This is a genomic window from Micromonospora fulviviridis (assembly GCF_014648395.1).
In the GTDB taxonomy this organism is placed as follows: domain Bacteria; phylum Actinomycetota; class Actinomycetes; order Mycobacteriales; family Micromonosporaceae; genus Micromonospora; species Micromonospora fulviviridis.
Window position 1 is genome coordinate 557,214 of record NZ_BMRA01000003.1, and the last position, 50,818, is coordinate 608,031.

Sequence of the window (50,818 nt, forward strand, 5' to 3'; positions counted from 1 at the left end):
TGCCGTGGTTCACCGGCGTCGTGTTGGTGGCGCTCACCCTGGTCGCGGTCGCCTCGATCACCCTCGCCGCCGTTCAGCCCCGGGCGGTGGTGGAGGCGCGCCTGCTGCTGTTCCTCGGGGTCGCCGCGACGCTGTTGGTCGCGGGGGAGATGCAGCGCCGCAGGCTCGGCGACACCGGCGACGACGACCGGGCGGGCCGGCGCTGGCCGTACCGGATCGCGGTCGGTCTTGCCTTGTTCGTCGCCCTGGGTTGTATTCCCGTCGCGGCCTGGGACTTCAACGACGAAGGGTTCGTACCGGCGGTGCAGGAACTCGGCCGGCTGCCCGACGGGCTCGCTGTTCGAAGCGCAGGCGGCTACTCGGAATGCGGCACCGGTCGTTGCGCCGTTGCCTACCCACTCGTCGGCCGGGCGGACGAGTCGGCCGAACAGGTGTCCCGACGGATGTGGAAGCACCTGGTGAGCAACGGGTGGCCGGCGCCCGACGCTGGGCGCAGCTGCCGCCCGGCCGGCTGGCTTCTCGACACCCGAGAGACCTGCGTGGAGATCAGTACGGCCGAGGACGGGGCCCGGCTCACGCTGGAGGGCGGCCGCCCGTTCCCTCGATATGCGCATGCCCGCAGCCAGGAGGTCAGCCGGCTGCGTTGAGCCACCGTCGCCAGCTCGTGCGGGTGGTCCGTTGCTCGGGGTGCGCGGCCACGTGAAGAACGAACTGCGCTCGGAGCCGGACCGAGGGATCGTCGGCGGCAGCCAGCGTTTCCACCGCGTGGAAGATCAACGGGTCGTCGAGGTGGCGGACCAGGCAGGCGTACGCCCAGTCCCTGCACCGGTACGGTCGCGCCAACGCCGCGAGGATCAGCTCAGCGATCTGAGGCTGGATGTCCTCCGGGAGACCGCCCCGATCGAGCCGGTGAAGAATGGCCTCCTTGCTTCCCCAGCGGGACCACATCCACGACTCCGGAGCTCCCCACTCGTCGGGATATTCCGCCTCCCACCGTAGGTACAGCACGGCGAACGGCGCCCACAGCGCGCGGGCGGCATCGTCACCGTCCGCGGCGTCTCGGAAGGCGTGGAGAGGCCCGTAGATCGTCTGCTCCTGATGCCACCGGACATCGGCGCGCGCCTGGTCCAATGCCGCGCCCAGGCGAGTCTGGCTGGACCTCGACCGGTAGTGCGCGGCCCACAGGGCATTCGAGCGGTGCAGTGCGTCGCTCGCCGCCGCGAGGATCGCCTGATGGCGGGCCAGCGCACGATGGCGGATGACCGGATCAGCCGCCACCAGGTCTAACAGCCAGGAGTAGTCGCCGCGCGGCTCCGCAAACACCACAGCAGCCTGCCAGTTCGGGCCGAGCGGACTGCGGTCAGGTCTGTGTCACGTACGGAGCCGACAGCCTCGCCGAGTCCGACCGCGTCTACGGCACCCGACCAGGGCAACCTCGTCACCGTGACCTCGCCAGCTGTCGCCGACGGCTTCGAAACGTTCTCCCGGCCGCGCGCCAGGTCAGGACCGTGGTGGTCACCGTCTGGCGCAGGAACGGGTAGCTGATCTACCTGCCCGAATACTGTCGTCGGCGTCGGCGTCGGCCTGGTGCCGACCGAGCGGCCCGTCGCTCCCTCGGAGAGTCGGCTCGGACGATCCCACGCGCAATGTCGCTCACAATGCCGTCCTCTGGAGCGATCCCGTGCGCTTGGTGCACGGCGAGGTCGTCGCCTGGGCAGAGGCGCTCGCCCCATTGCGCGAGGGACAACAGTGAACACGTCGAGGGGACGACCATCCCGCTCGCAATGTCGACCGTCAGCCTCAGGTCTGGGTCGAGCACCCGCAGCAGCCCCTCGAAATCGTCACCCATCACGGCCGCGCGGAAGGCTTTGAGGACCTGTCGTTGTTCTCGTCCGACGAGGAGGGCGCCGCCGGCCGAACGAGAAGGCCATGTGCGCTCGGACGCCTCTGTCATTCATGCTCGCCGGTGGGTCGGATGCTTTCAGCGGCGACGCCGAGCGGATCCGGGCCGGGTGGACCTCTCACGCGCCTCGAACCGTTCCTGAGCGTCAAGAACCGCGTCGGCGTACCGGGTGGCCCAGGCACCCATCGCCTCCATCGGCTCCAGCAGCGCGCCGCCCGCTTCCGTGAGTGCGTAGTCCACGCGGGGTGGCACTTGCCGGTACGGCCGGCGCTCCACCAGGCCGTTGTACTCCAGCCGGCGCAACGCGTCGTTGAGCACCTTGGGGCTGATCCCGCCGATGCGGGTGAGGAGCACCGCCGGACGCATCGGACCGTACGCGGCGATCGTGAAGACCACGACGCTGTCCCAGCGGTTGGCGAGCACCTCGAATGCCACGCGGGCCCGGCAGTCGGAGGTGTAGTCGTCGAGCTGGTCAACGGAATCACCCATGCGCCCATCCTGCACGACCTCTTGCATACCGTTCGGTGTGCATGGACCTGCCTATCGTCCTGAGCGGCGGTTGCGTACCGAGCCGCCGCAAAGCGAGAGACGGAGCAGACGTGAAGATTGGCATACTCGGCACGGGCGGTATGGCGGCGGCGCTCGGCGGCGCGTGGACTGCGGCCGGGCACGCGGTGGTGATCGGCGGTCGGAATCAGGTGCGGGCGGAGCAGACCGCCGGGCGAATCGGCGCCGCCGGGTATGGCAGCCTCGCGGACGCGGCGGGCCACGGCGACGTCATCCTCGTCGCGGTCCCGGCGGCGGAGGCACCGCAACTGGTGGACGGACTCGCCGGGTGCCTCGCCGGTCGGACGGTCATCGACTGCACCAACCCCGTCGTACCGACCAGCGACGGGCTGATGCTCAACACCGGTGGCACCACGTCCGTGGCGCGGCAACTGGCCGCCGCCGCGCCCGGCGCGCACGTGGTGAAGGCGTTCAACCTCTGCCACGTGAGCATCTGGACACTGCGTCCGCCAACCTTCGAGGACGTACCACTGGCCGTACCCTACTGCGCCGACCACGCCGAGGCAGCCGCCGCGACGGAGACCCTCATCAGCTCGATCGGTTGCACGCCGGCGCCGTGCGGCGGCCTGGCGCGGGCAGCGTACCTGGAGGCGACAGCGGCGCTGGCGATCGGACTGTGGTGGGCGGGCCATCAGCCGCGCCGCGCGTTCCCCTCCATGGCAGAGACGCATCGCTGAGTTGTTGAGTACGGCGGATTCGGGACGTAGGCCCCCGCTCAGCTGGGTTCGGGTAGCACCGCCGACGCGAGGGCGGTGATCACGACGAGGATCACCATGACCCGGTACGGTCGGCCCCGAGCCCGCTTGAACGGCGACGACGACCGGGCGGGCTGGAGCTGGCCGTACCGGATCGCGGTCGGTCTTGCCTTGTTCGGCGTCTTGGGCTGCATTCCCGCGGCGGCCTGGGACTTCAACGCCGACGGGTTCGTACCGTCGGTGCGGGAACTCGGTTCGCTGCCGGGCGGGCTCGCCATTCGGGGCGCGGGCGGCGACTCGGAGTGCGGCACCGGTCGTTGCGCCGTTGCCTACCCACTCGTCGGCCGGGCGGACGAGTCGGCCGACCAGGTGGCCCGACGGATGTTGGACAACCTGGCGAGCAGGGGGCTGGCCGGCGCCCGACGGTGGGCGGAGCTGCCGCCCGGTCGGCTGGCTTCTGGACACCCGGGAGACCTGCGTGGCGATCAGCGCGGCCGAGGGAGCGGCGCGGCTCACGCTCGAGGGCGGCCGCCCGTACCCTCGGTTTGGGCGTGCCCGCAGCCAGGAGGTCAGCCGGCTGCGTTGAGCCACCGTCGCCAGCTCGTGCGGGTGGTTCGTTGCTCGGGGTGCGCGGCCACGTGAAGAACGAACTGCGCTCGGAGCCGGACCGAGGGATCGTCGGCGCAAGCCAGCATCGTCACCGTCCGCAGCGTCCCGGAGGGCGTGGAGAGGCCCGTAGATCGTCTGCTCCTGATGCCACCGGAAATCGGCGCGCGCCTGATCCAATGCCGCGCCCAGACGAGTCTGGCTGGACCTCGACCGGTAATGCGCGGCCCACAGGGCATTCGAGCGGTGCAGTGCGTCGCTCGCCGCCGCGAGGATCGCCTGATGGCGGGCCAGCGCACGATGGCGGATGACCGGATCGGCCGCCACCAGGTCGAACAGCCAGGAGTAGTCGCCGCGCGGCTCCGCAAACACCACAGCAGCCTGCCACCTTGGCGTAAGCGGCCGGTCTACGACTACGCGCTGATGACCGAGCCGCTGATGCCCCCCGCCCGGGGTGTTACGAGGCGTGCGGCAGCGCGAGCCAGTCCTGCCAGCTGATGTCACGGCCCAGATAACGGGGCTGCTGGAAGGGCCAGTCGGCCGCGATCCAGCGCGGTACCAGCGCGTCGAACGCGCGCTCCAGTTCGCCGCCGACGAGGTCGTCCACCACCCACCAGGAGACCACGCCGTCGGAGCCGATGCGCTCGGGCGGGTCGATGTAGTCGTAGTCCTTCTGCATCGCCTGACTGGCCAGGTCGTGGATCTTCATTACCTGCTCCTCCCCGGGGTGCGTGCTCCGCCGCGCGATTGCCCAAGGCGCACCCGGGCAAACGCTCCGCTCCGCCCGTCGGCTGATCCACACCCGACCCGCATGCCGGTAGGCCAGACTGCAAAAGTGAAGATCGCGGCGCCGACAATCAGATGGACGCCATGGCGGTTCGTGACCGCGTTCGGTGTTGTCAGCCTGCTGTCGGACGTGGTGTACGAGGGCGCCCGGTCAGTCATCGGCCCCTACCTGGCCACCCTCGGCGCATCCGCGACCCTGGTCGGCCTGGTCACCGGCGTCGGGGAGGCGTTCGCCCTGGCCGGACGGCTGGGCACCGGACCAATCGCCGACCGAACCCGGGCCTACTGGCCGCTGGTCCTGGTGGGCTACGCCGTCACCGTGGTCGCTGTGCCCGCTCTCGGGCTGACCAGCACACTGTGGCTGGCTGCGGTGCTGTTTGTCGCGGACCGTGCCGGTAAGGCGATCCGCGGACCGGCGCGGGACGTCATGCTCTCCCACGCCGCCTCGGCAGTAGGCCGTGGCAAAGGCTTCGCCGTCCACGAGGCGCTCGACCAGGCCGGCGCGGTTGCCGGGCCGTTGCTGGTCGCCGCCGTTCTGGCCGTCAGCGCCTACCACTACCGGCCCGCGTTCCTCGCCCTGGCTGTACCGGGTGTGGCGGTGCTGTTCCTGCTGCTGTGGCTGCGTGCCGGCGTGCCCGATCCGCGACGCTTCGAACCGGGCCCTCAACCCGGTGCGACGCCCGCCGCGCCGGGCGTCCGGCTGCCCCGCGTGTTCTGGACCTATCTGGCCTTCACGGTGCTCACCACGGCCAGCTACGCCACCTTCGGCGTGCTCAGCTTCCACCTCGCCACCCGGCACGTCGTACCGGTGGCGGTGGTCCCGGTCGTATACGCCGCCGCCATGGGCATCGACGCGCTCGCCGCGCTGGCCTCCGGGTGGCTGTACGACCGGGTCGGGTTCCGGGTACTGGCGGCCGTACCCGTGCTGACCGCCCTGATCCCGCTGGCTGCCTTCACCACCACCTCGGCGACCGCGGTCGCCGGGGTCCTGGCCTGGGGGGCCGTGCTCGGTATCCAGGAATCCACCATGCGTGCGGCCATCGCTGACATCGTCCCTGCTACCAGGCGGGGCACCGCCTACGGCATCTTCGCCGCCGGGTTGGGCGGGGCGACCCTGGTCGGTGGGCTGCTTACCGGCGCCCTCTACGACTACTCGATCACCGCCTTGATCATCACCGTGGCCGGCATTCAGGCCGTCGCCCTGGCCTTGTTCGTCGCCACCGTTCGCCCCACGGCTCGGCCCGTCCGCCCTGCTTGAGGGGATCGTCGTGGATCACGTGCCCGAGGGGGATGGGCCTGGGTACCGTGCCGGGGTGGAGGTTGGATTCGCCCCGCCTGTGTCCGGCTCGTGGGCCACCCCGGAGCACATGATCCATGTCGCCCGCCACTGTGAGCAGCTCGGATACCACTCGCTGTGGACGTTCCAGCGCCTGCTGGTACCCGCCGACCTCGGGTGGAGCGAGACGTACCACAGCGTCCATGACCCGCTGACCACGCTGGCGTTCCTGGCGGCGCACACCACGCGGATCCGGCTCGGCGTCGCGGTGCTCAACGTGCCGTTCATCTCGCCGGTGGTGCTGGCCAAGCAGGCCGCGACCCTCGACATCTTCGCCGGCGGCCGGCTCGACCTCGGGCTCGGTCTCGGCTGGGCGGACGAGGAATACCAGGCGACGGGCGTGAGCAAGCATCGGCGGGGCCAGCGGGCCGATGAGTTCCTCGCGGTCCTGCGCGCGCTGTGGCAACAGGACGTCGCCGAGCGTCACGGCGAGTTCTACCAGGTCCCGCCGACGCGTCTCGCGCCGAAGCCGGTGCAGCGCCCGCACCCGCCGATCCTGCTCGGCGGCCACGCGCCCGCGGCGCTGCGCCGGGCGGGCCGGCTCGCCGACGGCTGGGTCAGCGGCAGCCAGGCGGACCTGACGGGCATCGGCGAGGCGGTCGCGACGGTCAAGGCCGCCGCGGCGGACGCCGGGCGTGATGCCCGTGCCCTGCGGTTCGTGTGCCGCGGCGCGGTCCGCGTACGTACGACGACCCCGGCCGGACGCGGGCCGCTCACCGGCACGCTTGAGCAGATCCGGTCGGATCTGGGCCGGCTCGCCGCCGCCGGGATCACCGAACTGTTCATCGACCTCAACTTCGATCCGGAGATCGGCTCGCCCCGCGCCGACGCGCGGGCCTCGCTGCGCACGGCCGATGAGGTGCTCGAAGCCCTCGCCCCGGCCCGCTGACACCCGCGCCCGGCCCTCATCCGGCCGGGTTTGCCCCGGACCACGCCGACCAGCGGGTCACCCGCATCGCGACCACCGGCCCGGCTGGTGGACGCCGGGTGTACTGCGGATACTTGGCGGCCAGCGCCACGCGGGCCGCGGCCTCCTCCGCGGGGTCCTCGACCAGCCAGCCGTGCCCGTCCAGCCGGATCCACCACAGCCGCGACCAGTCCTCGTCGTACTCGTCGATCAGCAGGCAGGCCTGGCCCGTCGCCCGGATGTTCTCCAGCCGCCGCAGCTGCCGGTGGCGCTTGGGTTTCTCGTCGACCGCGTGGTGGACGACATCGCCGAGTAGGACGAAGCAGACCGGTACGAGGTGCGGCCGGCCGTCGGACCCGACGGTGGCCAGCCGGGCCACCCGGGCCGATCGGACACGCTGCCGGAGTTCCTCGGCGGGCACAGCGCCGACCGTAACAGTGCGCTTTCGTCTTCGCCTGGGCCTTCGCCTTCGCCGACCAGGCGGGGTGGGTTGTCGATTGTGAGCGCTGGGCAGAGCGGAGACAGCAAACAGGTCATCCGGCCCTGATCGGGCTCCGGGCACTCCGCGCGTGGCGAACGAGCCCGAACCCGACCGGACCGAATAACTACTCCACCGCGCGGGCCTTCACCCCCGCCCTGAGGCCGGAGCACTGGCCCGCACCTCAGTAGCGATTACTTGGCGCGTTGCCAGAGCGGGGAGATCTGCGCCTGCGCGAGGCGCCAGCCGGTCGGCGTGCGTACGGCGGTGTATCGGGTCCGGAGGCCGGCCAACCGGTGCGGCACCTCGCCCTGGTGGAAGAAGTACACGAGCTGATGAGCGCTGACCTCGGCGTGATCGCCGTCGAGATCGACCACGACGTCGGTGTTGAAATGTTGGGTCAACACCTCCTCCGGGCTGGTTCGCCGCACGACGTCGACGATCTCGTCGATACCGCGCAGGGTGCCGCGCGGGCTGTGGGTCTCGGCGTCCGGGGCGTAGACGGTCCGCAGGTCGTCGAAGCGCCGCTCGTCCAGTAGCCACGCAAGCCTGGCGACCAGTTCGGCGATCTCAATGCGGTCGGTCACGTGTGACATCTCGAATCTCCATTCGTTGGTTCGGCCAACGATATGGCAGATCGTTGGCGTCGCCAACGGTTCTGTTAACATGGTCACCCGTGGAACCGACACCGAGTCGTCTCGCGACAAAGGCAAGCTGGTTGATCTCCCAGACCGCCGTGCATTCGCGGCGGTTCGTCGCCGAGGGGTTCACCGCCGCCGGAGCGCGGGGCTACCACTATCGGGTGCTCGCCGCGTTGGAGGAGTTCGGACCCGCGAGCCAGGCCGAGCTGGGGCGGCGCTGCCGCATGGACCGCAGCGACATCGTCGCGGCCGTGACCGAGCTGGAACAGAAGGGCTTCGTCGAGCGCAGCGCCGACCCGGCGGACCGCAGGCGCAACACCGTCACGATCACCAGGGCGGGTACACAACAGCTCCAACGGCTGGACCGCGCCCTCGACAGCGTGCAGGACGAACTGCTCGCCCCGCTGTCGGCCACCGAACGGCAGACCCTGGTCGCGTTGCTCGGAAAGTTGATCGAGCACCACGGTGGCGCGCCGACCTCATGATCCGACTTGGGTGCCCACCGGGCCAGGACCGAACGGGACACACGCCCGCGTTCGCCTGGTCGCGGGACCCGACCGGGCGGAGGCGGGTCTCACGCTCGCCCGGACGGCGGCTCCTTCCGCGCCGGTGATCCTGCCGGCCGACGCTGAGCGGATTGGCATCTCCAAGCCGGCATCGTCGCAAAGCAATGGCGCACACAGAGAGAACCGGAAACCCGTCCGGTATCCCGACGGCGCCGCGCGGCACCGAGGGCGGCAGCCATCGCGTACCGGGCCGTCACGACCGAAAAATCGCGCGGTAGCGGGGTATGGCGCCGATGGCGAGCCTGCGGCCGGGCCGGTGCCCGTAGGGTGTCATCAGTCGAGGGCAGTGCGGGGGTCCGGAGGACGTCGATGGTGACCGAAGGCGGCGCCGACGCGGCGGCTCCGACCCCACGGGACCCCGGCCGCCCGGCGTTCCTGGAACTCTTCTTCGACCTCGCGTACGTCTTTGCGATGATCTCCCTGGTCAAGAAGCTCGCCGACGACGTGAGCTGGACCGGCGTCGGCGAGACGCTGGTCCTGCTGCTCGCGTTCACCCTGGTCTGGGCGGTGACCACCTGGGCCGCCGACACCCTGGACCTGATGCGGCCCGCGGTTCAGGTGCAGTTCATCGCGGTGGCGGCCGCCAGCCTGCTGCTGGCGGCCGCGGCACCCGAGGCGTACGACGGGCGCGGCATGCTCTTCGCGATCACCTACCTGGTTATCCACCTCGGTTCGAGCATCTACTACCTCCTGCTCCGGCCGAGCGCGACCGAGCCGCTCCGCAGCGGCCGGATCATGTTCTGGTACACCATCGCCGCCGTCGGCTGGATCGGCGGCGCGCTGGCCACCGGCCCCACCCGCCTCTTGCTCTGGGCGGCGACAGTCGCCATGGAGTACGTCGCCGCCTCGCTCGGCTGGCCGCTGCCGAAGCGCGGGCGATCGCAGCCACAGGAGTGGCAGCTGGTCGGCGAGCGGGTGGCCGAGCGGTACCGGCAGTTCGTCATCATCGCGCTCGGCGCGTCCATCTTCGTCATCGGTACGACCTTCAGCCAGAGCGACTACACCATGGACCGGGCGTGGGCGCTGCTGGTGGTGTTCACGATCGTGGTGCTGACCTGGCGGATCTACATCTACCGGGCCGGCGAGCTGCTGACCGAGGCCATCGCGCGATCGGCGAACCCGTCACTGCTCACGCAGTCCGCCGCGGTCACTCATCTGATCATGGTGGCGGGCATCGGCGGCATGGCGGTCACGAGTCACCTCGTCGTGATGCGGCCCTTCGGGGAGACGCCGCCCTCGTGGGCTGCGGTCATCCTCGGCGGACCGGCGCTGTTCCTGGTCGGCCGCGGGGTGCTGGACTACACGGTCTTCGGTCGGATCTCGCGGTCCCGCCTGGCCGGGCTGGTCCTGCTGGCCGGCGCGGCGGCGGCCGCGGGCCTGCTGCCGCCGGTCGTGGTCGCGCTGCTCGCCATGAGCATCCTGGCCCTGGTCGCTGCGGCGAACCTGGTGAGCACCCACCGGCACGCCCGCACGCCGATGCCACCGGCGCTCCGGTGACCCTCACCCGGTCGGCACGGTGACCCGGACCGGCCGCGCGTGTGCGGGCAGGGTCTCCCAGGCCAGGATGAGCAGCAGCACCAGATTCGCCACGACCAGGATGGCCAGCGGCGGAAGCAGCGCCATCACGGGGCCGATGACGCACAGCACCACGATCCCCAACGCCCGGGACCAGAGGACCCGTCCGGTGAGCACGGCGTCGAACAGGCAACTCCCGAGCAGGAACAGCGCCGGCCCGCCCAGGATGGTGGCGATCCAGGCGGCCGGTGCCGCACCGAACGGCCGTTCGAGGACCAGCGAGACGCTGGTCGAGACCACCAGCACCCCGGCAACCATCACCAGGTGGCTGTACGAGGTGGAGGTGCCGGGCCGGACCCGCTCCACCACCGTGACGGCGGGCGGTGCCAGCAGCTGCCGCACCCGGTGGAAGTAGAGCTGAAAGAGCACGACAGCGCTGGCGAACCCGACGAAACTCGTGGCCACCCGGCCGGCCTGGAAGCCGCTGCCGGCCAGCCCGATGCCGGCGCTCAGGATCAGCTCGCCGAGGGAGATGATGAAGATTTCTCGATGCCGCTCGGACAGGTGGGTGCCGGTGAAGATCTGACTGGCCAGTTCGGTGCGACCAAGTTTCGGCGTCGGCCAGCCCAACCGGGCCGACCCGAGGTCGACCGCCACCGCGATCGACCAGAGCAGCAGCCGGGCCGTTCCGTGCACGAACGCCCCGGCCACCCACGGCAGCGCCGTGACGCCGAACCAGAAGAACACCCGGATGCTCCGGGCCTGGATCGGGCGATTCACTCGGGTACCGGGGATGAGGACGGCGTCCCGGACGAGATGGATGCCGAAGTACGCCGCGACGAGCAGCCAGCCGTAATCGGCGAAGGCGTACGGCACCGCGATCGCCATCAACAGGGTGCCGAACATGACCGCCAGGACGGTGGCCTGGATGACCGGCAGCCGCGGGTTGAACAGATCGGTGAGCCACGCGGTCAGTACCCAGACCCACCAGGCGGCCATCAACAGGACGGCGGTCTGGGCGGCGCCCCGGACGGTGAGGTCCTCGGCCAGCCCCGCCGAGAGCCTGGAGAGCATGAAGATGTAGACCAGGTCGAAGAAGAGCTCCAGGAACGTCGGATAGTCAGGCTCGCCGCGCCGGCGAAGGATCCGGGGGAGCGGGCTGGACCTCACGCGTCTGCCTCCTTCGGCACGCCCCTCGGGGAGCGGAGGCACGTTCTTCGCCAACCTACAAAAGCGGGGGTCGCCGGAGAGCGGAAACGGAGGAGCAGGGCGGAGCCATATACCGGTCATCCGCCCGACACCCACACCATCGGCGATGAGTCCCACGGATGGCGGACACGAGATGGCGGGGGGCGATCAGGCCAGTCGGGTCCGCCGGTAGGTCCCGCGCACGCACTTCCGGGGAGGCCCGGTCTGCAGCGCGGGTGACCTCGTAGCCGCGCTGGTGCAGCCCCGCCGACATCTTCCGTTCGTCCCGTTCCACCGGAATGTCGAGGATGTCGCCCCAGGGCGCCGTGGTGATTCGCCCGATGGGGATGAGGTCGGATCACCTCCCGTCCTTGCAGGCTGTCGAGGTACCGGTTCGCTTGGCGAAGCGAATTGATGCGTTCCAGCCGTTCGATGGGGGATCTGGCCGGAGAGGAGAATCAGGTGGAATACGAGGATTTCATCAATGCAGTGGCTACTCGGGCAAAGGTGTCGACCGATCAGGCGGCGACACTGACCGGCGTGACGTTGGAGACGTTGGCGGATCGGATCAGCGCCGGCCAGGCTGAGGACCTCGCCTATCAGCTACCGGATCGACTTGCCGATCACCTGAGCAGACCGCTCGGAGGGGAAATGGCCACCTCGTTCGGACTCGACGAGTTTGTGCGGCGGGTGGGGGATCGTCCGGGGGTCGACCGTGCGCTCGCCGGTGCCGGCGTCCGCGCGGTGCTCACCACCCTCCGGGAGGCCGTTACCCGAGACGAGTTCGAGAACGCCGTGGCCCAACTTCCCAATGAGTTCTCGCAGGTGATCGAACCGATGGGGGCCGGTGGCGGGCGGCGGCCCGGCTCGTAGCACGCAGAGTGGAAGCAGGAGCAGTGTGCCGGCGCTTTCCTCAGTCGCGTCCCTGGACGATGGTGAGCACCGCCAGCCGAACCTCGCGCGGCACATTCACGATGCTCATCACCGGCACCAGCGGCTCGCTGGTCCACCAGTCCACCGCGACGCTGATGGGCCACTAGCCTCGGCACTGCCAGCCGCGGTAGTCCCGTCCTGCCCACGAGGCAGTGACGCCGTCGCCCCAGGCTTAGGCCAGGGGACTGAGCTTCAGCCGTGCAGGCGCGAGTGTCTGTCGCCAGGTCAGGGCCGGGTGCCGGGGGACGTCCATCCCTGCCGGTGGAGGTTGTCGAATCCGTCGAGCAGGAGGTCGAGCGCGAATTCGAACTCGAACTCGTCGTCGCAGCCTTGGCCGACGACCGACTCGTCGTCGTGAGCGGCGGCCATTGCTATCTCGGCGATGTGGGGATACCTGCCGGCCAGTTCGCGGAACGCGGCCGCCTGAATCTCTGGGTCCTCGGGCAGCGGTGAGGCGGGAAACAGTTCCTGGGTGAACCCCCATACCCTGCTGCCGAGAGCGTGCATCACGTGGTGGGTGAGGTCGACGGAGAAGCCGCCGGCCCGGAACATGCCGACGATCGAGTTGAGGTAGTCCAGCACCACCGGCGTGGGCTTCGGGCGGGACTCGATGACGCGCGACGACCAGGGGTGGCGCAGTAGGGCGCTTCGCGCCGAAAGGATGCGCTGCCGGATCGCCGACTTCCAGTCGGCGCCGTCGGCCGGCGGGTCGATCTCGCCGACGATGACGTCGACCATCCCGTCGAGGAGTTCCTCCTTGTTGGCCACGTGCTTGTAGAGCGCCATCGGAACGACGCCCAGCTCCTGGGCGAGGTTGCGCATGCTGACGGAGTCGACGCCGCTGTGGTCGGCGAGCGCGACGGCGGCGTGCAGCACCCGGTCCCGGTTGAGGGGGCCCCGGCGTGCGCCGTCCAGCTGCTGAACCACCCGTCGCCTTCCCTCTTGATGCGGTCGCCACGCCCTAGCGCCCCTTGACGGTGTACGCCGTACACCCTACTCTCGCCACAAGGTGTACGCCGTACACCTCCGCCGCAAGTGGCGAAGTGGTCGGCTCGACGGATGACCAGAAGATGAAGGGACGTGCCATGACCCCCTCGGCCAAGCGAGAGTGGCTGGTACCCGCCGGCCTGATCATGCTCAGCGCAGTACCCGTGATCGCCGGCGCCGCCCGCACCGCCGAACTCACCGCCGGAGCGACGGTCACCCCGGACAACGCCCGATTCTTCGCCTCGCCCGTGCCCGTGCTCGTGCACATCGTGGGCGCCAGCCTCTACTGCCTCCTGGGGGCGTTCCAATTCGCCCCGGGCTTCCGCCGCCGCCGGCCCGGCTGGCACCGCCTCGCCGGACGGTTGCTGATTCCCTGCGGGCTCGCCGCCGCCCTGTCGGGCCTGTGGATGACGCTGTTCTATCCCCGCCCGCCGATCGACCACGTGCTGGTGACTCCCATGCGGCTCGTCTTCGGCACGGCCATGCTCTGCTGCATCGTCCTCGGCCTCGCCGCCATCCGGCGTCGCGACATCGCCCGCCACCGCGCTTGGATGGCCCGCGGCTACGCCATTGGGCTTGGCGCGGGCACCCAGGTCCTGACCCACCTGCCCTGGATGCTGCTGGCCGGCCAGCCGGACGGGATCGGCCGGGCGCTGCTGATGCTCGCCGGCTGGGTGATCAACCTGGCCGTCGTCGAATGGGCGCTGCGCAGGCAGCCGACCAAGCCAACCCAAAGCATCCAGCGCCGTGCCGACGTGCCCGCCGGCGTTCTTGCCAGCCAGTGACGGGGATGCGGACGCAGCTATCTCTCGACGGCGGTCACGTCAGCCGCCTCGTCTCCGAAGAACACCCGGACCGCCGTGAGCACCTCCTGCGCGTCGTTGGCCATGGCCGTCCGCGCCTGGACGAGCAGTACCTCGGGTTCGGCCTGCCGCTGCCGGTCGAGGTGGGCCAGCAACTGGTCGATGTCCGGCACTCGCCGTTCGCCGGTCAGCGCGCGGGCGGGTGGCCGGAGGTCCATGAGGTGGCAGAGCAGTCGCAGCGGCCGGTGCCCGTACACCCGGGTGCCGCTGGGCAGCGCGGGCAGGCCGTAGGTGAGCAGCCGCGTCACGGCGCCGTCGAGCAGCGGAGTCGCCCAGTGGGCGTTGTCGAACAGGCTGTTTGAGGTGGCCTGCGGCAGGCCGAGGCCGGCCACCACCTGGTCGACCTGGTCTGCCGCCGCCCCGGCGACGACGAACACGTGGGGCGAGATGCGGCTGCGGCGGAAGACCTCCGACCACACGCGGCCCGGCTTTGAAGCTGTCACCGGGGCACTATGCGAGGCGCTCACGCGAGGGTCCCTCCTGGTCGTTGCGCTGACGACCCACGTCGAGCAGTCGGCCGAGGACTGCGCGGGTCCGGCCGGTTGCGGTGGCGAGGGCACCGAGCGGGTCGGCATGCCGGCGGCCGGCGAGGTCCTCGTAGACCGCGAGCAGGTCGGCCTCGAACCCGTCCGCGGTCGCACCGCGGGCCTGGGCCAGCTCGGCGAGCCGGCTCTCGATGTAGCGGCCCACCATCACCTGGTACGCGCCGACGCTGGGCATGTCGTGGAACTCCGCCACCATGTCGTCGACCTGTCGGCCCATCCGGTGCAGGACCGCCGACGTGATGCCGTGCCGGCGTGCCTCGGGGGTTGCCTCGTCGGCGATGCGGATGACGACCTCGTCTGGTCCGTTGATCTCGTCCGATCCGGTTTCACTGTGCCAGCGGGCCGTGACGACGAAGCCGTCGTCTCGCCGGGACAGTTCGAGGGACCGGTCGGGCACGGCGTGGAGGCGCTTCTTCTGGGACATGCATTCCTGTCTTTCCGGCAGCCTTGTGGGCGCCTGTTTCCGAAGCCGCGGTGGCGGCCGCGTGTCACACCTGTTGTTCCGCCCGGTTCAGGGCGTCGGGGTGGCGGCGCTCAGGACGCTGCCGAAGAACACCATGACGGTGAAGAGGATCATCGGGCCGACGAAGACGTAGCCCAGGACGAGGCCGGCGACCGCCATGCCGTGTCCCGACCGCATGCCGTCGCGGGTCTCCCGCAGGGCCAGGTGGCCGAGGATGACAGCGAGGACGCAGGGCAGGCCGAACAGGCACCAGCCGCCGAGCACGCCGAGGATCCCGAGCACCAGCGACGCCGTCGCCATGCCCGACGTCAGGATGGGCTGGACGGTGAGCCGCTGCATGCCCGTCGGATAGCCGCCACCCTGGTAGGGCATGGCCGCCAGCGGCGCGTACGCGCCGATGGGCGTGGACACCGGGGGATAGGGCCCCAGGACGGCGGGCAGCGGCGGCTGCGGGCGGGTGGGGTCGAGGCCGGGCTGCGGGTAGCTCATCGGTGCGAATCCGTTCTTCCGTCGAGGTGGGTGAGCAGAGCGCTCACCTCGGTGTGCAGGCGACGCAGCTCGGCGGCCGTGGGCGCGAGTTCGTAGCAGTGGTGGTGGGCGGCGGCGGACAGGGCCGCCCACGCGAAGGCGACCCGCCGGGCCACGGCGGGGCCGGGCCCGAACCGGCCGCGCAGCATCAGCTGCTTCGCCCGGCCCTGCCGGCACGCGGCGACCACCGGGCGGGTGCGCCGCCAGTAGGCGTCGATGCCGCCTTCGAGGGCGAGCCGGATCAGGCAGGCGCACGCCCGCGGCCACCAGCCGGCGGTGACCGCGGCCGTGCCGAGCGGTCCGGCGCCGCGCAGCATCTGGTCGGCCGCCGCCAGGCAGCGCCGGGGCGTCGGCGCGGTCACGACCGCACCTCGGCGCCGTCGCGGGGCGCGGGCACGGCAGCCGGGGGCGGTTGCAACACCGCCGCCAGGTGCCGGACGTCGGAGACCAGCTCGGGCAGGTCGAACAGGTACGCCCCGTGCACGCCCTCCTTGCACGCCTTGTACGCGCCCACCGCCCGCGACCCGTGCCGGCGACTGAGATACCCGAGTACGTCACCGCCCCGGCCTGCGTCGTCGAACATCGCCAGGGCGACGGTGGTGGTGAGCCTGCGGGACGCGGCCACGACGGCCGCCTCGATGTCGTCGTGCGGCACACCGCGGGCCACCCGCCGCCGCCACACGATCCGGTGGCAGGCCGCCTCGATCGCCGAGCGGCACAGCTCCGCCACCACCGGCCCGCGCACCTCGGACGCGATCTCCTCGGTGCGGGCCAGCGCGTACGCGTCGTCGAGGTAGCGGGTCACCGGGTCGGAGCCGGGCCGCAGGGTCACCACCGACCGCTCCGCGCGGGTCACCTCCACGATCCGGGACCGTCCGAGGTCGAGGCGGGCGAGGGCGTCGGGCAGCCGGGTGTCGTGGGTGAAGACCACCACCTGCCGCTGCTCGGCCAGTTCGGCGAGCACCCGGGCCAGCCCGTCCACCTTGGCCGGGTCCATGCTCTGCACCGGGTCGTCGACCACGATGAACCGGAACGGGCTCTCCGGCGCGCAGCCGCGCGGCAGGAACGTCGCCAACCCGAGGGCGTGCATCTCGCCCTGGCTCATCACCCCGAGGGCGGTGCCGTTGTCCGCGCCGTCCACGCTGACCGGGATCACCACCCGCCGCCGGGTGTTCATGCCCGCCAGGGTCATGGCGCCCAGCTCGACGTTGCTCTCCTGCCGCAGCTGCGCCCAGATCCGCTGCGAGTGCTCCGCGAAGGGCGCCACCCGCTGGTTGCGCAGCTCCGCCCCGGTCGCCTTCAGCCACGCCCGCGCCGCCTTCAACCGCGCGAGCGTGCGTTCCCGCTGCGGCAGCGTCGCGGCCGACGCGATCCAGGCCCGCAGTTCGCCGGCCACCGCCTGCCAGCCGGTGTCGCGCAGGCGGAGCAGACCCTTCGCGTACGCCTGCGCGGTCTCCGCCGCCGCGAGCACCGCCGGGTACCGGGCGGTCAGGTGGCCGGCCAGCTCCTCCGGCCCGCCCGGTGTCAGCCGCAGCGCCGTCACCGCCGCGTGCAGGTCGTCGACCGGCACCCCGTCGGCGGCGCCGGTCGGCACGTCCAGGTCGTCGATCAGGTAGTGCGCCCGCTGCAGCAGCGCGGTCAGCCGGGAAGCGGCGGCCTGGGCTGCCAGGGTGCGGTCGCGCAGTTCCGCCAGGGACGCGGCCGCGCTGGTCCGCCAGTCGCCGTCGAGGCGACCCGTCGCGCAGACCGGGCACGGCCCGTCGCCCTGGTCGTCGTGGTGCTCGACGGCCAGCCGGAGCAGCTCGGCGCTGCGCAGCGACGCCCGCGACCGGCCACCGTCGTGCCGGCGCGCCTGCGCGGCGGCCTCCCGCAGCTGCTCGGCGAGGCGGGTCACCTCGTCGGCGTCGGGCAGCTGCATCGCCGCCAGCCGCCGGCACAGCAGCACCGCCTCGTCGTCGGTCGGCTCGTCCGGCTCGTCGAGGATCGCGGTCAGCGCCGCCAGGTCGGCCGCGCCCCGGGTGCGCAGCAGCGCGGCGGCCCGCCGGGCCCGGTCGTCGTCGATGCCGGCGAGGGTGTCGGTCAGGGAGGCGCGCTGTGCGCGTACCTCCCTGATGGTGGCGTCGACGGGGCGCGCGGCGGCCATGAGGCGGCGGTCGGCGTCGGCGATCGCCTCCAAGCCGAGGATCGCGGAGATCGCGTCGAAGAGCTGGCTCTGCGTGCCCGCGGTGAGCCGGCCCAGCTCGGCGGCGGTGAGGAACGGCCGGTACAGCTCCAGCGGCCGGGCCAACCCCAGCTCGGTGAGGTCCGGGTGGGTGCCGCGTGCGCTGGTCACCGCCACCTCGGCGTCGCCCAGCTCCGCCTCCGACGGCCAGGAGCGGACCACCCGGGTGGGCGTGGCGACCCCGTCGACCCGCAGCTCGACGGCGATCCGGCAGGGGTCGCCGGCGTGCAGGTTGCGCCACCCGGTGCGCCACACGCTGTTGCGGTCCGCCCAGCGCGCGCTGTCCCCGGTGAGCGCGAGTTCCACGGCCTCGGCGAAGCTGGACTTGCCGGAGCCGTTGCGACCGACCACCACGGTCAGCCCGGGACCGGGCTCGATGGCGAGGGTGCGCTCCGGGCCGACGCCGCGGAACCCGGCGACGGTGACCGACGAGAGCCAGATCCGCTCCCGCGGCTCGTCCGCCGCGGTGCGCTGCGGCTCCAGCGCGGTCGGCGCGCCGGCGAGCGCCGCGGCCAGGTCGTCCTCGGAACTCAGCGCGGCGAGGACCACCTCGGCGGTGTCATCGGGTACGCGGTCGGCGGCGAGCCGGTCGAAGATCAGCTCGACCAGGGGTTCGGTGTGGTTCATCAGGCGACCTCCACTGAGGCGGGTGGGGGAGTGCGTGCCGCGCCGACGCAACGGCTCGACCCCGGTGGTGGTACGGCGACGCTCGGTGACTCTCTACTTGTGGATCGCTGGTCAGGCGGCGAGCGCAACGTGCCATTCGCGCAGAAACGCCTCAACCAGGGCGTGCGCCCGGGCCTGCACGTCGAACGACTCGTCGACCCGGCGGCGCGCCATGTGCGCCAGACTGTCGGCGGCCTCGTTCAGGGCGTGATGGGCGTGTGCCTTGACGTGCGCGAACGTCAGATCCGGGCGAGCGCCGACCAGGTCGGCGAGCCGGACCAGGGTGGGCTTCATCCCGTTGTGCCGGGGCCGCAGGTCGTAGCCGGCGGGCATCGCACCGGACTCGCCGGCCTGCCAGCGGTGCAGGTAGTTCAGCGCCGGCAGGCTGTCCACGAGCACCGTCACCCTGGCCGGCGGCGTGTCGTAGGCGGTGAGCAGGAACTCGACCGCCCGCAGTTCGCTGACCAGCACCCGCGAGCTGCCGGTCGGGTCGACGCGACCAGGACGCCGGCTGCGCAGGCCATAGCGGCCGTCGCTCGCGACGTACCCGATGCCGCCGGCGCGGCCCTTCCAGCTGGCGTCGGTCGCGGCGATGAGCGGCGCGGGTGTGCCCGCCCAGCGGCGGACCTGGCCCCGGCTCGGGTCATGTGCGGCTCCGATGGCGCCGGCCGGCTCGGGCACCAGCCCGGCGAACAGGTCGGCGCGGCAGGCGAGCTGGTGCCGGGCGGCGAGCTGCTCGGCGGTGTCGAGCAGCTGCACCGCCGAGCCGAACTCGTCGTAGTGGGCGGCGGTCAGCGCCAGCCGGACCGCGTCGCCGACGGCCTGGCAGGCTTCGCAGCGCCTCGGCTTGACGTAGGTGCGCAGAGCGTGGGCGCGGTCGTGCAGGGGAGCGGGGAGCAGGTCCAGGGCGCGGTGGAACTCATCGGGACGCACGACGCCTCCTGACGTCTGTAGCCAGCGAAGGGTGGGTGGGCCTGGCGTTCCGGCGGCGGCCGGTAAGCCTCGGCGGTGCTGTGAGGCTGATGTCGCCGACGAATCAGGCGGGGGTGATGGTCCAGTAGCCGTCAGCGGTGATCTGGACGAGGGCGGGCGCCGACAGCGGGCGGACGCCGGAGTAGGCGCCGATCTCGTTCACCAGCAGGCCGCCTTCGCCGGTCTCCAGCGAGTAGGCGTGGACGACGAAGTTGGAGTCGCCACGCCTATGGGTGATCTTGGCGGCGGCAGCGTCGCCACCCAGCACGACCACGTCGTCGCCCTTGCCCGCGGCCTTCCCCGTCGGCGCCTTCGTGGCCAGCTGATCGACGGTGCCGATCGTCAGCGTCCAGGATCCGGACGCCTCGATCTCGAACTGGGTGGTGAGCGAGTCGTCTTCGAGGTTGATCCAGTGCTTGCCGCTGTACGAGCCGATCTCGTTGACCAGCAGGCCGTCTCCGTCGCTCTTCAGCACCGTGTTGCTGGTGCACTTGCAGGTGAACTTCACGACGGACAGCTCGGACAGCTCGCGGATTCGCACCACATCGTCACCGCGACCCTTGATCACCTTCGGCTTCGGGGTGGGCGGCGCGGTGGTGGGTGCCGGTTCCGTCGTGGCAGGGGCGGCCGAGGTGGGCGCGGCGGTCGTCGGGGCGGCCGTCGTAGGCGCAGCGGTGGTGGGCGCGGCGCTGCTCGGGCTGGCCGACGCGGCCGCGGACTTCGGGTCCGGGTTGTCGGCTCCGTTGAACACACCGATCAGCGTGCCCCCGCAGCAGAGGACAACGACCAGGGCGATGCCGCCGACAATCCAGGCGCGAGCGTTGGAGCGCCGGCCCGGCGCGGTAGGCACGGGCGGCCCGGCGAGCGTGCCGTCCTGGAACTGGGCAGCGGGCGGGGGCACGGCGGCACCGGGCGGGAACGGCGCCGCCTGCGGCGGTACGCCGGCCTGCTGGGTGGACTGGTCAGGCGGCATCGGGCTGGTCGGGTCCGTCATGGCGGTTTCCTCTGCAGGTGGGCTTCAGTGGCGGGGGAAGGGTGGGCGGGCGGTGGCGCCCGCCCACGATCGAGTCGTAAGTCAGGCGAGGGAGACCGTCACGCCGCCGGAGAACGGCGAGTCGTGCAGCTCGAGCTTGGCGAGCTTGACGTTCTTCGGGATGTCGAAGACGACCACGCCGGTGACCTGGTTGCCGGGGTTGATGTCGTTGAGGAACGTCTCGGCGTTCTTGTTGGCGTAGATGGCGGCCCCGCCGTCGGCGGAGTACTCGGTGCCGTTGGCGGCGTACGCCTTCTGGCTGCTGCCGTCGAACATCTGCGACTCCTTGCCGATGTTCTTGACGTTGACCGTGACCAGGCAGAACTGGCCCTGCGCCTTGGCGCCGAGCATGTCAGTGCCGATCTTGGCAACGCCGCACTTGGACGACTTGACCGTGAACTCGAACTTGCCGTCCCGGGCCGGCTGGCCGATCTTCGCGGTCTTCGGCTTGTCGTCACCCTTGGCGCCCCCGGCGTCGGCCTTGCTGGTGGCGTCATCGGTGGTGCCGGCGCCGCAGCCGAGCGCGATGAGGCCGGTGGCGAGCAGGGCGAGGGTAGCGATCTTGCGCATGCTGAAGCTCCTGTGAAAGAAGGGGAATTGCTGGTCGACTTGCCGGATCGGTGCTTCGTCGACGCCCATAAATCACAACAGGAGCACTACTTGGAGTCCAGCACTTAGGCTTTGAAGCGCTGATAACCCGGGTTACCAACAAATGGACGGCACGGCGACACCCGGGCGGTTCCATAGTCGACACGACCAGCGGCGATCCCGAGGCAGGGAGATGCAGAGCTGCTTGATGCCCGCGCCGGCGTCGTCACGCCGCCCGAGATCGCCACGTCGTCCCGCGGGTGGAGGCGCCCCTCGTAACCACGTGCTACCGCCGGTCTCCGGCTTCGCGCGGCCCTGTCAGGTCGACCGCAGTCCTCCGCTGTTCACGGCATGGGAGGGCGCCGACCTGCCGCAAGCAGGAGGCCATGGGTCCGCGAGAGGATCCCGAGCCGCCGGCCCACAGCCTCCTTACGTCTGAGCCGGTGTCGCTACTTCGTCGCCGCTCCGGGTGACCACTCGTTGGCGAAGGTCTCCATCTGACGGATGACCAGGTCGACCGCGGCGCGCTCGTGGTCCGGCGGGTAGTCGTAGCGGGCCAGCAGTCGGCGGATGTGACTGCGCAGCTTGGCGCGTACCGGCTCGCGGGAGAACCAGTCCACCGTGATCGACGACTGGATCGACCTCACCAGCTCTCGTGCGATCTCCGCGAGGGTGCCGACGCCCATGAGTTCCGTAGCCGCCCCGTTCTGGGCGACGGCGTCGTAGAAGGCCAGTTCGGCGTGGTTCAGCGGAGGGTCGAAGTGCTGGCCGCGCCGGGCGTCGGCGGACACCTGCTTGGCCAGCTCGACCAGCTCGACGATCAGCTGCGCGCTGGTCAGCTGCTGACGCATGTAGCGGTTCATCAGGTCTTCGAGCTGGGCGGAGAAGCGCTCCTGACGAACCACGTTGTGCTTGGTGACCTCACGCATCTTCCGCTCGATCAGCCGCCGCAGCGCCGCGGCGGCCAGGTGCGGGGTCTCCGAATTCTGCAGGCGCTGCAACGCCACCCCGTTGAGCTCGGTGATGTCGAGCTTGCCGAGGCCCGCCTCCTCGTAGATGTCGGTGATGTCGGCGGCGTCGACCACCTCGGCGGCGAGCTGGGACAGGTAGCGTTCCACCTCGGCCGTGTTGGGCAGGCCTTTGGCCTCCCGGTCGGCGGCCTCCTCCTTGACGATCCAGACCCGGACGTCGCGGAAGTAGTGAATGTCGCGGCGCATCCGCTGGATGTCGCCGGCGCGTTCGGCGAAGTCGCGGCTCGTGGCGCAGAGCGTGTAGAACCGTTCCAGCCGGCCCGCCGCGTCTCGGAAACGCCGATGCAGCGGCTTCGTGCCGGGTTCGACGTCGTTGCCGGGGGTCTGCGGGTTGCGCAGGAAGTTGGCGGCCTTCTTCACCGCCCGGCGCCAGCGGGTCGGGTCCCTCTCGTCGTCCAGGATCTCCCGCCACTTCACCGGGGTCAGCATGGCCTCGAGGACGGAGATCTCGTTGTGCACCTCACTGATGGCACGCTCGATCTCGCGGCCGAGGGTCTGGTCCTCCTGGTCGCTGGGCGTGTACTCGGTGAGCGCCTTGCGCAGGTTCTCGGTCAGCGGGGCGTAGCCGACCAGCAGGCCGTCCTGCTTCTCGCGGAACCGGCGGTTGACCCGGGCGAGCGCCTGCATCAGGTTGGCGCCCTTCATCGGCCGGTCCATGTAGATGGTGTGGATCGGCGGCGCATCGTAGCCGGTGAGCAGCATCGAGTGCACGATCAGCAGCTCCAGCTCGTCGTTCGGGTCCTTGGCGCGGGCCTGGATGGCCTTCTGCTGCGACGGGCGCAGGTGGTGCGGGCGCAGCACCTCCTTGTCGCTGGGTACGCCATGGAAGACGATCTTCATCTTGCCCTTGTCGACGGCAGGGTCCGCCCAGTCGGGCCGCAGCTCCTTGAGGGCGTCGAAGACGCGGACGCAGATTTCCCGGGTCGCGCAGACGAGCATGGCCTTGCCCGGTCCGCCGAGCTGCGGCCGCATCAGCTCGCGCCGCTTCTCCCAGTGCTCGACGAGGTCCTTCGCGAGGGTCTCGACCCGGTCGGGGGCGCCGTAGACGGTGTTCATGGTGGCCGCGTATGCCTCGGCCTTACGCCGCTCCGCGTCGTCCAGGCTGGCGGTGAGCTTCTCCACCTGCTCGTCGATGCTCTCCGGGTCGATGTCCGGCGGCAGCGACACCGGGATGATTCGCGGCTCGTGGTAGACCCGCACGGTCGCCTCGTCGTCGACGGCACGCTTGAGGTCGTACACGTCGATGTAGTCGCCGAAGACGGCGCGGGTGTTCACCTCGGCGGTGGCGATCGGGGTGCCGGTGAAGGCGATGAACGTGGCGTGCGGCAGAGCGTCGCGGAGATGCCGGGCGTAGCCATCCAGGCTGTCGTAGTGGCTGCGGTGCGCCTCGTCGACGATCACCAGGATGTTGCGCCGGTCGGAAAGGAGCGGATGCGGCCTCCCGGCGTCGCGCTCTTCTTTCGTACGCCCGAACTTCTGCAACGTCGTGAAGATGACGCCGCCGGCGTTCCGGTTCGAGAGCTTGTCCCGTAGTTCAGCGCGGGTGTCGGCCTGCTCCGGCTCCTGGCCCAGCAGCGTCTGGCTATCGAGAAACGTGTCGAAGAGCTGGTCGTCGAGGTCGTTGCGGTCGGTGAGCACCACGATGGTCGGGTTCTTCAAGGCGGGGTGGCGGGCGGTCAGCGCCGCCGTGCACACCATCTCCTCGGACTTGCCGGAGCCCTGGGTGTGCCAGACGACGCCCGCCTTCCCGTCGCTCTGCGATGCCCGCACGATGCACTCGACGGCCCGGACAACCGCGAAGTGTTGGTGCGCCTTCGCGATCCGCTTCGCCTTCGACGTGAAGTTGACGAATCCGCCGGTGAGTTCCAGGAAGCGCCGCTGGTTGAACACTCCGTAGAGGGCGACAATGAGGGCTTCCGGGCCGTCGTAGTCGGGCGAGGTGGTGTCGACGCGTTCCCCCTCGTCGTCGATGTTCCACGGCGCGAAGTGCTCGTAGGGGGTGAACGGGGTGCCGTACTTCGCGGTGACCCCGTCGGAGATCAAGCACAGGACGGCGTGCCGGAAGGCGAGCGGGAACTCCGCGAGGTACGCCTGGAGTTGGGCGTGCGCACCCGTCAGGGTGGTGTTCTCGTCGGCGGCGTTCTTCAGCTCGACGATCGCGACCGGCAGACCGTTGAGGTACAGCACGATGTCGAACCGGCGTCGGAAGTCGCCGTCGACGATCGTGACCTGGTTGATCGCGCGGTAGACGTTGCGGTCGGGGTCGTCCAGGTCGGCCAGGCGCACGGTGGGGTTGTGCTCGGCGCCGAACGCGTCGGTGTACGTGATCGAGCGGATGCCATGGACCAGCCGCTCGTGCGCCGCCCGGTTCTCGGCGAACGCCTCCCGGGAGGCCACGTCGGTGGCCGCCCGCACCGCGTCGGCGACCGCCGTGGGCGGCAGGTCGGAGTTGAGCCGCTCGACCGCGGCCCGCAGGTCCTCGCCGAGCACGAGATCGGCCCAGGTCTGTCGCTGCCCCGACCCCGGCGCGAAATCCTTCCCGGCACCCGGCTCCCACCCGAGCTCACCGAGCTGATCCAGCGCGAGCGCCTCCCAGTCCGCCTCGCTCATCCACCCGCCCGCACCCATCCCGACCCCTCCCCGTGAACCGTTTACTTACCTAAATCGCTTCTTCGACGACCTTCTCGGCGTGCCTGACTCGCAACCGCCCCGACATCAACTCCGGCAGCAACGTGTCCCGCAGGCGCCTGAGCGTCATTGACTCCAGCAAACGCTGTTCAATGCCCCGATGGAGTGGTGCTAGCCTTCCTTCAAGTGCTGGCAGTTGGGCATCTGTAATGGATGGAACACCGACATGGCTAAACGTTTTCATATTTACCGTGGAGAAGACGGTGCCATGGGCAATGCTCAGCATTCGGTCGGATGCCATTCGAACGATATGGAAGAGTACGGCCGGCGGTATTTGGCCGGGGATGAAGGCGTAGCATGACTGATTGAATGAGGACGCTTTGACTACTCTAGCCACCGCGCCTACAGTTCCGCGAGCCGTTAGTACGACCGACCTGGAGGGTACGGGTTTGGCGCGTGTCATTTGCGCCGCCTCTTCAGTTATATGTTCCTCCGTCGTTGCTACTACGCCGAAGGAGCTGTTGGCTATATCTTTTGCGGAGGCCCATGGCACTGTGCCGCCCCAATAGCTGCTGACTGCACGATCCGGGGTTGCGCCTAGAACTGGATTTGCGATATCGGATAAGGGGATCTGAGGGCGTTGACGGGTCGCTTGTTCGAAGAGAGCTGCAGAGAACCCATCCAGCGTTCCGGCGATGCGGTCGTTGACGGCGATCTTGTCATCAAGTGCCCCGAGAACGTCGACTACAGCATCCTGTCGGTCAAGAGGCGGGATGCTGATCCGCAGTCGCTGGAGATCCCCGAGGCTGAGGAAGTCAGCCATGTCTGTCTGGCCCTTGAGCGCGTTAGCCTGGATCCAAAACTCGGCACTCTTGAACCAGTAGTAAAGGAATCGCGACCTTAATGGGCCGTTAGCAGTAGGGCGGAAAAAGCAAAGTTGGGGGCTGTAGGCGAACGCCGGCCCGTCGGGCGGCATCAGAGCCACTCGCCCTACGGTGCCCTTAGTCGTGAGAACAATATCGCCAGGCCTTGATACCTTTGATTCTTGACCCTGCACATCTCGATTAGGCATGCGAGCCTGGAACCCGTATTCGACCCTTCCATCCAAGACATCCGCGACACGCAGGATGGGAAGGTCTTGCCCATTCATGTTTACGGTCCGTGGCCGTCCTGCGCCGATTTCGATTAGGCGCTCGCTGACCAGTTCAGAGAAGGTCGTAGTGCGGTCAGGCATCGAGGCGCTCCAGTTGCTCACGGATGGCGTGCTCGAGGCGGTTGGACTCCTCGAAGTGGTTGTTCAGCTCCTTTGTAAGGCGAATGATGCGGTCGGTAAATGGCTCAGCGTTGATGTCTTCGTCGGTTTCGGTGGCGCCGACGTACCGGCCGGGAGTGAGGACGTGGTCGTGGGCGGCTACCTCGTCGAGCTTCGCGGAGTAGCAGAAACCGGGAAGGTTCTCGTACGTCTGGCCCTTGGTCTTGGCGGACCTGGTTCCGCGCCAGGCGTGGTAGGTGTCCGCGATCTTGGCGATGTCGTCGTCGGTGAGGACGCGCTCGGTGCGGTCGACCATGGTGCCGAGGGCGCGGGCGTCGATGAAGAGGATCTCGCCGCGCCGGTCGGTCAGCGCCTTCGCGCCTTGCGGGGTCTTGTCCTTGGTCAGGAACCACAGGCAGGCGGGGATCGCGGTAGTGCGGAACAGGTTCGGCGGGAGGGCGACCATGCAGGCGACCAAGTCCGCCTCGACCATCGCGCGGCGGATGTCGCCTTCGCCGGACTGCTTTGAGGACATCGAGCCGTTGGCGAGGACGACGCCCGCGCTGCCGCGGTCGCCTAGCTTGTAGAGGATGTGCTGGAGCCAGGCGTAGTTGGCGTTGCTCTGCGGCGGCACACCGTAGCGCCAGCGCGGGTCGTTCTCGCGGCGGGCCCAGTCGCTCATGTTGAACGGCGGGTTGGCCATGATGAAGTGGGCCCGCTGGTCCTGGTGCTTGTCGTCGGAGAACGTGTCGGCCCAGCGGTCGCCGATGCCGACCGGGTCCATGCCGTGGATGGCGAGGTTCATCTTCGCCAGCCGCCAGGTGCGCTCGTTGGCTTCCTGCCCGTAGACGGCGATGTCATGGGTGTGGTCGCGGCCGGCGCGGGCCTCGACGAACTTCTTGGACTGCACGAACATGCCGCCGGATCCGCAGCACGGGTCGTAGACCCGGCCCTCGTAGGGCTCCAGCACCTCGACCAGGACCCGCACCACGCTGGACGGGGTGTAGAACTCGCCGGCGCGCTTGCCCTCGGCGCGGGCGAACTTCTCCAGAAAGTACTCGTACACCTCGCCGAGGACATCCTGCGCCTTGCGGTCGCCGTGGCCGGTGAAGCGGGCGTCGCTGATCAGGTCGACGAGTTCCTTGAGTCGCTTCTGGTCGACGTTGTCCCGGTTGAAGATCTTCGGGAGGACGCCGGTCAGGGACCGGTTCTCCTGCATGATCGCGTCCATGGCGTCGTCGAGCAGCTCGCCGACGCCGCTGGGGGCGTTCTCCACCAGGTAGTCCCAGCGGGCGTTCTCCGGGACCCAGAAGACGTTGGCGCTGGTGTACTCGTCACGTTCGTCGAGGAACTCGGCGCGGCGGTTCTCCGGGATGTCGGAGAGACTGTCGGCGATCTGGTCGCGGCGCTCGGCGAACGCGTCCGAGACGTACTTGAGGAAGACCAGGCCGAGGACGAACTCCTTGTACTGCGCGGCGTCCATGGAGCCGCGCAGCTTGTCGGCGGCCTTCCACAGGATGTCCTGGATCTGCTTGGTGCTGGACATGCCGGGCAGCTCGCCCTGTCCGTTGGCACGTTTCCGTGGGGGCACTGTGTGTTCCGTTCTCTCGTTCAGGAGTTCGTACCGTACAGAGTCGTGAGGGTGCCGTCGGCGAAGCCGGTGACGGCGAGTTCGCGCAGTTCGGCGAGGAGGCCGGCCTGCCGTTGCAGTAGGCGCTCGCGTTCGTCGAGGCGGCGCAGCACCTCGTCCAGGCGGGCCGCCTCGTCCCGGTTCAGGTCGGGAATCGTCACGTCGCGCAGCCGTGGGCCGCGCACCGCGCCGGGGCTACGTGCCGTGTTGCGGGCAGTGTTTAGCAGGGCCTTCAGCACCCGTGGGGTGAGGGCGTCGCCGGGAGAGATGCGCAGACCCCGGGCCGGAAACTCGATCACCGAGAAGCCGTCCTCGTCCAAGAAGGCACCGAACTGGGGCACCGTGGTAACCACGAGGTCACCTGGTTCCGTGAGGGCGACGTGCGGGTACTCGGCGGCGAGCGTGAGCCGGTCCACCCAGCGCTTCGACGATCGTGCGACAACCTCCGCGGCGCCGATGACCCGATGGTGACCACGCGGCCCGACATGTTCGGGTGACAGGCGGTGCCCCGGAAGGAGACGTACCCGGCGAGCCGTGCGTAGTGCGCCGAGGGAGAGCTCCCTCGGCCGCGTTCCATCGCGCTGTACCGCCCCGGTGTTCAGGGCGCCGTGCTCGTCGGCGTACCGGATGGCTTCTTCCTCGGCTTCGGTGAGACGGCGCTCGATGTCGCCGATCAGCGCGGGCCGGTCGGTGGCCTGCCGGGCACGCAGCGTCACCGAGGCCGGACCCGGCGACCGCAGCGCCGCGCCGCGGCGCAGGTCGAGGGCGTCGAGCGGAACCACCAGGCCCGTCCGCGGGTCGTGGCCGTCAGGCCGGTGTCCCTCGGCACGCCACAACAGGATGTCCTCGGCCGCGGTCTCCACGACGCGTTGGTCGAGGGCGGCCTCGCTGAGGTCGGTCAGCAGCAGGCGGCCCTGGGTGGCGGTAACGGGATCACGGGTCAGCGTCCAGAGTGCGGCGGAGTGGCCGGGGCGGGCGGGAAAGACGCCGCCGGGGAGCCGCACCACCGCTTCGACGAGTCCACTGGTCAGCAGGTTCGCCCGCCTCGTGATCGCGTCGGTGTCGCGCAGGGCGTCGACCAGGCTCGCGGCGGAGCCGACCACGACTGCGGTGCAGCCGGGGCCGAGCCGGTCCGCGATGTCACTGATCTTGCTCAGGTCCTCGGCCGGGTCGCGCTGCTCGGTCGGCTGGTAGGGCAGCCGAGTCACGACCACGTCGACGTCGGCGAACTCGTCATTCAGCTCTTCCGGCACCACCTCGATGTTGAACTCGGGGACACCGGCCAGCAGTAGCCGACGGCGGATCAGGCGGGCCAGCGCCGCGTCCGGCTGCGCGGCGTTGAAACTCAGCGCCTCCGGCTCCTGGTCGGCCAGCAGTGTGGCGAGGAGGTCCCCGGGGCCTGCGTACGGGTCGCCGGCCGTGATCCGGCCGTGGGTGCGCATCCGGCCCGGCACATCGGCGGCCAGGCGGATCAGGGTGACCAGGTGTGGGGTGAGCACGTCGACGTCCAGCTCCGGCCATCCGAGCCGGGTGGCGCTGCCGAGCAGGAACTGGTATGCCCGGCCGACGTCGTAGGCGCCCTCGATCAGCTGCTCGACCATTCCCGGAAGATCGGCCAGGGCTGGCGCTTCCTGCAGGTCTGAGAGGAGGAAATCGTCCTCCGGGTCGAACCGGCGGGCCGCCTTCAACGGATCGGTCGACAGGACCTGGCCGGACATCTCGCGCAGGCAGAGAGCGGCGCCCAAGGAGAGCACCAGGCGGCGGCCGCCGTGCTGACGGGCGTACGCAGTGAGAGTGTGCAGAGCGTGCTCGGCGCGCAAGGTCTCCGGCTCAGCGTTGCCCAGCTTGCGGTCCAGCAGCCAGGTGAGGACCGCGTCGGCGGGGAAGTGCAGTTGACCGCCGGCGCCGGGGACAGGAGCGGGGAAGTCGGAGTACCGGCGCCGCCAGGTGGTCACCACTGGGCGCTCGACCTGCGCCAACTGGGCGATTTCGCCGGACGACATGAGCTCGGGCATCATGCTCTCACCTCCCCCTGATCGAGGAGCTCCACTGTAGTCATGGGCACCCCTCTGTGATCGAGCAAGCGATGATAACCCGGGTTATCAGATAGCCCTTTGCCCCCCCGACGTGTATGTCGGTTTCCTAGTTCCAACACAGGACGATGTCTCGCTGAGCAGCAAGAGCAGCAAGACCAAGATCAAGATCACCGAGACTGAACGGCAGGGCTGAGACTGTGCAGTACTTCGTGGGCACCCACGGTCGGACCGACCAATCGTGGCTTGAAGAGCACCCCCAGATGAAACGGCACTTCAAGGAAGATCCGCAGGACTGGCTTGCCGTCTTCCCCTATGAAGTGGCGTTGCGCGACGTGGAGCTGATCAAGGCAGTCATCGAGCCGAAGACGTTGGGGGAGGTGCGCCGGTCACCGCTTGCGATTCCGCTGGTCGAGGCCGTGTTCGACGATCGGGCGGCGATGGACGGCGAACCGCCGTTCGACGACCTGGGTGACGACGTCCCGTTCGACTGGTACGACGATCTCGGCCTCTCCTGGCGGCCGGATCCGCGGTTGCGTACGGCGGAGCTGGCGCCGGCTAGCCTGCTCGCCGCCTTTGGCCGGGAGGACCGTGGGTACGGCATGGACTACGAGCCGGCTAGGTGGTTGCCGCTCGACGACCAGGACGCCGTCGAGGCGGCGCTGCGTGAGCTGGGTCACGAGATCGTTTACGACGAGACCATCCTCAACCGCTACCTAGCCTGAGTCGGTCGGGTCCGCGGCCGGGGCGGCATCCAGGTCGGGCTGTGAAGAGGCAGCCCTTCAAGACCATCCGGATGGCCGAGTGTGGGGGCAGCCGCGTCACCACTAGGTTCGAGTTGATCTCCATGAACGATGACATCATTCTGCTCTGGCACCGCGCGCGCCGCGACCGCTGCCCGCAGCCGCGATTGAGAACGCCCCGTGCCGCCGTGGCGGTGATGTGGGGAGGCGCAGCTGGCGAATATCGGCTGCGACCTGGCGAAGTCCGTCTGCTGGTCCATCACCGTCGACTGGACCTCCTGCGACGACGTAGGCGCCAAGCTCCGCTCGACCATCAAGCGTTCGCTGGCCGCGCATCGCTGGCCGCCGCACGCAGTCACTGACGCGAGTCAGCGCGTGGTGGTGCAGACAGAGACGTTTGCCGAGGACTGGTCTGCCGGCCAGACCGTGAATATTCGCAGGAGGACCAGGGATGGACGATGACGAGCAGGAAGCCCGGGACAGGAGGATCCGCCAGGCTCTGCTGCGGGTGGACTGGGCGGCGTCGCACGCGGGCCGACTGAAGATCATCGAGGAGGTATTGGGGGTGATCAAGGCCATCGAGAGATGGACCGCCCCTCGAAAGCCTGACTTCGTTGATGTCCGGTACGGCACGTCGCTCTCGCACCGACACCCGCTCGTCACCGCGGTGCTGGACGCGGGCGAGGAGCTCAAAAAGCGCTGCCAGGACGTGGGTGATCATATTTTGGCGGTCGACGATGGCCTCGTGGAGCTGGACCCCGATTTCGACCTCATGTGGCTGGAGGTCGAACACGCCGTGGCGGATCTTCAGCAGGCCACCCGTGCTCGCGACCGCCTGCACGACCAGCTTCGCGAGCCCTGCATGGAGCTACTTTCCCAGGCGGACCACCAGCGGCTCATGTCGGAGATGCTGGGCCGGGCGGCCGCAAGCTTGGCTGGCGAACAGTACGTACCCGAGACCGAATAGGGTACGGGCCCACAGCCCCATCGGCCGGTCTACGCGCAGTAGCAATGCACTACTAGCCGAAGGCGGCCGGGAAGCCCACGGCCGGACCGCCATGAGGTCTGGCCGTGGACCAGCAGCGCTTCAAGACCAACGTACGGATCGAGATACTTGAAATGGGGAGCGAGCCGGCATGACCGAGAACCTTCCGGCGCAGGATCGGCTGCTCCAGGCGACCATCCGTCAATGGCGCGACAGCCTCATCAACCTCTCCGGCACGAACCGGCTCCTCAACTTCCGAGTGAGCAAGTCGGGGGCGGTACGGGTGCTCGACCCGGCCGCCCCGGAGGTCCTGGCCGGTTTGAACACCGGGCGCTACTTCCGGTTCCGTCCCGCGCAGGAGGGCAGCGACGAGTTCGAGGGGGCGCCGATCGAACCGGGCGGCGCCCTCCCCGCAGCTGATCCCGGCACCTCGGGCAAGGCTTTCCGGGTCGACGTCCTCGGCACGGACAAATCGGTCGTTGACCTGAGCTCGGCACTTCGCAACCTCATGCGCCGGTCGAACCAGGAGTTCCTGGACCGAGGCCTGTGGATCCTCTATCTCGCTTTCGGCTCGCTCACCTGGACCGACGGTGACAAGGCGCGATACACCAGTCCGCTGCTGCTCGTCCCGGTCCGGCTCGTTCCGACCGGGGCGCGGCAGCTGCCCTTGCTGCAGCGCGCGGACGAAGATCCGGTCGTCAACCCGGCACTGACTCTCAAGCTCAACCAGCTCATGGTCACGTTGCCCTCCGTCGAAGAACTCGAAGACGTCGCCTATGCCGACTTCCTGGCCGGCGTACGGGCTGCCGTTGCCGAGCAATCCGGCTGGCGGGTCAACGACGAGGTGACGCTCTCCTACTTCTCGTTCGCGAAGGAGGCGATGTACCGCGACCTGCTCGACAACGAGGCGTCCGTCGCCGGGCATCCGGTGATCCAGGCGCTGGCGACAGGTGGGCGTGGCTCGGGAGGTGCCGGCTTCCTCTTCGAAGAGTTGACCGACGATCGGATCGACCAGGACATGCCGGCGGAGCGGATCCCGCTGGTGCTCGACGCCGACTCCTCGCAGCGCGCCAGCGTCGCCGCCGCGCTGGCCGGCCACTCCTTCGTCATGGACGGACCGCCCGGAACCGGGAAGTCGCAGACCATCGCGAACATGATCGGCGCACTGCTGCACGCCGGTAAGCGGGTGCTGTTCGTCTCCGAGAAGGCCGCGGCGCTCGAGGTGGTCCGGAACCGGCTCCACGACGTGGGGCTCAGCGCCTACCTGCTGGAGCTGCACTCGCACAAGGCGACGCGGAAGGAGGTCGCGTCGGCCCTGGGGCAGGCGCTGGAGACCGTTCCGGTCGCCCCGAGCGGGATGAACGACATCGATCTGGACAACGCCCGGCGCCGCCGCGAGGAGTTGAACGCGTACGCCGACGCCATGAACGTACCGCGGGCGCCGCTCAACTACTCGTTGCACGACGTCCTCGGCATGATCGCCAACCTGCACGACGTGCCCGCGGCGCCGATGAGCGGCATCGCGCCGGTCGATCTGACCGTCGAGATGTTCGGCACCGTGCGGGCCACCGCAGCAGCGCTGGCCAGGGCTTGGCGACCCGCTTCGCAGGGACGCTCGTTCGCCTGGCGTGGTGTCACGCATCGCGGCTCCCTGGACGCGCGTCTCTACGCAGCCGCTTCAGCGCTCGACGCGTTGGCCGGCGTCACCGCGGCCCATGCGCCGCTGGCCGCCGCGTTCGACGTCAGCCGGTTGTGCCAGGCGTCCGACCTCGCGCGCATCGTCGCTCACTGCGCGGTACGGCCGACCGGCGTGCCGCAGCAGTGGCTGACCGCTGAGACGCTCGACTCGGCCAGGGAATCCGCGGATCGTCTCGCCACGGAACTGCGGCAGCTCGCCGAACGGCAGGACGCAGCCAGCCGTGCCGCCGGGGTGTCCTGGTCCGACATCCCCACCATGGAGAGCACACCGGACCTCGACGCCTCCCCGCTGGCAGACCTCACGGTCGCGCCACTGCACCTCGCAGGACTGACTTCGGAGCAGGCCACCGCGATTGCCGACACGTTCACCCGGGACGCCGAGACACTGCAGGCCGCCGGCCGCTCGCTCGCCGGGCTGGCCGTCATGCTCGGCCTGCCGCCCGTCGTGTCGTTCAACGATGCCGAGGCGACTCTGACGGTGGCGGGTCTCGGCGGCAGCGACATCCGTCCCGAGCGTGGATGGCTGTCCGCCGAGGGTCATGCCGCAGCCACCCGCGCCGCGCAGACGCTCCAGCAGGCCATCGCCGCCCTGGTAGAGGCGGAGAAGGCAGCGGCAGCACAGTACACCGAGGCCGCACTCGTGGCGGACGTCGAGGGACTGGCCCACCGCTTCACGCACGATCACCGGGGCATGAAGAAGCTCGGCAGCGCCTACCGCGCCGACAAGCGCGCTCTGGCGGCGTTCACCTGCACGGGCGTCAACTGGCAGTCAGCGCGCGACCAACTGTCGTTGGCGATCGCCTGGAAGCAGGCCGCGAGCGCCCTCACCGAGGCGGAAACTCGGTATGCGAAGACTCTCGGCGCCTACTACGACGGCCGTTCGACCGACTTCGACCGGATCGACCGGGCGTTGGCGGTCGCGGACACCGCGATCCGCCAGGCGCGCACCACGGACTTGCGGAAGCTAGCCGATCACATCGCTGTCGACGCCACCCCCAACACCAGCATCCTCACCGTCGCCGACGAGACGCGCGCGGGGCTGCAGGACTGGCGGTCGCGCTTGGCACCGGAACCGCTGCCCGCCGCACGGCCGGAGCTCGCGTTGCTTTCCATCACGGAGGCAGTCGAATGGCTGCGCACCCACCTGACCCCGCTGCGGTCGGCGGCTGCGCTGGCCGAGGCGGTCAGCCAGGCGGTGGACCGACAGCTGACCGTCGCCGAGTCCCGCCACCTGATCGAGCTGCGCGCGTCCGTCGACGCCGCCCACACCGCGCTCGCTGCGAACGCCCACGGTTACTCGTCGATCCTCGGCCCGCTGTATTCCGGTGAGCGGACCGATCTGCCGTCGCTGCACACGGCACTGGACTGGGCCGCTCAGATGCGCGCCAGCACGAAGGGCTTCGACGAGCCACTGACCGTGGCTCAGGCGAAGGCGCTGGAGCATATCGTCCCCACGCCGCAGCTGGGCGACATCGAACGGCGGTGGGCCGGGGCGCGCGACGACCTCTTGGCGGCCTTCGAGCCGGGCAGACACGCGGAACTCGGCACGGAACTCGACGACTACGAGGAGGCGGGCGACCTCATCGCGGCCCTGCGCGAGGACAGCGCCGGACAGGACGAGTGGTTCGCGTATCAAGCCGCCCGCGCTGAACTCGTTGCCGTGGGACTCGAAACCGCCATCGACTTCTGCATCACCGAGGGCGTCAGCGCGGAGCAGGTGCCGCTGGTCCTGGAGCGAGCCCTCCTGCAGGAGTGGGCCGATCATCATCTGCATCAGGATGTGGCCCTACGTGTCGTGCGGGCCGAGGATCGCGACTCACTGGTCGCCGAGTACCGCGCCCTGGACCGGGCGCTCATCGCGGCGGCGACCTCCCGGATCATCACCGCCTGCAATGCCCGCCGGCCGCGCAACAACCTCGGCGAGTCGGGTGTCATCCGCCACGAAGCCGGTAAGAAGAAGAAGCACATGCCGGTGCGGCTGCTGTTGGAACGCACACGTCATGTCACTCAGGCGATCAAGCCATGTTTCATGATGTCGCCGCTGGCGGTCAGTCAGTATCTCCCCTCCGACATGCGATTCGACGTCGTCATCTTCGACGAGGCGAGTCAGGTCGCCCCCGCCGACGCTGTCAACTGCATCTACCGGGGCGACGCCCTGATCACAGCTGGTGACCAGAAACAGCTTCCACCGACCAGCTTCTTCACCGCCGGCGTCGCCGACGACAGCGACGAATGGGATGAGGAGGCCGAGGACGGTGTCGACTTCGAGTCCGTCCTCGACCTCATGAAGGGATCTGCGGAGTTTCGCGCGCTCACGCTGCGCTGGCACTACCGGTCCCGGCACGAGGCGCTCATCGCCTTCTCGAACTCCTCGTTCTACAAGGGCCGCCTCACCACATTCCCCGGCGCCGAGGACGTCGGGCCCGACGTGGGCGTGGAGTTGTTCCACGTCGCCGGCACCTACCGGCGTGGCTCGTCGCGCGACAATCCGGTCGAGGCAGCCAAGGTCGCCGAGCGGGTCATCCACCACTTCACCACCCGCCCCCACCTCACGCTCGGTGTGGTCAGCTTCTCCGAGGCGCAGGCCGCCGCCATCGAACATGCCGTGGAACAGGCACGCCAGGACCACCCGGAACTGGACAAGTTCTTCACCGACGACCGGCTCGACGGCTTCTTCGTCAAGAACCTGGAGTCCGTGCAGGGCGACGAGCGTGACGTGATGATCTTCTCGATCGGCTACGGCCCCGACGAGGCCGGCAAGACGACCATGAACTTCGGCCCGTTGAACCGGGCCGGCGGGTGGCGGCGACTGAACGTCGCCATCACCCGGGCGCGCTTCCGCAACGAAGTCGTCACCAGCGTACGGGCATCTGACATCGTCGCCGCTGCTGGCAGCGAGGGGTTGCGGCACCTGCGCCGCTATCTCGACTATGCGGAGCGGGGCCTCGTGGCACTGGCGTTGGACACCAGCACCGGCGGTGATGCCGAGTCACCCTTCGAGGAGTCGGTCATTTCCGTGATCCGCTCCTGGGGCTACGAGGTGAGCCCGCAGGTCGGGGCCGCCGGCTACCGGATCGACATGGGGGTGCGTCATCCGGATCGGCCCGGCGTCTACGTGTTGGGCGTCGAGTGCGACGGGTTCCAGTACCACTCCTCCAGGGTCGCCCGTGACCGGGACCGGCTGCGTGACCAGGTGCTGCGCGGCCTCGGGTGGCGGTTGCACCGGATCTGGGGCACCGCGTGGTATCGCAACCGGCTCGGCGAGGAGGAGCGTCTGCGAGCCGCGATCGAGAAGGCCGTCACCGCCCCGGTGCGTGGCCTGCTGTCCAGCCTGGAAGAGGCGATCGAGCGCCCCGCCGTCACCACCGAGGCGGCGACCCTCGACCTGCACCCGACCTGGGTGACGCCGTACCGGACGGCCATGGTCGATCGCCTTCCGTACTGGGCGGATCCGGGCGAACGGGGGAGCGCCCACGCCATGCGGGTCGGCGTCTACGAGGTAGCCGCCGTCGAAGGGCCGGTGCACATCACGGTCATGCACCAGAGGCTGCGGGAGTGCTGGCGCATCGGTCGGATCGGATCGCGGATCCGGGACAACATCGATGCCGCGATCCGTCAGGCTGGTCTCGATCGTGACGGGGACTTCGTGCGGGTCCCCGGCGCCGCCGTCAGTGAGGTCCGCAGCCCGGTCGACGCCTGCAGCCGTAGCGTGGAGCAGGTCCACGATGACGAGCTGGCGCTCGCCTTGACGAATTTGGTCCGGGATACCGGCGGCGTGACCCGCGACGAGCTGAGTACACACGTGGCCAAGCTGTACGGCTGGACTCGGCGTGGACCGGACATCTCGCGGCGGCTTGAACTACTCATCGACCGCTTGGTCGCCGACGGCGTACTCATCACCAACGGTCACAGCTTGTCGCTCGATCTTCACCGGCCGGACAAATCGTGAGTAGAAAGTGTCACGCTGCGCAGAACCGCAGAAGGATCGATGACCCGGGTTAGCGATCGCGACCCCGTACGCGTAGCGTCCCGATCGCACGGCATCCCGGCAACGCCCCTTTCGAGAGGAGGCGGCAGCGCGGGCAACTATAGGACCACCGGTTCATGACGCCGCGCGGCGGAGGACGCCGCGCGGCATCCCCGCCCAGCCGTACCCGTTCAGCGACCGGTCGAAGTAGCCTACCTATCGCAGAGGTGACGTTCACTGTCACTCCTTTCCGGGAATCGGGAGCGACAACTATAAGTCAACCAAAAGCCTATTCAGGTCGACAGTGTAGGTTCAACTGCGGCCGGGCATTGGCTCCCGAGAAACTCTGGTGTACGTTGCTCATATGCAGCAGAGCAAGGCGTCGCAAGACCAGCACATCGCAGTGTTCGGTGAGAGTGGAAGCGGCAAGACCGTCATGCTCTCCTCGTTCTACGGAGCCACGCAGGAGCCCGATTACTTGCGGGAGAGCCTGTTCAATATCGTGGCAGATGATCAAGGCCAGGGCCGTCGGTTGCATCAAAACTACTTGGGCATGAGAAATTCGGCGCGTCGGCCTGCTGCTACCCGTTTCTCTGCCACGACTTACTCCTTCTCCCTCCTCCTTAGAAACGGGAACGCCAAGGCGAAGAAGAACCAGCCGTTCGACAAGCTGCGCCTCGTCTGGCACGACTACCCGGGCGAGTGGTTTGAGGACGGTGTGAGCGGGCCGGAAGAAGCCCAGCGCAGGGTGCGCACGTTCAGGGACTTGTTGGGCTCTGATATCGCCCTCTTGCTAGTAGACGGCCAGAGGCTGCTGGACAACGCCGGGGAGGAAGAGCGGTACCTAAAGTCATTGCTGAGCAATCTTCGCAATGGGCTGCTGCCACTCAAGGACGAGCTGTTGCCGGACGGCAAGCCGCTCGTCAAGTTTCCGCGTATCTGGGTCCTCGCGCTGTCGAAGGCCGATCTGCTGCCGAATATGAATGTGTTCGAATTCAGGGATCTTCTTATTGAGAAGGTCGGGGAGGACATCGAGGAACTGCGGCGGGTGATTGCCGGGTTCGTGGAAGACAGCGACGCGCTGTCGGTGGGCGATGACTACATGCTGCTGTCATCTGCGAGATTCGGCACGGACAAGATCGAGGTAACCAACCGCGTCGGCCTAGACCTCATCTTGCCCCTCGCCACCATGCTCCCGCTCGAGCGATACGCCCGGTGGGTCGAGGCAATGCACGACCGCGGGAAAGTAGCCGAGTACTTGCTTAGTGGTGCAGGGGCTCTCGCTGGCGTGCTGGTAGGGCTTAACCTGAAGGGCCGTATTGGCAGCGTCTTGAATTCGTTCGGTCCCGGCCTTATTGATGCGGCCGAGCTCGTCGGGGAAAAGCTTAAGGAGGTCAACGATAAAGCGCGAGCCAAGCATGAGGATATGAAAGCCATATTAACGGGCTTCAAGATGGACCTGGATCAGGGTGAGGAGGAGCGGATCTTTCTCAGGAGCCGTCGGTGAATCTCATCTGGGCAACTCGTGGGCGGAACTGGGGCTTCCGGTTTCTCCGCTACGGAGGGCTCAAGGATCCGCTCCCGGCATATGATGAGGTCTTTTCAGGCGCTGGGGATGCGCCGAAGCTCTGCTTCCGCGTAGGCGACAAAGTAGCACTGCGGTTCCCTGACCCGAACGGCCGGAAAGACGCTGCCGGCAGAGTGATCCCGCACGAGTTCGTCGTCTCCCCGCCCGAGGCCGATCAGATCCACTCCGTCGAGGACGCTCTTCGACTGGTCTGGCCCCTTGTTGCCGACGAATACGCCGACGTCTGGGACCCACCCGAGACGCCCCATGTCTCCACACAACGATAGGCAGGCCACGGAGGTGGGCTGGTTCAGGCATACTGCGTACTCACCTATTCGCCGGATTTTGTGGCCTAGCTTGTTCCGTGCTGGTGACAGGCAAAGTGGAGGTTTGGGCGAACGTGCCGCAGTCGTGTTCGGCCATGAGGGCTGCGAGTTCTGGGCCGTCAATCAGACTGGGTCGGGCATCTGCTTGGGATTGAAGTCAAGATTCACAACCGCGACGGCGGACGGCTCCATGACTTCGCCAAGCTCTGCGTTCTCACCGGGCACGTTGCCGAGGCGATCGCCTACGACAAGCGCTTGCGCTTGCGAGCGACCCTGGGTTAGCGCCGAGGCAGGCTGTAACTGGGGCTTGTGGGGGTAAGACAGGCTGAGGTGGCCCCGGAAGTTATGGTCACTCAGTACTGGTCAAACGACGGATCCGCGTTGGGTGAACTGCCATCGGCGGCGGCCTCGGCCGGGTCCAGTCGTCCCTCGGAAGGTCCGCCAAGCGGCCACCCTTCTACTGTCGACACATGCCCATCATGGCGGTTGACATCAACGGCTGACATCAACCGTTGTGGCCTACCCCGGGCCTGCTGGCACGCTCCGTGGGCCGAGCGCGGCCCTGGCTGCGGTCCGCGGACGTTACGACTTCTGCCAAAAGCGCCTTCCCAGCGAGGCTCAAGCGAAGCCGCAGGTCGCTCTTGACGCCGTGCTGGGCGGGCCTCGCCCCGCCGTCCCGGCGAACATCGCTTTTGAGCAGGCAGGTCGACGTGCGACCGACGAGGTAGGAGGATGCACCGCATGGCGAATGCGTGGGTGATTCGGTCTGGTCGGCATGGTGAGCGTGACCAGTGGGCTCTGGTCAACGGATACTCAGGCGGCGGATGGCGCGAGGTCCCCGACCTAAGCCCCTGCGCGAGCCGTGAGGACGTTGCGAAGGTCGTTGAGGCAACCTGGCCGGGCGCGTCCGTGGGCAAGCGGCACAACTTCACCGGGCAGCTGTGGGCCCTGCGGTCCCGCATCCGTCCCAAGGACCTCCTAGTCATGCCGCTGAAAACGACGAAGCAGATCGCCTTCGGCCGAGTGACCGGCGGCTACCAGTATCGCGCCGACGAACCGGAGGCTGACCGCCGGCATGTCGTCACCGTCGATTGGCAACGCATCGACTTGCCGCGCGCCGCGGTCAAGCAGGACCTGTTGTTCACACTCGGCAGTGCCATGTCGATCTTCGCGCCGAGCAAGAACAACGCGGTCGCTCGGCTGGAGCACCTGCTTACGTACGGCACCGACCCCGGCAACGCCGCGCTGAGTGGCACCACGCCGAAGACCGCCGCAGCTAGCCAGGCCAGCGATACCGCCGCGCAGACGGACGTCGACGAGCCGGAGTTGGCAGCCGACATCGAGCAGGTCGCCCTCGATCAGATCACCGCCCGCATCGCAGAGGAGTTCGCTGGCCACGATCTGGCGACGCTCGTCACCGCGATCCTTACCGCCGAAGGCTTCCACTGCACACCGGCACCCCCCGGTCCGGACGGCGGCATCGACATCACTGCCGGACGCGGCCCGCTTGGCCTCGACAGCCCCCGTCTGCTCGCCCAGGTCAAGTCAGGCTCGCAGATCGGGTCGCCCATTGTCACTCAACTCCACGGCGTCATGACGACCCACGGCGCCGAGCAGGGCCTGCTCGTCGCATGGGGCGGACTGACGAAGCCCGCCCGAGACGCCCTGAAGAACCAGCACCTGCGGGTGCGGGTGTGGGAGGCAGGCGACGTGGTCGACGCAGTTCTGCGTACGTATGACCGGCTGCCCGAAGAGATCCGCGCCCAGGTGCCGCTGCGCAGAGTATGGATGCTCTCCGACGCTGGCTTCTGACCTGGACCGCCTGATCGGAAGCGCGGCTGCCGCCGCCCGATCTCGGTCGCCGCGATGGCAGACAGAACCACTTGGGTGCCGCCTGGTTCATCGCCGAGCTCTCGTGGCAGTGCGCGGCCCGTTAGCAGTGCTCCTTCTTCGCTTGTTCTGCGACGGCCCGCGCCTGCTTCAGCAGCTTCGCAACCTTGGTCTGGTAGCCGGATCCCTTCTTGCGCCAGGCTTCCGTCTTCAGCGAGACCTGATTGAGGAGGTCCTTGACTTGGTTTGCGTCTGGCGCCTGCGGCGGTGTGTAGTCCGGTAGCACGCTGCCAGCCTGCTGATACCCAGTCAATGCGCGTCCGAGGTCAGCGGCGGCGTCTTTGAGGGAATCGATCTCGGCCGTCAGGCTCAACATGTCGCTGTCGATGGTGTAGGCGTCGCTCTCCACGGTGTAGGCGTCGCTGTCTGCGGTGTATGCGTCGCTGCAGGCAGCTGACTGGTCAGACTCCCTGTCCGCCTCCGCAGCGTTGGCTTGTGCGTCCGCGAGGTGGTCGCGAGCGGCGGACAAGTGGTTGTCGAAGTCCGAGAAGGAGGGCGGCGTGGCGAGCCCAGCTCGAACGTCCTTCATTCTCTTCATGACAGCGTCGGCTGCGGAGGCAATTCGCTGCTGACTCTCTTGCACTGAGGTTGCGGCTGCGGCGCTCGCCGCAGCCGCCTCATTCGCTGAAGCGTTGGCCTGGGCGGATGCCTGTACGGCCTCCACGGCCTGGTTGTAGCTCTTGAGTGATCCCGGCTTCAGGGTGAGAGATGCGATTGCGCCGTCGTCCTGAGGTACCTGAAGACTCATGCTGGAGCCCGACACCGTGCCGGAGATGTTGCGGACAAGCCCGAACCCTTGCGGGAAGCTGAGAGTCAGGGCATTGCCGTCCAACGTGCCTGTGAAGGCGGCGTGCGACGGGGTCGTCGTAGTCGCGCCAGGATGGGCCATGCTGATCTCATCCAGGGTTCCCGACAGCGAGTTCGCCTCGCGAGTGATCTGGACCATGATGGCGCTTGTTGCGTCGGATCCCACCCAGATATGGGGGAACTCCTCGACCTGGCTGCTGAGTCGCGAGCAGGACGTCACAGCGAGTCCCGCCGTGAGTAACAAGCCCGCAATCAGTCGCCGGGCACGCATGGGGCACCTTCGCACCGCTGCAACCTAGCGATCATGACGGGCGCTCGGTACCGCCCGTCCGGACTGTCTCCCCTGTAGCTACGTCTATGGCATCCCGCCTTGGCCGGGGACTAGCCACGGGCAGGCAGAGCAATGACCGAAGGGGGGAGGCCGCCTCGCGTCGAGCAAGGCACAGTCACACCTATTCGCCCAGAGGAGGGAATGCGTCGTGGGAAGCGGTGGCCACTTCGCCTACACAGTAGGTCAGCGAGTCGACAGTGAATGGCGGGGCCGTAAAGTCCACTTCACGCCACTCATGCAGGAGGCCTTGCCCATCATGCGAGGTGCCCTGATTGTGGTTGCGCTCCGGCAGGAGACGATCACCTACAAGGCGCTGTCCATCGCCATCGACCAGCGGTATCACTACCGGCAACTTGGCGACCCGCTGGACGTCCTATCGCAGGACTGCTTTCTGCACAACGAGCCATCGCTCGCCGCTCTGGTAACCCGCGGTGACACAAGTCAGCCGGGGGAGGCCTTCATTGGGGATGCGACGGCCGAGCAGGAGGCCTGCTACAAGTACTGGGCCGATCGAAGGCGATCGTAGGTTCACGCAGCACGGGTGCGGGTCGGCTGCTTCGTGATGGAGGACCGAGCCCGGATTTGATCGTGAACTGAGCGGGCGCTCGCGTATGCAACAGGGAGCCGCCGACCGTCCAGCCTGTCCGGCCGCAGCGCCGTTGCACATGTTCATAGCCGTGGTGGGGCTGATCGAGATCGCGGTAGTGCTGCTCTTCGTGGCGCGGGTGACCCGGCTGATCGTCGCCGACGAGATCACACGGCGACCCCGAGAAGCGATCGTCAGGCGCCTGCCCGGCGGCAGCCGCTCGCGTACCTGATGTTCTGCCGCTGGTGCCTGTCGGTGTGGATCGCCGCGCCAGCCGCCGCCTGTCGTCGCGTCGGCGGCGAAGATGCGCTACGAGTCCAGCGGCAGCCTGGGGAAGGTCACCAAGCAGGAGTGGCAGGACGAGGCGTGGCGACACTACGAGCACTGCGGCGAGCTGGCGTACCTCGTCGACCTCATCGCGAAGGCGATGGGGCGGGCTCGGCTGTACATCACAAAGGTCGACGAGCGTCAACGAGACGTTTCTTGGCGGTCCCGGCCAGCAGGCCGAGCTGTTGCACGATGCCGGGATCCAGCTCGGTGTGCCCGGCGAGTGCTACCTGATCGGCGAGCCGGAGCGCAACCCCGACGGCAACGCGATCGACCGGGAGCGCTGGTTCATCGCGTCGACCGAGGAGCTTCAAGACGGTGCAAGAGCGTCGAGAACCTGTTGGCGGAAGAGTCGCGGCCATCGGAGTTCGCCGAATTCCCAGTCTTGCCGGACCGTCATTGCGACGGGCACCATGAGGCCCGGTGCAGCCATCGCTGGATGCGGCTGCGGTTGGCTCGGTGAGCTAGCTGACGGATGCCCGGCGAGAGCGGTTCGGGAGCTGCGGGACGCGGGGCTTGATGCCCGGCGGCGGGCTGATCAATCGGGCCGCGGGATGGAAAAGGCGGCCGGTTCGACGGACGGGGGATGTCGTACCTGTGCGGTTACATGGGATTCCCTTCCTTCTTCGACGTGGAGTGAAGAACCCCGGATGAACGTGACTCGCGTCAAGCGACGCCTGTTTGGTCAGTGGCATGTCCAGGGCCAGAACCCTCCGATTGCGGCTGAGTACGGCTTCGGTGGCTCGGCCGCGAACGTGGTCCTCGATGATGTGCACCAGTTGCGGGTCCTGGACAGGGCGGTGACTGCTCGTCAGCGCTTGGACGCCGTGTACGGGTGGTTTTTTTTTCAAGGTGCAGGTGAACGGTCGCCGTTTGGCGAGAGCCTACGGCGATCAGGATGCCCTGAAGATGATTGACGAGGTGTGCTGAGGTCGCGGAACGGCTTCTGCTGGCGACGTCCGAGATTCGCGAGGGCATGGTCGACCGCGGTTACGACGACTGACAAGGGCTGCGGCAGGGGATTAGGGTCGGTTAACCGACAGGAGGTCCGTGCTGTTGAAGGAGCCGAGCACCACTAGGCAGACGGATGTCCTCGCGCCGCCCTCGGGCGTGCGCCGCATCGACACGGAGCCCGATGCTCGCGACCTCGCTCACCGCGTGCTGACTCCGGGGCGGCGACAGTGGCCGGTCGTGGTGCTGACGATTCCGGCGGGGCAGGAGGAACCGTTCGGAGATCCGCACGAGGTCAAAGACGCGGTCGGGGACTTGGCTGAGGTAGTGCTGATGCCCACGAGCGACGTCTCCTGGGCGTTCTCACGGGAGATGCCGCCGGGGACGCAGGTGTACGGAGGTGCGGGGCGCGTTTATCCGCTCGATCACGGCTGGGTTGCCAACCTTGCCCTGAGCAGGTTGCGGTTTGCCTACTCGCTTCAGGACCGGCGACGCGTCACGGACCAGCTGATACACGACGCGTTGGAGGCGGCGCTGGCAGCCGGCCTCCTTGAGCCACGTACGAACCCGCGTCTGCAGCAGCGGTCAGGGACGGTGCAGGGCGTGATTGGATCCCGGGCGCTGGTTAGGCTGGACGACTCGTCGGTGGCAACGGTGTGGGAGGAGCTGACGGTACCCGGCGTCGCGTTGGAGCGGCTGCTCGTTCGGGGGCAGCGCGCTACGGGCGTCTACGATCCTGTGTCCCGGCGATTGGATCTGCGCGAGGCGCTGCTGTTCACCAACCCATCGACCGCGTCGGCTGCGGTCGCGGAGACCTACGGGATTGGTGACGTGGTCCTGGCGGACGTGGCTGCGGTAAGCGATGACGCCGTGAGCCTGCGGCTGCTGCCCGGTGTTGTGGTGGACGTCGGAAGGGATGCGGTAACCTCCAACGCCAACGACACCTTGCGCGGCCTGTTCACCCCGGGGGAGATCGTCGCCTGCCGAGTCGCCGACAACGACCCTCTGCGCTTGCGCCTGGATGACGTCGACGATGAGGAGGCACCGGCAACCGCGCCGAGCCTGCTTCCCGGTGGCCCTCCATGGCTGTGCCTGCCCGAGCCTGAACCGCAGCCGCCCGCCATCCCTGCCGCCCGTCCGACGAGCCCGGCTCCCAGCCCATCTCCGGTGCCGGACCCGCCCCTGCGCAGGCCGACACCTCTGGATATGGGCCCCCGTGGTCGGGTCCCGGTGCCGAGACCCGTGGCGGCGCCGTCGATGGATGGCGCTCCCGGCGGAATGGACGGGCCACAGGTCATCCGGCTGCACAACGAGTTGGCGGCAGAGCGGGCGACCCGGGAGGCGCTTGCCAGAGACCTTGCCGGCCTACGAGGTCGGGCCGCGGACCTAGAGAACGAGCTGGCTCACGCTAACCGTGTTGTCGAGCAGTTGCAGACCCGCTACCGGAGCGCAGACCTCGCTCGCCAGCGGGCGACCAAGCAGCTCAGGAGCGCCCAGAGCCGTAACGAGAATGCACTGGGCATGGACGGGCGGGCGTTCCTCGACGCCGAGGACCAGTTCCGGTTCGAGGTGTGCTGCGAGTGGGTGCGGCGGATCTCCCCTGCTGAGAAAGCCAGCAAGCCACTCGCCGACTATCTGCTCGGTCCAGGTTTCCTCGAGTCCGTCGAACAGTTGGCGGGCATCAGCCGGGCCAAGATCGTAGCCGTGGTGGTCGAAGTGCTCACCGACCAGGTCCATCATCTGGCGGGCCGCGGTGTGCACCAGCTACGAGCCGGCGGCGCCGGCGGTCCGTATGTGCGTCGTGCTGACGGCGCAACCTGCTGGCGGGTGGCGCTGCAACAGGATGCGCCGGCGGCACGTCGTCTGCACTACTGGCGCGCCCCCGACGGGTACGAGCTGTCCAGGGTGGCCGTCCACGACGACTACCGCCCATGAACGTACCTTCCCCCACGCCCACGGTGGCGACGACCAGCTGCGCGGTCGGCCACCTGGAACTGACAAGGAGTGCCGTGAACGAGGATGCTGTTTACGCCGCCGCACGCAGGGTGATCGACGCTGGCCTAGCCGGGAACGGATCGGCCTTCACCCCTAATCGAGCTGTATGGACAGCCGAGGCTGCTGACCAGCTGTATGCCAGGTTTGTTCAGCAGCCGGACGCCGGAAGAGGCAGCTTCGTCACGAAGCTGCAGGGGCAGCTTGCGGCCGCGTCGCCCACGGCGGTGCAGCTTATGGGCGAGCTGATCTACCTGCACCTGCTGCTGCCACGGGACATCGGCGGCACGGCGAAACGCGCCGTGATCAACGGGGCGCTGTCATTGCTGCCCGAGCCGGTCGAGATCCCCACGGACCTCGACACGGTTCTCGATGCCGGCGTAGTACGGGCCGGCGCCGCCTACATGACGCAGCGGGACCGGCAAATCGCGTGGCTCGTGCGGCTCGTGCAGGCCTGGAAGCGCCTGCCGCCCGACCGCCAGCAGGCGGCCCTGCGTGACCCATGGGCCTTCAAGGACGTCCTCGACAGCATCCCGATCAACGGTGCCTACAGCCAACGCAACATCCTGCTGAACCTCGCGTTTCCCGGTACCTTCCCGCCGGTCGCTTCCCGGCGGCACAAGAAGCTGATCGTGGACGCGTTCGCTGACGAGCTACCCCACCCGAGCGGTGACATCGATCGGGACCTGGCGGAACTGCGGACGATGCTGTCGGAAAAGTCTGGGATACCAGTTCATTTCTATCAGCCACCCTGGGTCGACCGGTGGCGGCAGCAGGCCGCGCCGGCTGGCGACGGCAAGGGACCGCGCGGCTGGCTGGTGCGCGGCGCGAAGGTGCACGGACACAACCTGATCGGCCAATGGCTCACCGAAGGCTTCTGCTCCATCGCCTACCCCGGGCTGCCCGAACTGAAGCCAGGCCTGTCGAAGGCGGAGCTGGACCAGCAGCTACGGGACTCCTTGCCAGAATTCTCGCCGTCCCAGCGCGGTCTCCACGTGGGGGTGCTCGACCGGTTCCTCAATCGGATGAGCGAGGGCGACATCATCGCCACCGTCGACGGACCCAAGGTGTATGTCGGCACCATCACCGGCCCCGCCACCTGGGTGAACACCCGTGACGACCTGTCGAACCGGCGGCGGAAGGTTGCCTGGGCAAATCCCGATGCACCATTCACTCGAAACGAGCTGTCCGCCGAGGCACGGAACAAGCTGTCCGGTCAGCTGACTGTGACGGACCTCGGAGCCCATGTCGCCGAGTTCGCGGCCATTGTGGGACTGGACGGCCACTCGGGGGAGGAGGATGCCGACGATCAGCTCGACGTAGCCGAGGTGGAGTTGCCCGAGCCGACCGCCGAACTGGCCGACGAACTGCTCATCGACCGTCCGTGGCTCAGCGAGACAGTTGACCTGTTGCGGGAGAAGAAGCAGATCGTGCTGTACGGCCCGCCCGGCACCGGCAAGACCTACCTCGCCCAGGCGCTGGCCCAGTTCCTCACCGGGCAGGCCGACAACGCCTACCGGCTGGTCCAGTTCCACCCGTCCTACTCGTACGAGGACTTCTTCGAAGGCTTCCGTCCCAGGGCCACCGCCGACGGCGGGGTCGGCTTCGCACTCGAGCCAGGGCCCTTCAAACAACTGGTGTCCGACGCGAAGGACGACCCGTCCCAGGCTTACATTTTGATCATCGACGAGATCAACCGGGCGAACCTCGCCAAGGTCTTCGGGGAGCTGTACTTCCTGCTCGAATACCGCAACCGCAGCATCCAACTGCAGTACTCACCCACCGAAGACTTCGAACTCCCACCGAACGTCTACCTAATAGGCACCATGAACACCGCCGACCGATCCATCGCACTCGTCGACGCCGCCATGCGCCGCCGGTTCTACTTCCAGCCGCTGTTCCCCGGCGAGACACCCCTTGACGGACTGCTCCGCGAGTGGCTGAAAAAGCACAACCTCCCCGCCGACCGCGCGGACCTACTCGACGAACTCAACCGCGTCATCGGCGACCGAGATGCCGCCGTCGGCCCGTCCTACCTGATGACAACCCAGGCCGCCACCGAGAAGGGGCTGGCAAGGATCTGGAAGAACGCCATCATGCCCCTGCTCGAGGAACGCCACCTCGGCGACGGCACCGACATCAACCTCCGCTACGGCCTCGACGCACTCCGCAAACAACTCAAGCAGGCCGCCGCCCCTACCGCAGTGCCGGCACCCCGTGAGTACGCAGGAGAACCGGCGCAGTGAGGCTGATCAGCCTACGCGAGCACCAGACGCACGAATGTGAGCCGGCGACAGCGGCCGTCGCCCAGGCGATGGGAGCCACGAAGCTCGTCGACACCTCACTCACCCTCGACGGGCGCCTGTTGCTGCGATCCGGCTCCATGGTCGGCGCTGCTCGCATCGTCGCCGGCGACGACCACGTGGAGCTGCACGTACTGCCGAAGGTCGGAATCGCTCGGCTACTGTGGCTGCTCGGCTACGCCCGCGACCCCCGCGGCTGGCGCACTGAACCCGTCGGCCTGACCCCCGAACACGACCTCGTGCCCGCCATGGCAGTCGCCTTCGCCACCGCTACGTCCCAGGCACTCGCACCAGGCCTGTTGCAGGGATACCGAACCGTCGAGGAAGCCTTGCCGCTGGTGCGCGGCCGGCTCCGAGAGGCAGACCAACTGCGCGCACGGCCGGGACTGGCCCTACCCGTCGAAGTGCGCTACGACGACTACAACCCGGACATACCAGAAAACCAGATCCTGCTGTCGGCCGTACACCGCCTGCACCGCCTACCCGGCGTCCCACCGGCCACCCGCAACGCCCTGCACCGCACTGCGGCCGCACTCGCCGACGTCACCCCCCTCACGGCGGGCGCCCCCATACCCGCAACCCCGCCCAACCGCTTCAACAACCGGTACCAACCCGCCCTGCGGCTCGCCCGGCTGATCCTGGCCGGCGACAGCATCGAACACGCCCACGGCTCAACCCTCGCCGCCGGCTTCGTCTTCGACCTCAACACCGTCTTCGAAGACTGGTTGACCACAGCTCTACGACACGCCGTCGAAACACGCTACGGCGGAACCATCACCGGCCAGCACCAGATGCACCTCGACCACGACCACCTGCTACCCCTGGTACGGCCAGACATCACCTGGTGGCAGGGGCGCCAGTGCCTCGCCGTCATCGACGCCAAATACAAGTCACCCGGCAAGACCCCACCCCGCGACGACATCTACCAGATGCTCGCCTACTGCACCACGCTCAACTTGACCCGAGGCCATCTCGTCTACACATCGGCAGGAGCAAGACGGGTGACCTACCAACTCACGGGAAGCGGGGTGCGCATCGTCGTGCACCGGGTCGACTTGTCGGCCCCCGTCACGCACCTGCACGAGCAGATCGAGAGGATCGCCGAAGCGATCGCGAGCGTCGGCCACGCAAGCGACGTCTCAACAACCCCAACGGCAGGCCCGGATGCGGCAGCCAAGGATGGCGGGTACCCATCATGATCCAGCTGGTAGCAGACGGAACCTGGCACGGACTCGAGGACTACCTGCACGCGGATGTCCGCAAGCGGGCCGCGATCTCCTACATCGGACCAGCTGCCGCAGAGCTTCTCGATCTGGTGGGCGATGACATGATCGTCGTTGACGGGTCCGACGCCGCCCTGCGAGCCGGACAGGTCGACCCGACCACGATCAGCCGATGGCACAAAGCCGGTGTCGACGTCCGTACATTACCGAACCTGCACGCGAAGATGATCCACCTCGAGGGCGGCGAGACGTACGTCGTCATCGGCTCAGCCAACGCCTCCGCCCGATCCCGCAACCTGCTTCGGGAAGCCGCAGTCCTCACCGACGACGAAGGGCTGTGTGCACAGGTGGCCGAACAGTTGGATGTCTGGTGGGCCGAGAGCGAACCAATCGATCAGACGTGGCTGAAACGGGCTCGCGAGATCTACCGTCCCCCAGCCCACGTACCAGCCCAACGCCGGGCCGCGCCGCAGCCCCGCCGCTTGTGGATCGGGATCGGCATCAACGACCCGGTCCCGGTCCCACCGAAGGCCGCCGCCGCCCGCGAGAACCTCGAACAGCGCTACGGGCGCGGGGTAGTCGACTCATGGCTCATGAATCCCGGAGACGAGCGCGCGGTGCGACCGGGAGACGAGGTTGTACTGGTTCAGGCAGGCCCTCTCCGTCAACAACCGCGCAGGAACTCGCCCATCAGCCCGCCAGCAATCGTGGCTCGTGTCGTCCTCGACGGAAGGAGGCCGACCGCCTTGCTGGTCTGGCCGCAGGGCGCCGAGGACGGCCTCGAACCGCGAACCTACGAGCAACTGCTGGATGCGGTCGACCGGGTCGGCGGGGAGATCGACTGGGACAAGCCATTCCCGGCGCGTTCGCCTACGGCGGAGGCAATCCGAACGCTGTGGGGACAGCGGGCGGCACGATCTGCACGGCATTGAGGGGCGTTACGACCGTTGTGTCGTCCCCCTCAGGCTCACGCAGGAGGGGGTGGCGCGCCGACCGCCTGCAGGGCTGTTGGCCGAGCCAACCGTCCTGCTCCCGTCGAGTATCGAGGGCTATCGCGGCAGTACTGTGCGCGCCATGATCCGGTAAGCCATGATCGTAATGCCCCTTTGCCTGCTCTCCCTCGCTGCTTGTAGCAGCAACGCCGACAAGCCGGAAGCCGCTCCGTCCTCGACATCGCCCGCTCCTGCCGCCACCCCTTCGTCTGAGGCGGCGGCCAGCCCGACCGCTCAGGCCGCCAGCGAGGAGGCGGAACTTCGCCAGGCGGTGGTGGCGTACTCGGACGCCTTCCTCGACGCGAAGCCTACGGCCGGCTACGAGTTGTTCTCGGCCAGGTGCAAGGAACGCGTGACCCTCAGCGAGTTCACCGGGATGCTGACGGCAGCCAAGCAGATGTACGGCAAGGCGATGCCGATCAAGAGCTTCGAGGCGCAGATCTCAGGTGAGATGGCCCGAGTGACCTACACCTATGACGTGCCTGCCCTGAACCAGAACAAGGAGCCGTGTGAACCGCCCCGGGTTTGGTAGCGGCTAGATGGGTTGGGTTTCCGGCTGGGTTAGTCGG

At 68.5% G+C, this 50,818-nt stretch carries 42 protein-coding genes (1 of these 42 running past the window's edge); 22 read left to right on the plus strand and 20 right to left on the minus strand.

What is annotated here, in order from left to right:
* Positions 1–647, plus strand: partial view of a hypothetical protein gene (locus tag IEY96_RS11155; RefSeq protein ID WP_189194720.1) — the 3' portion only. 61 nt of this gene lie to the left of the window's left edge; only the last 647 of its 708 coding nucleotides appear in the window; the start codon falls outside the window, past its left edge; it ends in the stop codon at positions 645–647.
* Here IEY96_RS11155 and IEY96_RS11160 read toward each other — a convergent pair.
* Positions 631–1,323, minus strand: a complete 693-nt coding sequence (locus IEY96_RS11160) for a hypothetical protein (RefSeq protein WP_229791516.1) — start codon at positions 1,321–1,323, stop codon at positions 631–633. The genes IEY96_RS11155 and IEY96_RS11160 overlap by 17 nt on opposite strands.
* Positions 1,324–1,981: 658 nt before the next feature.
* Positions 1,982–2,392 (minus strand): winged helix-turn-helix transcriptional regulator, encoded by a 411-nt coding sequence (locus tag IEY96_RS11165; protein ID WP_189194722.1) that lies wholly within the window; start codon positions 2,390–2,392, stop codon positions 1,982–1,984.
* A gap of 41 nt (positions 2,393–2,433) precedes the next feature.
* Between IEY96_RS11165 and IEY96_RS11170 the strand changes: the two genes are divergently transcribed.
* Entirely contained in the window at positions 2,434–3,147 is a 714-nt protein-coding gene (locus IEY96_RS11170; protein ID WP_229791517.1) for an NADPH-dependent F420 reductase, read from the plus strand.
* 1,081 nt (positions 3,148–4,228) lie between these two features.
* Here IEY96_RS11170 and IEY96_RS11175 read toward each other — a convergent pair.
* Positions 4,229–4,480 carry a hypothetical protein gene (locus IEY96_RS11175; protein ID WP_229791518.1) on the minus strand — a complete coding sequence of 84 codons (252 nt, stop codon included), beginning with the start codon at positions 4,478–4,480 and terminating at the stop codon, positions 4,229–4,231.
* Positions 4,481–4,582: 102 nt separating this feature from the next.
* Between IEY96_RS11175 and IEY96_RS11180 the strand changes: the two genes are divergently transcribed.
* The gene (locus tag IEY96_RS11180) at positions 4,583–5,815 is read left to right on the plus strand and encodes an MFS transporter (RefSeq protein WP_189194723.1); all 1,233 of its coding nucleotides are present in this window, start codon (positions 4,583–4,585) and stop codon (positions 5,813–5,815) included.
* A gap of 55 nt (positions 5,816–5,870) precedes the next feature.
* Positions 5,871–6,782, plus strand: a complete 912-nt coding sequence (locus tag IEY96_RS11185; RefSeq protein ID WP_189194724.1) for a TIGR03619 family F420-dependent LLM class oxidoreductase — start codon at positions 5,871–5,873, stop codon at positions 6,780–6,782.
* 16 nt (positions 6,783–6,798) lie between these two features.
* On the opposite strand, the gene IEY96_RS11190 is transcribed toward IEY96_RS11185, so the two are convergent.
* On the minus strand, positions 6,799–7,221 hold the full coding sequence (locus tag IEY96_RS11190) for a TIGR03668 family PPOX class F420-dependent oxidoreductase (protein ID WP_189194725.1): 423 nt from the start codon (positions 7,219–7,221) through the stop codon (positions 6,799–6,801).
* 251 nt (positions 7,222–7,472) lie between these two features.
* Positions 7,473–7,865 (minus strand): nuclear transport factor 2 family protein, encoded by a 393-nt coding sequence (locus IEY96_RS11195; RefSeq protein WP_373293544.1) that lies wholly within the window; start codon positions 7,863–7,865, stop codon positions 7,473–7,475.
* 89 nt (positions 7,866–7,954) lie between these two features.
* Between IEY96_RS11195 and IEY96_RS11200 the strand changes: the two genes are divergently transcribed.
* Together IEY96_RS11200 and IEY96_RS11205 are read left to right on the plus strand one after the other, a co-directional pair.
* Positions 7,955–8,404 (plus strand): MarR family winged helix-turn-helix transcriptional regulator, encoded by a 450-nt coding sequence (locus IEY96_RS11200; protein WP_189194727.1) that lies wholly within the window; start codon positions 7,955–7,957, stop codon positions 8,402–8,404.
* 390 nt (positions 8,405–8,794) lie between these two features.
* A complete protein-coding gene (locus IEY96_RS11205; protein ID WP_189194728.1) occupies positions 8,795–9,982 on the plus strand; it encodes a low temperature requirement protein A in 1,188 nt (395 codons plus the stop codon).
* 3 nt (positions 9,983–9,985) lie between these two features.
* Here IEY96_RS11205 and IEY96_RS11210 read toward each other — a convergent pair whose 3' ends face one another.
* On the minus strand, positions 9,986–11,170 hold the full coding sequence (locus IEY96_RS11210; protein ID WP_189194729.1) for a low temperature requirement protein A: 1,185 nt from the start codon (positions 11,168–11,170) through the stop codon (positions 9,986–9,988).
* A 480-nt stretch (positions 11,171–11,650) separates the two neighbouring features.
* Between IEY96_RS11210 and IEY96_RS11215 the strand changes: the two genes are divergently transcribed.
* Complete coding sequence (locus IEY96_RS11215; RefSeq protein ID WP_189194730.1) at positions 11,651–12,061, plus strand: DUF2267 domain-containing protein; 411 nt, start codon at positions 11,651–11,653, stop codon at positions 12,059–12,061.
* 285 nt (positions 12,062–12,346) lie between these two features.
* Here IEY96_RS11215 and IEY96_RS11220 read toward each other — a convergent pair whose 3' ends face one another.
* Entirely contained in the window at positions 12,347–13,048 is a 702-nt protein-coding gene (locus IEY96_RS11220; RefSeq protein ID WP_189194731.1) for a TetR/AcrR family transcriptional regulator, read from the minus strand.
* 158 nt (positions 13,049–13,206) lie between these two features.
* Between IEY96_RS11220 and IEY96_RS11225 the strand changes: the two genes are divergently transcribed.
* Positions 13,207–13,893, plus strand: coding sequence for a DUF2306 domain-containing protein (locus IEY96_RS11225; protein WP_189194792.1), 687 nt, complete (start codon positions 13,207–13,209; stop codon positions 13,891–13,893).
* A gap of 17 nt (positions 13,894–13,910) precedes the next feature.
* Here the strand turns inward: IEY96_RS11225 and IEY96_RS11230 are convergent, their stop codons facing one another.
* The 12 genes from IEY96_RS11230 to IEY96_RS11285 form a co-directional block, all read right to left on the minus strand.
* Positions 13,911–14,414 (minus strand): hypothetical protein, encoded by a 504-nt coding sequence (locus IEY96_RS11230; RefSeq protein ID WP_189194732.1) that lies wholly within the window; start codon positions 14,412–14,414, stop codon positions 13,911–13,913.
* A 7-nt stretch (positions 14,415–14,421) separates the two neighbouring features.
* Positions 14,422–14,940, minus strand: a complete 519-nt coding sequence (locus IEY96_RS11235; protein WP_189194733.1) for a hypothetical protein — start codon at positions 14,938–14,940, stop codon at positions 14,422–14,424.
* Positions 14,941–15,027: 87 nt separating this feature from the next.
* Positions 15,028–15,468, minus strand: coding sequence for a DUF4190 domain-containing protein (locus IEY96_RS11240; protein ID WP_189194734.1), 441 nt, complete (start codon positions 15,466–15,468; stop codon positions 15,028–15,030).
* The gene (locus IEY96_RS11245; RefSeq protein ID WP_189194735.1) at positions 15,465–15,869 is read right to left on the minus strand and encodes a hypothetical protein; all 405 of its coding nucleotides are present in this window, start codon (positions 15,867–15,869) and stop codon (positions 15,465–15,467) included. Before IEY96_RS11245 ends, IEY96_RS11240 begins: the two co-directional genes overlap by 4 nt.
* The gene (locus IEY96_RS11250; RefSeq protein ID WP_189194736.1) at positions 15,866–18,355 is read right to left on the minus strand and encodes an AAA family ATPase; all 2,490 of its coding nucleotides are present in this window, start codon (positions 18,353–18,355) and stop codon (positions 15,866–15,868) included. The genes IEY96_RS11245 and IEY96_RS11250 overlap by 4 nt, the downstream gene beginning before the upstream one ends.
* A 111-nt stretch (positions 18,356–18,466) precedes the next feature.
* A complete protein-coding gene (locus IEY96_RS11255) occupies positions 18,467–19,327 on the minus strand; it encodes an RNase H family protein (RefSeq protein ID WP_189194737.1) in 861 nt (286 codons plus the stop codon).
* A gap of 103 nt (positions 19,328–19,430) precedes the next feature.
* Positions 19,431–20,360 (minus strand): hypothetical protein, encoded by a 930-nt coding sequence (locus tag IEY96_RS11260; protein WP_189194738.1) that lies wholly within the window; start codon positions 20,358–20,360, stop codon positions 19,431–19,433.
* A gap of 81 nt (positions 20,361–20,441) precedes the next feature.
* Complete coding sequence (locus tag IEY96_RS11265; protein WP_189194739.1) at positions 20,442–20,969, minus strand: DUF4352 domain-containing protein; 528 nt, start codon at positions 20,967–20,969, stop codon at positions 20,442–20,444.
* Between the two features lie 467 nt (positions 20,970–21,436).
* Complete coding sequence (locus IEY96_RS11270; RefSeq protein ID WP_189194740.1) at positions 21,437–24,646, minus strand: type I restriction endonuclease subunit R; 3,210 nt, start codon at positions 24,644–24,646, stop codon at positions 21,437–21,439.
* Positions 24,647–24,677: 31 nt separating this feature from the next.
* On the minus strand, positions 24,678–25,880 hold the full coding sequence (locus IEY96_RS11275; protein WP_308429900.1) for a restriction endonuclease subunit S: 1,203 nt from the start codon (positions 25,878–25,880) through the stop codon (positions 24,678–24,680).
* Positions 25,873–27,444 carry a type I restriction-modification system subunit M gene (locus IEY96_RS11280; protein WP_229791521.1) on the minus strand — a complete coding sequence of 524 codons (1,572 nt, stop codon included), beginning with the start codon at positions 27,442–27,444 and terminating at the stop codon, positions 25,873–25,875. Before IEY96_RS11280 ends, IEY96_RS11275 begins: the two co-directional genes overlap by 8 nt.
* Positions 27,445–27,509: 65 nt before the next feature.
* Positions 27,510–29,546: an SAM-dependent DNA methyltransferase gene (locus IEY96_RS11285; protein ID WP_189194743.1), complete on the minus strand. Its 2,037-nt coding sequence runs from the start codon at positions 29,544–29,546 to the stop codon at positions 27,510–27,512.
* Positions 29,547–29,761: 215 nt separating this feature from the next.
* Between IEY96_RS11285 and IEY96_RS11290 the strand changes: the two genes are divergently transcribed.
* From IEY96_RS11290 to IEY96_RS11320, 7 genes are all read left to right on the plus strand, one after another.
* Positions 29,762–30,286: a hypothetical protein gene (locus tag IEY96_RS11290; protein ID WP_189194744.1), complete on the plus strand. Its 525-nt coding sequence runs from the start codon at positions 29,762–29,764 to the stop codon at positions 30,284–30,286.
* Between the two features lie 231 nt (positions 30,287–30,517).
* Positions 30,518–30,766, plus strand: coding sequence for a type I restriction enzyme endonuclease domain-containing protein (locus tag IEY96_RS33340; protein ID WP_189194793.1), 249 nt, complete (start codon positions 30,518–30,520; stop codon positions 30,764–30,766).
* Entirely contained in the window at positions 30,756–31,271 is a 516-nt protein-coding gene (locus tag IEY96_RS11300; RefSeq protein WP_189194745.1) for a hypothetical protein, read from the plus strand. The genes IEY96_RS33340 and IEY96_RS11300 overlap by 11 nt, the downstream gene beginning before the upstream one ends.
* A 169-nt stretch (positions 31,272–31,440) precedes the next feature.
* Complete coding sequence (locus IEY96_RS11305) at positions 31,441–36,936, plus strand: DUF3320 domain-containing protein (RefSeq protein WP_189194746.1); 5,496 nt, start codon at positions 31,441–31,443, stop codon at positions 36,934–36,936.
* Positions 36,937–37,318: 382 nt separating this feature from the next.
* Positions 37,319–38,461 carry a TRAFAC clade GTPase domain-containing protein gene (locus IEY96_RS11310; RefSeq protein WP_189194747.1) on the plus strand — a complete coding sequence of 381 codons (1,143 nt, stop codon included), beginning with the start codon at positions 37,319–37,321 and terminating at the stop codon, positions 38,459–38,461.
* Entirely contained in the window at positions 38,458–38,808 is a 351-nt protein-coding gene (locus IEY96_RS11315; protein WP_189194748.1) for a hypothetical protein, read from the plus strand. Before IEY96_RS11310 ends, IEY96_RS11315 begins: the two co-directional genes overlap by 4 nt.
* Positions 38,809–39,588: 780 nt before the next feature.
* Complete coding sequence (locus tag IEY96_RS11320; RefSeq protein WP_189194749.1) at positions 39,589–40,659, plus strand: restriction endonuclease; 1,071 nt, start codon at positions 39,589–39,591, stop codon at positions 40,657–40,659.
* A 121-nt stretch (positions 40,660–40,780) separates the two neighbouring features.
* On the opposite strand, the gene IEY96_RS11325 is transcribed toward IEY96_RS11320, so the two are convergent.
* On the minus strand, positions 40,781–41,683 hold the full coding sequence (locus IEY96_RS11325) for a hypothetical protein (RefSeq protein WP_189194750.1): 903 nt from the start codon (positions 41,681–41,683) through the stop codon (positions 40,781–40,783).
* A gap of 427 nt (positions 41,684–42,110) precedes the next feature.
* Here IEY96_RS11325 and IEY96_RS11330 point away from each other — a divergent pair, with 427 nt between their 5' ends.
* The 7 genes from IEY96_RS11330 (at position 42,111) to IEY96_RS11360 (ending at position 50,781) form a co-directional block, all read left to right on the plus strand.
* Complete coding sequence (locus IEY96_RS11330; RefSeq protein ID WP_189194751.1) at positions 42,111–42,401, plus strand: hypothetical protein; 291 nt, start codon at positions 42,111–42,113, stop codon at positions 42,399–42,401.
* Positions 42,402–42,552: 151 nt separating this feature from the next.
* Complete coding sequence (locus IEY96_RS11335; RefSeq protein ID WP_189194752.1) at positions 42,553–42,693, plus strand: hypothetical protein; 141 nt, start codon at positions 42,553–42,555, stop codon at positions 42,691–42,693.
* A 1,145-nt stretch (positions 42,694–43,838) separates the two neighbouring features.
* On the plus strand, positions 43,839–45,674 hold the full coding sequence (locus tag IEY96_RS11340; RefSeq protein ID WP_229791523.1) for a hypothetical protein: 1,836 nt from the start codon (positions 43,839–43,841) through the stop codon (positions 45,672–45,674).
* A 74-nt stretch (positions 45,675–45,748) separates the two neighbouring features.
* Positions 45,749–47,977, plus strand: coding sequence for an McrB family protein (locus tag IEY96_RS11345; protein WP_189194753.1), 2,229 nt, complete (start codon positions 45,749–45,751; stop codon positions 47,975–47,977).
* Positions 47,974–49,233 (plus strand): McrC family protein, encoded by a 1,260-nt coding sequence (locus IEY96_RS11350; protein WP_229791524.1) that lies wholly within the window; start codon positions 47,974–47,976, stop codon positions 49,231–49,233. The genes IEY96_RS11345 and IEY96_RS11350 overlap by 4 nt, the downstream gene beginning before the upstream one ends.
* Entirely contained in the window at positions 49,230–50,189 is a 960-nt protein-coding gene (locus IEY96_RS11355) for a phospholipase D-like domain-containing protein (RefSeq protein WP_189194754.1), read from the plus strand. The genes IEY96_RS11350 and IEY96_RS11355 overlap by 4 nt, the downstream gene beginning before the upstream one ends.
* 157 nt (positions 50,190–50,346) lie before the next feature.
* A complete protein-coding gene (locus IEY96_RS11360; RefSeq protein WP_189194755.1) occupies positions 50,347–50,781 on the plus strand; it encodes a hypothetical protein in 435 nt (144 codons plus the stop codon).
* Positions 50,782–50,818: the final 37 nt, after the last annotated feature.

Excerpts from the sequence above, each read along its gene's own strand:
- IEY96_RS11205 (WP_189194728.1), top strand. The coding sequence starts at position 8,795 with ATGGTGACCGAAGGCGGCGCCGACGCGGCGGCTCCGACCCCACGGGAC.
- IEY96_RS11250 (WP_189194736.1), bottom strand. The coding sequence starts at position 18,355 with ATGAACCACACCGAACCCCTGGTCGAGCTGATCTTCGACCGGCTCGCC.
- IEY96_RS11225 (WP_189194792.1), top strand. The coding sequence starts at position 13,207 with ATGACCCCCTCGGCCAAGCGAGAGTGGCTGGTACCCGCCGGCCTGATC.
- IEY96_RS11300 (WP_189194745.1), top strand. The coding sequence starts at position 30,756 with ATGGACGATGACGAGCAGGAAGCCCGGGACAGGAGGATCCGCCAGGCT.
- IEY96_RS11165 (WP_189194722.1), bottom strand. The coding sequence starts at position 2,392 with ATGGGTGATTCCGTTGACCAGCTCGACGACTACACCTCCGACTGCCGG.
- IEY96_RS11285 (WP_189194743.1), bottom strand. The coding sequence starts at position 29,546 with ATGATGCCCGAGCTCATGTCGTCCGGCGAAATCGCCCAGTTGGCGCAG.
- IEY96_RS11180 (WP_189194723.1), top strand. The coding sequence starts at position 4,583 with ATGCCGGTAGGCCAGACTGCAAAAGTGAAGATCGCGGCGCCGACAATC.
- IEY96_RS11320 (WP_189194749.1), top strand. The coding sequence starts at position 39,589 with ATGGCGAATGCGTGGGTGATTCGGTCTGGTCGGCATGGTGAGCGTGAC.
- IEY96_RS11170 (WP_229791517.1), top strand. The coding sequence starts at position 2,434 with ATGGACCTGCCTATCGTCCTGAGCGGCGGTTGCGTACCGAGCCGCCGC.
- IEY96_RS11265 (WP_189194739.1), bottom strand. The coding sequence starts at position 20,969 with ATGCGCAAGATCGCTACCCTCGCCCTGCTCGCCACCGGCCTCATCGCG.
- IEY96_RS11330 (WP_189194751.1), top strand. The coding sequence starts at position 42,111 with ATGCAGGAGGCCTTGCCCATCATGCGAGGTGCCCTGATTGTGGTTGCG.
- IEY96_RS11240 (WP_189194734.1), bottom strand. The coding sequence starts at position 15,468 with ATGAGCTACCCGCAGCCCGGCCTCGACCCCACCCGCCCGCAGCCGCCG.
- IEY96_RS11280 (WP_229791521.1), bottom strand. The coding sequence starts at position 27,444 with ATGTCCAGCACCAAGCAGATCCAGGACATCCTGTGGAAGGCCGCCGAC.
- IEY96_RS11310 (WP_189194747.1), top strand. The coding sequence starts at position 37,319 with ATGCAGCAGAGCAAGGCGTCGCAAGACCAGCACATCGCAGTGTTCGGT.
- IEY96_RS11260 (WP_189194738.1), bottom strand. The coding sequence starts at position 20,360 with ATGACGGACCCGACCAGCCCGATGCCGCCTGACCAGTCCACCCAGCAG.
- IEY96_RS11275 (WP_308429900.1), bottom strand. The coding sequence starts at position 25,880 with ATGCCTGACCGCACTACGACCTTCTCTGAACTGGTCAGCGAGCGCCTA.
- IEY96_RS11235 (WP_189194733.1), bottom strand. The coding sequence starts at position 14,940 with ATGTCCCAGAAGAAGCGCCTCCACGCCGTGCCCGACCGGTCCCTCGAA.
- IEY96_RS11360 (WP_189194755.1), top strand. The coding sequence starts at position 50,347 with ATGATCGTAATGCCCCTTTGCCTGCTCTCCCTCGCTGCTTGTAGCAGC.
- IEY96_RS11325 (WP_189194750.1), bottom strand. The coding sequence starts at position 41,683 with ATGGTCCAGATCACTCGCGAGGCGAACTCGCTGTCGGGAACCCTGGAT.
- IEY96_RS11355 (WP_189194754.1), top strand. The coding sequence starts at position 49,230 with ATGATCCAGCTGGTAGCAGACGGAACCTGGCACGGACTCGAGGACTAC.
- IEY96_RS11305 (WP_189194746.1), top strand. The coding sequence starts at position 31,441 with ATGACCGAGAACCTTCCGGCGCAGGATCGGCTGCTCCAGGCGACCATC.
- IEY96_RS11175 (WP_229791518.1), bottom strand. The coding sequence starts at position 4,480 with ATGAAGATCCACGACCTGGCCAGTCAGGCGATGCAGAAGGACTACGAC.
- IEY96_RS11270 (WP_189194740.1), bottom strand. The coding sequence starts at position 24,646 with ATGGGTGCGGGCGGGTGGATGAGCGAGGCGGACTGGGAGGCGCTCGCG.